This window comes from Microtetraspora sp. NBRC 13810 (assembly GCF_030268685.1).
GTDB lineage: Bacteria > Actinomycetota > Actinomycetes > Streptosporangiales > Streptosporangiaceae > BSRQ01.
Genome location: NZ_BSRQ01000004.1, coordinates 219127 through 274500, shown reverse-complemented (window position 1 = coordinate 274500; position 55374 = coordinate 219127). Strand labels below are relative to the sequence as shown.

The 55374-nt window shown below is 73.0% G+C and carries 55 protein-coding genes, 2 pseudogenes and 1 riboswitch (2 of these 58 cut by a window edge); of the genes and pseudogenes, 37 read left to right on the top strand and 20 right to left on the bottom strand.

From position 1 onward, the window contains the following. The 3 genes from QSK26_RS10985 to QSK26_RS10975 form a co-directional block, all read left to right on the top strand. Window positions 1-556 carry the 3' portion of a hypothetical protein gene (locus tag QSK26_RS10985; protein ID WP_285774939.1) on the top strand. Its footprint begins 164 nt before the window's first position, so the window shows 556 of its 720 coding nt (coding positions 165-720); its start codon lies off the left edge, out of view; its stop codon occupies window positions 554-556. Window positions 557-745: 189 nt separating this feature from the next. Then, a complete protein-coding gene (locus QSK26_RS10980) occupies window positions 746-2800 on the top strand; it encodes a serine/threonine-protein kinase (RefSeq protein WP_285774938.1) in 2055 nt (684 codons plus the stop codon). After that, window positions 2797-3213, top strand: coding sequence for a hypothetical protein (locus QSK26_RS10975; protein WP_285774937.1), 417 nt, complete (start codon window positions 2797-2799; stop codon window positions 3211-3213). The genes QSK26_RS10980 and QSK26_RS10975 overlap by 4 nt, the downstream gene beginning before the upstream one ends. 126 nt (window positions 3214-3339) lie before the next feature. Here QSK26_RS10975 and QSK26_RS10970 read toward each other — a convergent pair whose 3' ends face one another. Then, window positions 3340-3888, bottom strand: a complete 549-nt coding sequence (locus QSK26_RS10970; RefSeq protein WP_285774936.1) for a PadR family transcriptional regulator — start codon at window positions 3886-3888, stop codon at window positions 3340-3342. A 91-nt stretch (window positions 3889-3979) separates the two neighbouring features. Here QSK26_RS10970 and QSK26_RS10965 point away from each other — a divergent pair, with 91 nt between their 5' ends. From QSK26_RS10965 to QSK26_RS10915, 11 genes are all read left to right on the top strand, one after another. Continuing rightward, window positions 3980-5341 carry a carotenoid oxygenase family protein gene (locus tag QSK26_RS10965; protein WP_285774935.1) on the top strand — a complete coding sequence of 454 codons (1362 nt, stop codon included), beginning with the start codon at window positions 3980-3982 and terminating at the stop codon, window positions 5339-5341. Between the two features lie 184 nt (window positions 5342-5525). Beyond that, complete coding sequence (locus QSK26_RS10960) at window positions 5526-6305, top strand: GntR family transcriptional regulator (RefSeq protein WP_285774934.1); 780 nt, start codon at window positions 5526-5528, stop codon at window positions 6303-6305. 270 nt (window positions 6306-6575) lie between these two features. Then, window positions 6576-7256, top strand: coding sequence for a transaldolase family protein (locus tag QSK26_RS10955; RefSeq protein WP_285774933.1), 681 nt, complete (start codon window positions 6576-6578; stop codon window positions 7254-7256). Beyond that, the gene (locus QSK26_RS10950) at window positions 7253-7834 is read left to right on the top strand and encodes a glucose-6-phosphate isomerase family protein (RefSeq protein WP_285774932.1); all 582 of its coding nucleotides are present in this window, start codon (window positions 7253-7255) and stop codon (window positions 7832-7834) included. The genes QSK26_RS10955 and QSK26_RS10950 overlap by 4 nt, the downstream gene beginning before the upstream one ends. After that, window positions 7831-8865: an ABC transporter substrate-binding protein gene (locus QSK26_RS10945; RefSeq protein WP_285774931.1), complete on the top strand. Its 1035-nt coding sequence runs from the start codon at window positions 7831-7833 to the stop codon at window positions 8863-8865. The genes QSK26_RS10950 and QSK26_RS10945 overlap by 4 nt, the downstream gene beginning before the upstream one ends. 4 nt (window positions 8866-8869) lie before the next feature. Then, a complete protein-coding gene (locus QSK26_RS10940; RefSeq protein ID WP_285774930.1) occupies window positions 8870-10396 on the top strand; it encodes a sugar ABC transporter ATP-binding protein in 1527 nt (508 codons plus the stop codon). Continuing rightward, complete coding sequence (locus QSK26_RS10935; protein ID WP_285774929.1) at window positions 10396-11433, top strand: ABC transporter permease; 1038 nt, start codon at window positions 10396-10398, stop codon at window positions 11431-11433. Before QSK26_RS10940 ends, QSK26_RS10935 begins: the two co-directional genes overlap by 1 nt. Window positions 11434-11461: 28 nt before the next feature. After that, window positions 11462-12964 carry a xylulokinase gene (gene xylB / locus QSK26_RS10930; RefSeq protein ID WP_285774928.1) on the top strand — a complete coding sequence of 501 codons (1503 nt, stop codon included), beginning with the start codon at window positions 11462-11464 and terminating at the stop codon, window positions 12962-12964. Beyond that, the gene (locus QSK26_RS10925) at window positions 12961-13929 is read left to right on the top strand and encodes an NAD(P)-dependent oxidoreductase (protein ID WP_285774927.1); all 969 of its coding nucleotides are present in this window, start codon (window positions 12961-12963) and stop codon (window positions 13927-13929) included. The genes xylB and QSK26_RS10925 overlap by 4 nt, the downstream gene beginning before the upstream one ends. Beyond that, window positions 13926-14843 (top strand): shikimate dehydrogenase family protein, encoded by a 918-nt coding sequence (locus QSK26_RS10920; protein WP_285774926.1) that lies wholly within the window; start codon window positions 13926-13928, stop codon window positions 14841-14843. Before QSK26_RS10925 ends, QSK26_RS10920 begins: the two co-directional genes overlap by 4 nt. Then, entirely contained in the window at window positions 14840-15796 is a 957-nt protein-coding gene (locus tag QSK26_RS10915; protein WP_285774925.1) for a phosphotriesterase family protein, read from the top strand. Before QSK26_RS10920 ends, QSK26_RS10915 begins: the two co-directional genes overlap by 4 nt. Window positions 15797-15844: 48 nt before the next feature. Here the strand turns inward: QSK26_RS10915 and QSK26_RS10910 are convergent, their stop codons facing one another. The 4 genes from QSK26_RS10910 to QSK26_RS10895 form a co-directional block, all read right to left on the bottom strand. Continuing rightward, window positions 15845-17677, bottom strand: coding sequence for a discoidin domain-containing protein (locus QSK26_RS10910; protein WP_285774924.1), 1833 nt, complete (start codon window positions 17675-17677; stop codon window positions 15845-15847). 293 nt (window positions 17678-17970) lie between these two features. Next, window positions 17971-19158, bottom strand: a complete 1188-nt coding sequence (locus QSK26_RS10905; RefSeq protein ID WP_285774923.1) for a hypothetical protein — start codon at window positions 19156-19158, stop codon at window positions 17971-17973. Beyond that, window positions 19158-19691 carry an RNA polymerase sigma factor gene (locus tag QSK26_RS10900; protein ID WP_285774922.1) on the bottom strand — a complete coding sequence of 178 codons (534 nt, stop codon included), beginning with the start codon at window positions 19689-19691 and terminating at the stop codon, window positions 19158-19160. Before QSK26_RS10900 ends, QSK26_RS10905 begins: the two co-directional genes overlap by 1 nt. A gap of 160 nt (window positions 19692-19851) precedes the next feature. Continuing rightward, window positions 19852-20208, bottom strand: a complete 357-nt coding sequence (locus QSK26_RS10895; protein WP_285774921.1) for a cytochrome P450 — start codon at window positions 20206-20208, stop codon at window positions 19852-19854. 59 nt (window positions 20209-20267) lie between these two features. Here QSK26_RS10895 and QSK26_RS41740 point away from each other — a divergent pair, with 59 nt between their 5' ends. Continuing rightward, window positions 20268-20828 carry a hypothetical protein gene (locus QSK26_RS41740; RefSeq protein ID WP_352244307.1) on the top strand — a complete coding sequence of 187 codons (561 nt, stop codon included), beginning with the start codon at window positions 20268-20270 and terminating at the stop codon, window positions 20826-20828. A 12-nt stretch (window positions 20829-20840) separates the two neighbouring features. Here QSK26_RS41740 and QSK26_RS10885 read toward each other — a convergent pair whose 3' ends face one another. After that, window positions 20841-22010 carry a winged helix DNA-binding domain-containing protein gene (locus QSK26_RS10885; protein ID WP_285774920.1) on the bottom strand — a complete coding sequence of 390 codons (1170 nt, stop codon included), beginning with the start codon at window positions 22008-22010 and terminating at the stop codon, window positions 20841-20843. Between the two features lie 237 nt (window positions 22011-22247). Next, window positions 22248-23477, bottom strand: a complete 1230-nt coding sequence (locus tag QSK26_RS10880; protein ID WP_285774919.1) for an extracellular catalytic domain type 1 short-chain-length polyhydroxyalkanoate depolymerase — start codon at window positions 23475-23477, stop codon at window positions 22248-22250. 237 nt (window positions 23478-23714) lie between these two features. On the opposite strand from QSK26_RS10880, the gene QSK26_RS10875 reads away from it, so the two are divergent. From QSK26_RS10875 to QSK26_RS10855, 5 genes are read left to right on the top strand one after another with little or no spacing between them, the layout of a single operon-like run. Beyond that, window positions 23715-24686 carry an ABC transporter substrate-binding protein gene (locus QSK26_RS10875; RefSeq protein ID WP_285774918.1) on the top strand — a complete coding sequence of 324 codons (972 nt, stop codon included), beginning with the start codon at window positions 23715-23717 and terminating at the stop codon, window positions 24684-24686. Continuing rightward, complete coding sequence (locus tag QSK26_RS10870) at window positions 24683-25453, top strand: ABC transporter permease (protein WP_285774917.1); 771 nt, start codon at window positions 24683-24685, stop codon at window positions 25451-25453. The genes QSK26_RS10875 and QSK26_RS10870 overlap by 4 nt, the downstream gene beginning before the upstream one ends. Then, window positions 25450-26256, top strand: coding sequence for an ABC transporter permease (locus tag QSK26_RS10865; protein ID WP_285774916.1), 807 nt, complete (start codon window positions 25450-25452; stop codon window positions 26254-26256). Before QSK26_RS10870 ends, QSK26_RS10865 begins: the two co-directional genes overlap by 4 nt. Window positions 26257-26286: 30 nt before the next feature. Continuing rightward, window positions 26287-26817 (top strand): MFS transporter, encoded by a 531-nt coding sequence (locus QSK26_RS10860; protein WP_285774915.1) that lies wholly within the window; start codon window positions 26287-26289, stop codon window positions 26815-26817. Window positions 26818-26864: 47 nt separating this feature from the next. Then, window positions 26865-27830 carry an alpha/beta hydrolase gene (locus QSK26_RS10855; protein WP_285774914.1) on the top strand — a complete coding sequence of 322 codons (966 nt, stop codon included), beginning with the start codon at window positions 26865-26867 and terminating at the stop codon, window positions 27828-27830. Between the two features lie 28 nt (window positions 27831-27858). Here QSK26_RS10855 and QSK26_RS10850 read toward each other — a convergent pair whose 3' ends face one another. Both QSK26_RS10850 and QSK26_RS10845 read right to left on the bottom strand, forming a co-directional pair. Next, on the bottom strand, window positions 27859-28584 hold the full coding sequence (locus QSK26_RS10850) for a glycoside hydrolase family 25 protein (protein ID WP_285774913.1): 726 nt from the start codon (window positions 28582-28584) through the stop codon (window positions 27859-27861). A gap of 370 nt (window positions 28585-28954) precedes the next feature. Continuing rightward, window positions 28955-29100, bottom strand: a riboswitch (cyclic di-AMP (ydaO/yuaA leader). Window positions 29101-29343: 243 nt separating this feature from the next. Further along, a complete protein-coding gene (locus tag QSK26_RS10845; protein WP_285774912.1) occupies window positions 29344-30309 on the bottom strand; it encodes an NADP-dependent oxidoreductase in 966 nt (321 codons plus the stop codon). A 114-nt stretch (window positions 30310-30423) separates the two neighbouring features. Between QSK26_RS10845 and QSK26_RS10840 the strand changes: the two genes are divergently transcribed. Further along, the gene (locus QSK26_RS10840) at window positions 30424-31392 is read left to right on the top strand and encodes a GlxA family transcriptional regulator (RefSeq protein ID WP_285774911.1); all 969 of its coding nucleotides are present in this window, start codon (window positions 30424-30426) and stop codon (window positions 31390-31392) included. Window positions 31393-31455: 63 nt separating this feature from the next. On the opposite strand, the gene QSK26_RS10835 is transcribed toward QSK26_RS10840, so the two are convergent. After that, a complete protein-coding gene (locus QSK26_RS10835) occupies window positions 31456-32904 on the bottom strand; it encodes an FAD-dependent oxidoreductase (RefSeq protein WP_285774910.1) in 1449 nt (482 codons plus the stop codon). Between the two features lie 514 nt (window positions 32905-33418). Between QSK26_RS10835 and QSK26_RS10830 the strand changes: the two genes are divergently transcribed. After that, the gene (locus tag QSK26_RS10830; RefSeq protein ID WP_285774909.1) at window positions 33419-35479 is read left to right on the top strand and encodes a glycosyl hydrolase family 28-related protein; all 2061 of its coding nucleotides are present in this window, start codon (window positions 33419-33421) and stop codon (window positions 35477-35479) included. Window positions 35480-35643: 164 nt separating this feature from the next. On the opposite strand, the gene QSK26_RS10825 is transcribed toward QSK26_RS10830, so the two are convergent. Then, on the bottom strand, window positions 35644-35784 hold the full coding sequence (locus QSK26_RS10825) for a hypothetical protein (RefSeq protein ID WP_285774908.1): 141 nt from the start codon (window positions 35782-35784) through the stop codon (window positions 35644-35646). Window positions 35785-35851: 67 nt separating this feature from the next. Between QSK26_RS10825 and QSK26_RS10820 the strand changes: the two genes are divergently transcribed. Together QSK26_RS10820 and QSK26_RS10815 are read left to right on the top strand one after the other, a co-directional pair. Continuing rightward, window positions 35852-36418, top strand: coding sequence for a TetR/AcrR family transcriptional regulator (locus QSK26_RS10820; RefSeq protein ID WP_285774907.1), 567 nt, complete (start codon window positions 35852-35854; stop codon window positions 36416-36418). A gap of 94 nt (window positions 36419-36512) precedes the next feature. Next, window positions 36513-36875 (top strand): antibiotic biosynthesis monooxygenase family protein, encoded by a 363-nt coding sequence (locus QSK26_RS10815; protein WP_285774906.1) that lies wholly within the window; start codon window positions 36513-36515, stop codon window positions 36873-36875. Window positions 36876-36953: 78 nt separating this feature from the next. Here QSK26_RS10815 and QSK26_RS10810 read toward each other — a convergent pair whose 3' ends face one another. Then, window positions 36954-37910 (bottom strand): LysR family transcriptional regulator, encoded by a 957-nt coding sequence (locus QSK26_RS10810; protein WP_285774905.1) that lies wholly within the window; start codon window positions 37908-37910, stop codon window positions 36954-36956. A 259-nt stretch (window positions 37911-38169) separates the two neighbouring features. On the opposite strand from QSK26_RS10810, the gene QSK26_RS10805 reads away from it, so the two are divergent. After that, window positions 38170-39225, top strand: a complete 1056-nt coding sequence (locus QSK26_RS10805; protein WP_285774904.1) for an aldo/keto reductase — start codon at window positions 38170-38172, stop codon at window positions 39223-39225. Window positions 39226-39229: 4 nt separating this feature from the next. On the opposite strand, the gene QSK26_RS10800 is transcribed toward QSK26_RS10805, so the two are convergent. Continuing rightward, window positions 39230-40129 carry a LysR family transcriptional regulator gene (locus tag QSK26_RS10800; protein ID WP_285774903.1) on the bottom strand — a complete coding sequence of 300 codons (900 nt, stop codon included), beginning with the start codon at window positions 40127-40129 and terminating at the stop codon, window positions 39230-39232. A 303-nt stretch (window positions 40130-40432) separates the two neighbouring features. Between QSK26_RS10800 and QSK26_RS10795 the strand changes: the two genes are divergently transcribed. Together QSK26_RS10795 and QSK26_RS10790 are read left to right on the top strand one after the other, a co-directional pair. Then, window positions 40433-41392, top strand: coding sequence for a GlxA family transcriptional regulator (locus QSK26_RS10795; protein WP_285774902.1), 960 nt, complete (start codon window positions 40433-40435; stop codon window positions 41390-41392). Between the two features lie 38 nt (window positions 41393-41430). Continuing rightward, complete coding sequence (locus tag QSK26_RS10790) at window positions 41431-42045, top strand: DJ-1/PfpI family protein (protein ID WP_285774901.1); 615 nt, start codon at window positions 41431-41433, stop codon at window positions 42043-42045. Between the two features lie 45 nt (window positions 42046-42090). Here QSK26_RS10790 and QSK26_RS10785 read toward each other — a convergent pair whose 3' ends face one another. Both QSK26_RS10785 and QSK26_RS10780 read right to left on the bottom strand, forming a co-directional pair. Continuing rightward, window positions 42091-43551, bottom strand: coding sequence for an aldehyde dehydrogenase family protein (locus QSK26_RS10785; RefSeq protein WP_285774900.1), 1461 nt, complete (start codon window positions 43549-43551; stop codon window positions 42091-42093). An 89-nt stretch (window positions 43552-43640) separates the two neighbouring features. Beyond that, entirely contained in the window at window positions 43641-44495 is an 855-nt protein-coding gene (locus QSK26_RS10780) for an IclR family transcriptional regulator (RefSeq protein ID WP_285774899.1), read from the bottom strand. Between the two features lie 206 nt (window positions 44496-44701). Between QSK26_RS10780 and QSK26_RS10775 the strand changes: the two genes are divergently transcribed. Then, window positions 44702-46177, top strand: a complete 1476-nt coding sequence (locus QSK26_RS10775) for an aldehyde dehydrogenase family protein (protein WP_285774898.1) — start codon at window positions 44702-44704, stop codon at window positions 46175-46177. A gap of 117 nt (window positions 46178-46294) precedes the next feature. After that, complete coding sequence (locus tag QSK26_RS10770) at window positions 46295-47338, top strand: questin oxidase family protein (RefSeq protein WP_285774897.1); 1044 nt, start codon at window positions 46295-46297, stop codon at window positions 47336-47338. A gap of 88 nt (window positions 47339-47426) precedes the next feature. On the opposite strand, the gene QSK26_RS10765 is transcribed toward QSK26_RS10770, so the two are convergent. Continuing rightward, complete coding sequence (locus tag QSK26_RS10765; RefSeq protein ID WP_285774896.1) at window positions 47427-48134, bottom strand: TetR/AcrR family transcriptional regulator; 708 nt, start codon at window positions 48132-48134, stop codon at window positions 47427-47429. 378 nt (window positions 48135-48512) lie between these two features. On the opposite strand from QSK26_RS10765, the pseudogene QSK26_RS10760 reads away from it, so the two are divergent. Next, window positions 48513-48677: pseudogene (locus QSK26_RS10760) on the top strand (FAD-dependent monooxygenase); the annotation flags it as partial. A 10-nt stretch (window positions 48678-48687) separates the two neighbouring features. Here QSK26_RS10760 and QSK26_RS10755 read toward each other — a convergent pair. After that, window positions 48688-49131, bottom strand: coding sequence for a TIGR03618 family F420-dependent PPOX class oxidoreductase (locus QSK26_RS10755; RefSeq protein ID WP_285774894.1), 444 nt, complete (start codon window positions 49129-49131; stop codon window positions 48688-48690). Between the two features lie 239 nt (window positions 49132-49370). Further along, entirely contained in the window at window positions 49371-50126 is a 756-nt protein-coding gene (locus tag QSK26_RS10750) for an SDR family NAD(P)-dependent oxidoreductase (RefSeq protein WP_285774893.1), read from the bottom strand. Between the two features lie 129 nt (window positions 50127-50255). Here QSK26_RS10750 and QSK26_RS10745 point away from each other — a divergent pair, with 129 nt between their 5' ends. Further along, the gene (locus QSK26_RS10745) at window positions 50256-50516 is read left to right on the top strand and encodes a winged helix-turn-helix transcriptional regulator (protein WP_285774892.1); all 261 of its coding nucleotides are present in this window, start codon (window positions 50256-50258) and stop codon (window positions 50514-50516) included. 88 nt (window positions 50517-50604) lie between these two features. On the opposite strand, the gene QSK26_RS10740 is transcribed toward QSK26_RS10745, so the two are convergent. Continuing rightward, the gene (locus QSK26_RS10740; protein WP_285774891.1) at window positions 50605-51042 is read right to left on the bottom strand and encodes a MarR family winged helix-turn-helix transcriptional regulator; all 438 of its coding nucleotides are present in this window, start codon (window positions 51040-51042) and stop codon (window positions 50605-50607) included. Between the two features lie 52 nt (window positions 51043-51094). On the opposite strand from QSK26_RS10740, the gene QSK26_RS10735 reads away from it, so the two are divergent. Beyond that, window positions 51095-51865, top strand: coding sequence for an alpha/beta fold hydrolase (locus QSK26_RS10735; RefSeq protein ID WP_285774890.1), 771 nt, complete (start codon window positions 51095-51097; stop codon window positions 51863-51865). On the opposite strand, the pseudogene QSK26_RS10730 reads toward QSK26_RS10735, so the two are convergent. After that, a pseudogene (locus tag QSK26_RS10730) lies at window positions 51766-52278 on the bottom strand (TIGR03086 family metal-binding protein); the annotation flags it as partial. The gene QSK26_RS10735 and the pseudogene QSK26_RS10730 overlap by 100 nt on opposite strands. Before the next feature lie 75 nt (window positions 52279-52353). Here QSK26_RS10730 and QSK26_RS10725 point away from each other — a divergent pair. The 5 genes from QSK26_RS10725 to QSK26_RS41735 all read left to right on the top strand — a co-directional run. Next, complete coding sequence (locus QSK26_RS10725; RefSeq protein WP_285774889.1) at window positions 52354-52791, top strand: MarR family winged helix-turn-helix transcriptional regulator; 438 nt, start codon at window positions 52354-52356, stop codon at window positions 52789-52791. Between the two features lie 313 nt (window positions 52792-53104). Beyond that, window positions 53105-53236 (top strand): hypothetical protein, encoded by a 132-nt coding sequence (locus QSK26_RS10720; RefSeq protein WP_285774888.1) that lies wholly within the window; start codon window positions 53105-53107, stop codon window positions 53234-53236. Then, window positions 53226-54200: a tetratricopeptide repeat protein gene (locus QSK26_RS10715; RefSeq protein WP_285774887.1), complete on the top strand. Its 975-nt coding sequence runs from the start codon at window positions 53226-53228 to the stop codon at window positions 54198-54200. Before QSK26_RS10720 ends, QSK26_RS10715 begins: the two co-directional genes overlap by 11 nt. Continuing rightward, a complete protein-coding gene (locus tag QSK26_RS10710; RefSeq protein ID WP_352244316.1) occupies window positions 54133-54726 on the top strand; it encodes an ABC transporter permease in 594 nt (197 codons plus the stop codon). Before QSK26_RS10715 ends, QSK26_RS10710 begins: the two co-directional genes overlap by 68 nt. A gap of 84 nt (window positions 54727-54810) precedes the next feature. Next, a protein-coding gene (locus QSK26_RS41735; RefSeq protein ID WP_352244306.1) for an Lrp/AsnC family transcriptional regulator crosses the window boundary here: on the top strand, window positions 54811-55374 show its 5' portion. Its footprint extends 282 nt past the window's final position; only the first 564 of its 846 coding nucleotides appear in the window; its start codon is at window positions 54811-54813; its stop codon lies beyond the right edge, outside the window.

Sequence of the window (55374 nt, the reverse complement as noted above, 5' to 3'; positions counted from 1 at the left end):
GGGGGATGACGCCACCAGCGGCTACTGGGTGTTCTGCAACCTCCGCTGGTACACCGACCGGGCCGAGGACCAGATGCCCGGCTACGTCACCGTGTCCTACCGCGACGGGAGCGGCGGCGAGAGCAGAAGCATGGCCGTGCTGAGCGAGGAGCTGTCTCCCGAGCGCGCACGCGACGTCACCGCCGTCGCCGCCGACATCGTCGCCGCCATCCGCGCCCACGGCCCCCACCGCCACGACCCGCCGCCCCCCGCCGACCAGGCCCCCCGCCCGCCCCTGAGCGCGCAGACCCACTTCCAGAGCCACGACATCCACTACCACGCGGAGGAACTCGTCGGCCTCACCGTCACGATGGCCGGCAAGAGCGCCATCCGCTGGGAGAACACCGTCATCACCGCACTCAACGGGACCGACCTCGTCCTGCACGGCGGTCACCAGGTCACCCACCTCTTCGAAGCCGAGCCCACCCGCACGCCCATCACCGAACCCACCCGCGTCCGCAGCTGGGAGATCGCCCACGGCACCATCCACCGGCCCGCCGAAGAGAGCGCGCCCTGAGCGACGCCCCCGCCGGACTCCGAACGGTCCGGCTCGTGGGAGTCGAACCTGCTGACCGGGTCCACAGTGCCGTGACCGGGCATCGAAGCGGGGCCGTCCGACTCCCGGATCAGGCGGAGTCCCGTGTCCGCGGGGCGGTCAAGCCGTAGAGTGCTGTGCGACGGGCCCTGCTTTCTGGCGGAGGCGTGAGTGACCGATGTCGGCCCGCTGCGAGCGGAAGACCCGAGCAGGGTGGGATCCTTCCGGCTGACCGGCCGGATCGGCGAGGGCGGCCAGGGGATCCTCTACCTGGGGGTGGGCGAGAGCGGCGAGCGGGCGGCGGTCAGGTTGCTCCGCGCCGCGCCGCGCGTCACCGCGAGCACGCGTGAGCTGGCGAGCGTCCAGCGCGTGGGAGCGTCCGGCACGGCACGGGTCCTGGAGACCGGTGTGGTCGATGACGTCCCTTACGTGGCGGCCGAGTACATCCACGGCCGCCCGCTGCACCAGGTGGTGCAGGCGAGCGGGCCGTTGCGCGGCGCCGCGCTGCACCGGCTCGCCGTCGGCACGGCCACCGCCCTCGCGGCGATTCACCGCGCCGGGGTCGTGCACCGTGACTTCAAGCCGGGCAACGTGCTCATCGCCGCGGACGGGCCGAAAGTGGTCGACTTCGGCATCGCCCGCCTCAGCGACGCGGACCCGAGGTTCACCGGCAGGGTCGTCGGCACCCTCGCCTTCATGGCGCCCGAGCTGATCGAAGGCGGGGCGGCGGGCCCGCCCAGCGACATCTTCGCCTGGGGGGCCACGATGGGCTTCGCGGCGACCGGCGTCAACGTCTTCGGCGGAAGTTCGGTGCACGAGATCATGTTCAGGGTCCTCACCTACGACCCCGACCTGGCGGAACTGCCCGAACCGCTACGCGGCCTGGTGCGGTCCGCCTTGGCCAAGGCGCCGGAGGACCGCCCCACGGCCGAGCGGATCCTGACGCGGCTGCTCGGCCATGACGAGGACATCGCCGCCCTGCCGTACGTGGTCCAGGCCACGGAGGCGGACCGGATCAACACCGGTGCGTCCCCGCCGGCTTCGCAGGCCGGTACCCCGCCTGACAACGACTACGGCATGCCGGTCGAGGCACGTGGAGCGTACGAGATGCCGGCATTCTCACCGGCCGAGGAAGTGTGGAGTGTCCGCCCGGTGCTGTCGCCGGGTGCCTGGCGTCTGGGCGGCGGACTCCTGGCGGCGCTGGTCGGCTTCCTGGTGCTCGCCGGGCTCGGCGTGCCGGCGCCGGCGTTGTGGACGACCGGAGCGGCGGCCGTGGTGGCGTCGGCCAGCATTCTCCTGATGCGGCGGGCCGGTGCAGGGGGGCGGCGCGCGAGGCGCGGGCTCGCGTTGCTCGATCGGGGCAGGGCCGAGGCGGCGGTCACCGCGCTGCGTGGGGCGGCGGGCGGATCGTCCGGTCCTGAGCGGTTCCAGGTCCGGGTGAACCTCGCGGTCGCGCTGCGGGACGCCGGGCGGGTGGCCGAGGCGGAGCGGGAGTTGTCCGGCCTGCTGCCGGAGATGCGGCAGGTTCTCGGTGAGGAGCATCCCGACACCCTGGCCGCCCGTGCCAACCTCGCCGCGCTGCTCGTCGACCGCGGCCGGCCGGGCGAAGCCGTCAGCCATTACGACGCGATCGTGCACGCCGGCCGCCGTGCCCTCGGCCCCGAGCACCCGCTGACCCTCACCTCCCGGGCCAACCTCGCGGTCGCGCTGCGGGACGCCGGGCGGGTGGCCGAGGCGGAGCGGGAGTTGTCCGGCCTGCTGCCGGAGATGCGGCAGGTTCTCGGCGAGGAGCATCCCGACACCCTGGTCGCCCGTGCCAACCTCGCCGCGCTGCTGGCCGCGCGCGGCGGAACGGAAGAAGCCGCCGGCCATCTCCGCGAGATCGTGCGGGCCACCGGCCGCGTCCTGGGCCCCCGTCACCCCCAGACGCTCACGGCACGGGTGAACCTCGCCGCGGTGCTGACCGAACTCGGTGAGAACCGGACCGCCGAGGCCGAGACCGAACTGGTGAAAGTGGTGCGCGCCCGGCGGCGGCTCCTGGGGGCGGCCCACCCCGACACGTTGCGCGCGTCGGCGAACCTGGGCTACCTGTACCTGCGCATCGGGCAGACGGCGCGGGCGCGGGCGCTGCTCGGCGAGGTGGCGGAGACCGCCGCCCGTACCCTGGGCGCCGGTCATCCTGTGACGGTCCGCGCCCGGGCCGGTGCGACGGAGCCGGGCCCATGAGGAGCCGCCTCGTGCTCGCGCTGGCCGTAGCGGCCGTCACCTCGGCGCTCGGCATCGTGATCAACATCGCGACCGACCTGAAGGACGACCCTCGGGCCTGGGGCGCGCTGGTTCTCCTCACCCTGTTGTCGGGCGGGGTGACCGCCGCCGTCAACGGTACCGGGGCCTACGGGAGGACCACCTCGGTCAGCGTGACCGGGCGACCGGGCCGGGCCGGGCGGGCGGGCTCCCGGCGGACGTCCAAGGTGCGCGGGATCGTCCTGCAGATCGAGGTGGAGATCCGTCCGGACGGAACACGGGTGGAACGGACCTCGGTCTTCTCGGAGAGCGTGGCCATGAACATGACCGGCCGGCCCGAGCCGGGATCCGCACCCGCCCCGGCCGTCGCGGAACCGGACGGCGAACCCGGCTGAGCCGGCGTCGGAGGGCCACACCGGCGACGGGCCTGATCGATCGGCCGCAAGCCGCAGAAAGCAGGAAATCCACGAAGTGATCGGTCAGCGGTTCACCGGTGAGCGGCTCCAGGAAAAGGAACTGGCCTAATGGCGCCCGGTCCGGCGGCGCTCCGCCTTGTCGAACTCGCCGAGGGCCCAGACGGCCCAATCGCGGGAGGCCTCGTACTGGCGCAGGCCGTAGCCGGCGGCGAGCCAGCCGAAGTCCAGACGGCCCCCGGGGGAGATCGGCGTCTCGCCGGACACGGTGTCCTTGAGCCGGGCGAGCTCCTGCTCGGTGTGCGCGACGATCTCGTTGAGCATCTTCCGGGCGTCGCCGGGGTCGAGCGCGGACAGCAGGAAGAGCCTCAGCACCCCCTCGTTGCGCACCGCGCCGCCCAACTGCGGCTGGAGCAGCCACGCGCGCAGCTCGGCGAGCCCGGCGGCGGTGATGGTGTAGACGCGGCGGCCCCGGGTGCCTTCCTCGGCGCCCTCGACCAGGCCCTCCGCCGCGAGACGGGCCAGCTCCGGATAGATCCGGTTGTGGCCGGCCTGCCAGGCATAACGCCCGAGGTCGCCCTCGAACTCCTTCGCCAGGTCGTATCCGCTCGCGGGCCGCTCCGCCAGCAGACCGAGCAGTGCGTATCGCAGCGCCATGCCGCCGAGCCTATCATCTCCACCTGGATAGGTCCGTATTGACATATCCAACTGGATACGTAGAGTCTGGTCCGCACCGAAAGGAGTGGACATGTCCCAGACACCCGCCTACCTGAGCGGCTACATGGCCCCGGTAGCAGACGAGATCGACGCCGCCGACCTGCCTGTGATCGGCACGCTGCCGCCCGAGCTGACCGGCCGCTTCGTCCGCAACGGCCCCAACCCGCTGCCGGGCGAGCAGCCCGGCCACCTGTTCGACGGACACGGCATGCTGCACGGCGTACGGCTGCGCGACGGCCGGGCCGAGTGGTATCGCAACCGGTGGGTCCGCACCGGATATTTCGCCGGCCGGCCGGAGTTCGGGCCGGACGGCACCAGGGACCTGACCGTCGTCGCCGCGAACACGCACGTGGTCGGGCATGCGGGACGCGTGCTCGCGCTCGACGAGAGCGGCCTGCCGTACGAGGTCACGCCGGAGCTCGGCACGGTCGGCGCGCATGACTTCGGCGGGCGGCTCACCACCGCCATGACCGCGCACCCGAAGCAGGACCCCGAGACCGGTGAGCTGCACTTCTTCGGGTACGGCGCACGCCCGCCGTACCTGACCTACCACCGGCTCGACGCGTCGGGCGAGCTGGCGCACAGCCGTGAGATCACCGTCCCCGGGGGGACCATGATGCACGACTTCGCCATCACCGAGCACCATGTGGTCTGGCTCGATCTGCCGCTCACCTTCCGGCCGGAACTGGTCGGCAGGACCATGCCCTACCAGTGGGACGACGGGTACGGCGCGCGCCTCGGCGTCATGCGGCACGACCGGCCCGGCGCGCCGGTGCGCTGGTTCGACGTGGATCCCTGCTACGTCTTCCACGTCGGCAACGCCCACGAGGACGCCTCGGGACGCGTCGTGCTCGACGCCGTCCGCTACGGGCGGGCCGACTTCACCGCCATGTGGAGCACGGCCGGCGGCACGGACGACCCGGCGGGACCCGCCGCCGCGGCCGCCGCCGCCCCCTCAGGCTCGGCCCGGCTGCACCGCTGGACGCTCGACCCGGCGACCGGCGTGGCCAGGGAGGAGGCGCTGGACGACCGCGGGGTGGAGTACCCGACGCTCGACGACGAACGGGTCGGCCGCGGCGCACGCTACCTGTACGCCGTCTCCGGCCCCGAGATCGTCAAGTACGACCTGTCCGGCGGGGAGGTCACCGGGCACACGCTGCCGCCGTGGACGCTCGCCGGCGAGGCGGTGTTCGTGCCCGCGACCGCCGGGCCGCGGCGCGAGGACGACGGCTGGCTGATCTCCATCACCACCACCGCCGACGGGAGCGCGTCCCGGCTCCTCGTGCTCGACGCCTCCGACCTCGCCGCCGAGCCGGTGGCGGCCGTCGAACTGCCGCGCGGCGTGCCGGCGGGCTTCCACGGCAACTGGTTCCCGGACGCGCCACCGTCCTGATGTCCTGATGACCTCGACGGCCTTCCAGGACTGGAACCGGGGAGCCGGACTCGGTCATGATGGGCCGTCGGACGGCTCCGGGCGGGCGTGAGGTGGGGGTCGTGCGCCGGGCACGACGCGGCTGCGGAGACCGTGGCCAGGCGGCCGGAGAGAGAAGCCGGGGAGGTTGTTATCCTTTCATGACATGTCGTCAGCCGCCATCGATCGGTCCTCGCCGCTGCCGTTCTACCACCAGCTCAAGCAGATCCTGCTGGACGAGATCAGCGGGAGGGCGTTGCGGCCGGGAGATCGGCTGCCCGGTGATCATGACCTGTGCCAGGCGTACGGCGTGTCGCGTACGGTTGTGCGGCAGGCGCTTTCCGAGCTGGAGTACGAGGGCGTGATCGACCGGGTCAAGGGGCGCGGCACGTTCGTGGCGCAGCCCAAGACCTCGGAGGGGCTGGTGCAGTCGCTGACCGGGCTGGACGAGGACGTCCGGGCCAGGGGCGGGCGGCTGCGCAGCGAGGTGCGCAAACTGGAGATCGTGCCGGCCGACGCGCAGGTGGCCAGCGAGCTGCGGCTGGAGATCGGGGCGCCGGTCGTGCTGCTGGAGCGGCTGCGGTTCGTGGACGGGGAGCCGTGGGTGCTCACGGTCACGCATCTCCCGGCGGACCTCGCCCCCGGGCTGCTCGACGAGGATTTCACCGACCAGTCGTTGTACGCGCTGCTGGAGAACAAGTACGGGGTGCGGCTGGTCCGCGGGCGGCGTTCGGTGGAGGCGGCGGTGGCGGGGACGGGGCTGGCGCGGTCACTGGGCATCAAGCCGGGCGGCCCGGTGCTCGTCCTGCGGAGCGTGAGCTTCACCGACGGCATGGCGCCGATCGAGAGTTTCGTGGCCTTCCACCGCGGCGACCGCAGCCGCTTCGAGGTGGAACTCGACCGCCACGCGGGCGCGGCCCGTCCCCTGATGATCGTCACCAGGTGACGACCGACGGGCGGGTGGCGTGAAGCGTCGCCGTCCGGGTGAGGCCGTTGCGCGGCGGACAGCGCATCTTCGTGCCCTTCTTTCCAGACCGTGACCCTCCCCGGAGCCCGGTGAACGACGCCGATCCGGGAACCTCGGCGACGGCTCCCGGTGACGCCGGCCGTACGGCCTGACCGTCACGACACCCCTGAACACACCCCACCGTAACCTCACAATCCACCCTGCACCATGCCTTGAAAGCTTGTAATGACAGGATTACACTTCACCGGCATGTTGCAGCTGTATCTCGACACTGTGAACCGCACGGTCGCTGAACCGCTGCTGCGCACGGGTCTGTTCGCCGGGGTGACCACCAACCCGTCCCTCCTCCGGCGTGCGGGCCTGTCATGGGCCGAGCTCCCCGCCTTCCACTCCTGGGCGGTCGGGCACGGGGCCCGTGACGTGTTCTTCCAGGCCGTCGGCGGGTCCGCGGAGGATCTGGCCCGCAGCGGCCGGGAACTGGCGGCGATCGGGCCGCGGGTCGTCGTCAAGGTCCCGGCCACCCGGGCCGGGGTCGAGGCGGCGGCGTCCCTGGTGCGAGACGGGGTGCCCGTCCTGCTGACCGCGGTCTACCACCCGGCGCAGGCGCTGGTCGCCGCCGCGGTGGGAGCCCGATACCTGGCTCCGTACGTGGGGCGGATGAGCGACAACGGCCGTCCCGGTGTGGAGGGCGTGGCCGCCATGGTCCGGGTCCTGCGCGGCACCGGCGCGCGGGCGGAGATCCTCGCCGCCAGCCTGCGCGGTGTCGAGGACGTGGTGGCGCTCGCCGAGGCCGGCGTCACCGCCTTCGCGCTCCCGCCGCAGGTGGCGGAGGCGCTCCTGGCCGACCCGCTCACCGAGCAGGCGGCCGCCGACTTCGAGGAAGCAGCACGAGAGCTGCGATCAACGACCAGTAAAGGTGCCGATTCTTGAGCGCGTTCGCCTCCCTCCCCCTGGATCCGCTGCGGATCGTCCTGGACGCCGGGGCCGGGACCCTCACCCCCGAGGGTCCGCTGCTCACCCGCCGGATGTCCGACATGACGGGCGCCTTCGCCGACACCGCCGCCTGGCGGCAGGCGCAGGCGGCCGGCGATCCCGTCGTCTACACGGTCGCCTCCTCGCCGGTCCCCGAGGAGAACCGCGAACTGCCCCAGTCGATCACCACCATCTACCCGGGCGACTGCGGCGGCGAACTGTACATGACCAAGGGCCACCAGCACCCCGACGCGCAGGGCGAGATCTACCTCGGGCTGTCGGGCGTCGGCGGGCTGCTGATGTTCGACGGCGAGCGTTCGCACTGGATCGACATGGCCCCCGGCGTCATCGGCTACATCCCACCCGGCTGGGCGCACCGCAGCGTGAACGTCGGCGCGGAGCCGTACCGGTTCCTCGCGGTCTATCCGGGGTGCGCCGGGCACGACTACGACTGGGTACTCAGGAACGGCATGGGCAGGCGCGCGATGCGTGCCGCAGACGGCTACGAACTCGTCCCCTTCGGGAGTTCTTCATGAAACGCATCCGCTACCTTTCGCCCGGACTCGCCGGGTTCCTCGCACTGGTCACACTGGCGGCCGGGTTCGTCGCCGGCAAGGCCGTCTTCGACTCCCCTGCCTCCTCCGAGGCCGCCGCCGGGCCGGCCGCGGTGGCCGGGACCGAGGTCGACGTGATCGTCAAGGCCACCGACTCGGAGTTCTGGCAGTCCATGCTGGCCGGCGCGAAGAAGGCCGGCACGGACCTCGGGGTCAAGACGAGCCTGTTCGGGCCCACCTCCGAGGCGGACATCGAGCCGCAGGTGCGCCTGGTCGAGAGCTCGATCGCACGCGGCGCCAAGGCGATCGTGCTGGCCGCCAACTCCTCCACCGCCCTCAACGGCGTCATCGACCGGGCGCGCCAGGCCGGCGTCAAGGTGATCACCGTGGACAACAAGGTGACCACCGCCTCCGACGGGTTCATCGGCACCGACAACGTCAAGGCCGGTCAGCAGGCGGGGGAGAGGATGTGCAAGCTGATCACCGATGCCGGCAAGGCGGACGGGAAGGTCCTGCACGAGTCCGCCGTGTCCGGCGTCCAGGTGCTCATCGACCGGTTCGAGGGCTTCAAGAGCGGGCTGGCCAAGGACTGCCCGCAGGCGCGGATCACGCAGACCCTGGTGAACGACAACGACCTGAACAAGGCGGTCGGCCAGGTGAACGACGCGATCACCTCGACGCCCGACCTGGCCGGCATCTTCGCCGACAACAACACCTCGGGCACCGGCGCGGCCAAGGCGGTCACCGAGAAGAACGCCGGCGACCGGCTGGCCGTCGTCGCCTTCGACTCCGACCCGGCCGAGGTGCAGGCCGTCCGGGACGGCGCCATCGACGCGATCGTGGTGCAGAACCCGTTCTTCTTCGGCTACCAGGGCGTCGCCGAGGCGGCCATGGCGGTGGTCGGCAGTAATCCGCCGGTCAACCTCGACCCGGGCGCGGTGCTGGTGGACGGGGGGAACGTCGGCGCGAAAGAACTGCAACCGCTGCTGAACCCGCCGAAGACCAAGGGCTGAGGCCATGACCAGCGAAGTGGTACGGCTGCGCGGCGTCGGCAAGACCTTCGGCCCGGTCACCGCGCTCAGCGACGTGGACCTCGTCCTCCCGCCCGGCGAGGTGCACTGCCTGGCCGGGGAGAACGGCGCGGGCAAGTCCACCCTGATCAAGATCCTCACCGGAGCGGTGGTCCGCGACGGCGGCGAGTACCAGGTGCTCGGCCGGGACATGGGGCCCGCCCCCACCCCGGCCCAGGTGCGCGACGCCGGAGTCGGCGCCGTCTACCAGGAGCTGAGCCTGCTCCCCGAGCTGTCCGTGCTGGACAACCTGCTGATGGGCCGGTTCCCGCGGCGCGGCTGGGTGGTCGACCGCGCGCGCTCCAGGCGGGCCGCGCGGGACTACCTGGACCGGGTGGGCCTCGCGGACCTGCCCCTGGACACCCCGGTCGCGGCCCTCCCCACCGCCACCCGGCAGCTCATCGAGATCGCCCGGGTGCTGGGCGCGGACAGCAAGCTGGTGATCTTCGACGAGCCCACCACCGCCCTGTCCGAGCACGAGGCCGAGGAACTGCTCGGCAAGATCACCGTGCTGCGCGGCGAGGGCATGGCCGTGCTCTACGTCACCCACCGGCTGGAGGAGATGTTCGCCATCGGCGACCGGGTCACGGTGCTGCGCGACGGCCGCCTGGTGAGCACCGCGCCGCTGGCCGAGCTGGACCACGACTCCCTGATCAAGGCCATGGTCGGCCGGTCGGTGGAGGAGCTCTACCCGGGGACCAGGACCCCGGCGCAGGGGGCCAGGCTCACCGTGCGCGGCCTGCGGGTGCGCGGGTTCCCCGAGCCGGTGGACCTCACGGTGGCCAGGGGCGAGGTCGTCGGGCTCGCCGGGCTGCTCGGCGCCGGGCGGTCCGAACTGGTCAGGGCCGTGTTCGGCGCCGACCCGGTGGACGGCGGCCAGGTGCTGGTGGACGACGAGCGGGTGCCGCCCGGCTCGCCGCGCGACGCGGCCAGGCGCGGCATCGGCATGCTGACCGAGGACCGCAAGGAGTCCGGACTGCTGCCCGAGCTGTCCATCAGGGAGAACGTCGCCATGGCGGCGATGCCCTCGATGACCAGGGGCGGCCTGATCCGGCGCCGGGAGGTGGACTCCCGGGTGGAGGACGCGCTGGCCGGGCTGCGGCTGAAGTACCACAGCCTGGACGACCCCGTCACCTCGCTGTCCGGCGGCGGACAGCAGAAGGTCCTCATCGCCCGATGGCGCGCGCTCGGCGCCCGGGTGCTGCTGCTCGACGAGCCGACCAAGGGCGTCGACATCGGCGCCAAGTCGGAGATCTACCAGGTCATCGCGGACATGGCGGCGTCGGGCATGGCCATCGTGGTCGTCTCGTCGTACCTGCCGGAACTCCTCGGCCTGTGCGATCGCATCGTCGTGCTGTCCGAACGCCGCGTCGCCGGTGAGCTGCCCGCCGCCGGCGCCACAGAAGAAGAGATCCTGCGCCTCGCCAGCACGGCAGGGCCGCGGGCCCAAGCCCCCTCCCCGCAGGAGCCCTGATGACCGACACCAAGACCACGGCACCGGACGGCGCGGCCCCCAGGGCGGCGAAACGGGAACCGGAGCCAAACGAGATCCTCACCCTGCGCGAGGTGCTCGGCCGGGACCTGTCCGGCGTCCCCGTCCTGCTGCTGTTCGTGCTGATCCTCAGCCTGGCCTCGGACACCTTCCTCACCGGCGTCAACCTGGACAACCTCGGCCGCCAGGTGTCCATCTACGCGATCATCGCGCTCGGCCAGCTCCTGGTGATCCTCACCGCCGGGATCGACCTGTCCGTCGGGTCGGTCGTCGGCCTGTCCGGGGTGATCGTGGCGCAGGCGGTGTTCGACGCCACCAGCACGGCCGGGGTGATCCCGGGGCTCGTGCTGGCCCTGCTCGCCGGCGCGGCGGCCGGGGCGATCAACGGAGTGCTGGTCGCGGTGTTCAGGATGCCGCCGTTCATCGTCACCCTCGGCATGCTCGGCATCGCCCGCGGCCTGACCCTCCTCTACACCGGCGGCCGGACCATCCAGCCGCTGCCCGCGCCGTTCGCCGAGATCGCCGGTGGCGAGTTCCTCGGCGTGGCCAACCTCATCTGGCTGACCGTCCTGGTGCTCGGCGTCACCGCCTTCGCGCTGCGCCGCACGCTGTGGGGCCGGTACGTCTACGCCGTCGGGTCCAACGCCGAGTCCGCCCGGCTGGCGGGCGTGCCGGTACGCGGCGTGCTGATCAGCGTCTACACGCTGTCCGGGCTGCTCGCCGCGCTCGGCGGCATCCTGCTGGCCTCCCGGCTCGGCAACGGCGTGCCGACCGCGGGCACCGGTTACGAACTCCAGGCCATCGCGGCCTGCGTGATCGGCGGGGCGAGCCTGTTCGGCGCCCGCGGCACCGCGCTCGGCGCGCTGGTCGGCGCGCTCATCGTGGGCCTGCTCAACAACGGCGGCACCCTGCTCGGCATCGACCCGTTCTGGCTGCAGACCGCGATCGGCCTGCTGATCCTGCTGGCCGTGGCGCTGGACCTGCTCCAGGGGCGGCGTTTCCGCACCCGGGCGACCTAGGCGCGGCCAACCGCGAAGGAGAGAAAGCATGCTGCTGGCCCACGACCTGGGCACCACAGGGGACAAGGCGTCGCTGCACGAGGACGACGGCCGGCTGGTCGCCGCGGTGACGGTGACCTATCCCACCCGGTTCGGCCCGGGGGGAGTGGCCGAACAGGACCCGGCCGACTGGTGGCGGGCGGTCGGCGAGGCGACCCGCCGGCTGCTGGCCGACACCGGCGTCGGCGCGGCGTCGGTGCGCGCCGTCGGGTTCTCCGGCCAGATGATGGGCGCGGTCCTGCTCGACGCCGCCTACCGGCCGGTGCGCCCGGCGATCATCTGGGCCGACCATCGCAGCACCGCCCAGTGCCGGGCGCTGCTCGACGAGATCGGCATGGAGCGGGCGTACCGGATCACCGGGCACCGGCTGAACCCGACCTACTCGCTGAGCAAGGTCATGTGGGTGCGCGACCACGAGCCCGAGGTGTTCGCCCGCGTCACACACGTGTGCCTGGCCAAGGACTTCGTGGTGCGCGAACTCACCGGCGTCCTGGTGACCGACCCGTCCGACGCCTCCGGCACCAACGCCTACGACCAGCGGACCGGGGCCTGGTCGGCGGAGTTGCTCGCGGCCGGGGGCCTCGATCCCGCGCTGTTCGCCGAGATCGTCCCCTCGACGACGGTGGTCGGCGGGGTGACCGCCGAGGCGGCGGAGCACACCGGGCTGCGTCCGGGGACGCCGGTGGTGATCGGCGGCGGAGACGGGCCGCTGGCCGCCGTCGGCGCCGGCGTGGTCGCGCCCGAGTCCGGGGCGTACGCCTACCTCGGCTCGTCGTCGTGGGTGTCGCTGGCCGCGACGGCGCCGCTGTACGACCCGGCGATGCGCACGATGACCTTCGACCACGTGATCCCCGGCCACTACGTGCCGACCGCGACCATGCAGTCGGGCGGCGGCTCCCTCCAGTGGATCGCCGAACTGCTCGCCCCCGGCGACGAGGCCGGCCGGTTCCGCAGGATGGTGGCCGAGGCCGACACCGCCGAGGCGTCGGGGGAGGGGCTGTACTTCCTGCCCCACCTGCTCGGCGAGCGCTCGCCGTACTGGAACCCGGAGGCGCGCGGGGCGTTCCTCGGGCTGGCCAGGCACCACGGGCAGGCGCACCTGACCCGCGCGGTGCTCGAAGGGGTCGCCTTCAACCTCGCCACCTGCGTGGCCGCGTTCCGCGAGGCGGGCGCGCCGGTGGACCGGGTGGACGCGATCGGCGGCGGCGCGGCCAGCGACATCTGGCTGCGCATCCTGGCCGACGTGTGGGGCTGCACGGTCAGGCGGCGCACCGTGGCCGAGGAGGGCAACAGCCTGGGCGCGGCGGTGACCGCCGGAGTCGGCGTCGGGGTGCTCGACGGCTTCGGCGTGGCCGGCTCCCTGTCGGAGGTGACCGCGGAGTTCACCCCCGACCCCGAACGGCACGCCGCCTACCGCCGGCGGCACGAGATCTTCCTCGACGCCTACGACCGGCTGGAACCGTGGTTCACCTCGGCACAGGGAGAACGATGACCGGAACCGTCCTGGTGACCTCCCGCTCCTTCTCCAGCGGAGACGTCGACGTCGCCGCCGAGCTGACCGGGGCCGGGCTGACCGTCGTCCGCGGCCCGGCGTCGCACGACCTGGCGGAACTGCGCGGCCCGCTGGCCGAGGCGGTCGCCTGGATCGCCGGCACCGGCCGGGTCGGCGCGGAGCACTTCGCCGCGGCGCCCCGGCTGCGGGTGCTGGCCCGCTACGGCGTCGGCGTGGACGCGGTCGACCTGGCGGCTGCCGCGGCCGGCGGCGTCGTGGTGACCAACACGCCGGGAGCCAACACCGAAGCCGTCGCCGACCTCGCGGTGGCGCTGCTGCTCGACGTGCTGCGCGGCGTGCCCGCGGGTGACCGCCGGGTGCGCGAAGGGGACTGGTCGGTGCTGCGCGGCAGGGAGCTCGGCCCGCTCACCGTCGGCGTGATCGGCTTCGGCAGGATCGGCCGCGCCTTCGCGCGCAGGCTGACCGGCTTCGGCAGCCGGGTCCTGGTGAGCGATCCGCTGGTGCCCGCCGACGTGGTGCGCGCGGCGGGCGCCGAGCCGGAGTCACCGGCCGGGCTCGCGGCCCGCTGCGACGCGGTCTCCCTGCACACCCCCGGCGGCACGACGCTCATCGACGCGGAGTGGCTGGCCGCCGCCGCACCCGGCCTGGTGATCGTCAACACCGCCCGCGCCGACCTGGTGGACGAGCCGGCGGTGGCCGCCGCGCTCCGTGCCGGGCGGCTCGGCGGCTACGGCGCGGACACCCTGGCCCACGAGTACGCCGGGGACGGCCGGAGCCCGCTGCTCGACCCGGCGCTCGCCGACAGGGTGGTGATCACGCCGCACGTCGGCGCGCAGACCGTGGAGGCGGTGGACCGGATGGGTTCGCTCGCCGTGGCCGACGTGCTCGCCGTACTCGCCGGGCGCGAGCCCGCGCATCCCGTTCTCCAGGAGGCACGCACGTGACCGCAGATGTCCGGATGGGGTTCGTCGGCGTGGACACCGCGCACTCCTCCATCCGCACGACCTTCCCGCGCTGGGCGCGCGAGCTGGGCCTGCCCACCGAGCAACTGGTCGGGCACGACCTGCCGCTGGACGCGCCCGACAGCGCCTACCGCGAACTCGTCACGGCGATGCGGGACGACCCCGGATACCGCGGCGCGCTGATCACCACGCACAAGATCCGGGTGTACGAGGCCGCCGCCGGACTGTTCGACGAGCTGGACGACTTCGCCCGGCTGTGCGGGGAGATCTCGTCGGTGTCCAAGCGGGACGGGCGGCTGGTCGGGCACGCCAAGGACCCGATCTCGGCGGGGCTGGCGCTCACCGAGTTCCTCCCCGAGCGGCACTTCGCGGGCCGGGCGGAGGTCGTCTGCCTGGGCGCGGGCGGCGCGGGCACCGCCATCACCTGGTGGCTGGCCGGGCGCGCGGACCGGCCGCGCCGGATCGTCTGCGCGGACACCGACCCGCGCCGCGTCGAGCACCTCCGCGAGGTGCACGCCCGCGGCGGCCTGCCGCCGGAGCTGTTCGGCTACCACGTCGTCGCCTCCGCCGAGGAGTCCGGCAAGCTCGTACGGCAGGCGCCGCCGGGCAGCCTCGTCGTCAACGCCACCGGCCTGGGCAAGGACCGCCCGGGCTCGCCGCTTCCCGGCGACGCCGAGTTCCCCGAACGGGCCCTGGTGTGGGAGCTGAACTACCGGGGCTCGCTGGAGTTCCTGGCCCAGGCCCGCGCCCAGGCCGCCGAACGGTCGCTGACCGTGGTGGACGGCTGGTCGTACTTCATCCACGGCTGGACCCAGGTGATCGCGGAGGTCTTCGGGCTGTCGCTCACCCCGGACGTGGTGCGGCGGCTGGCCGGGATCGCGGAAGCGGTCCGATGACCGAACTCGTCCGCACGGTCCTCGGCGACATCCCCCCGGACGAGCTGGGCGCCACCGACTACCACGAGCACCTCTTCCAGATCAGCCCCCTGCTCCCCGGTGACGAGCTGGACGACGAGGAGCTGAGCGGCAGGGAGGCCGCCTCCCTACGGGGGGCGGGCATCGACGCGATGGTCGACGCCACCCCCACCGGCCTGTGGCGGCACCCCGAGGCGACGGCCCGGATCAGCGCCGCCTCCGGCCTGCGGGTGGTGATGGCCACCGGGGCGCACCGGGAGGCGCACTACCCGGAGGAACACTGGATCCGGTCCCTCACCGCCGCCGAGCTCGAACGGCGTTTCACCGCCGACCTGCTGGACGCGGTCCCGGCGCACGACGGCGCGGACCGGGGCAGGGAGGCGCTGGGCCCGTCCGGCGAACCGGTCCGCGCCGGGCTGCTGAAGTCCGGCGTCGGCTACTGGTCGATCAGCCCCTTCGAGCGGACGGTGCTGACCGCCGTGGCCGGCGCGCACGTGCGGACCGGGGCGCCGGTGATGGTGCACCTGGAGTACGGCAGCGCGGCGTTCGAGGTGCTCGAACTGCTGGCCGGGATGGGCGTCCCGCCCGGCCGGGTGGTGCTCGCGCACGCCGACCGCAACCCCGACCCCGGCCTGCACGCCGAGCTGGCCGCGGCCGGGGCGTACCTGGGCTACGACGGGATGGCGCGCAGCCGGAACCGGACGGACTCGGAGCTGATCCGCTGCCTGGTGGAGGCGGCGGCGCGCGGGGCGGCCGGGCGCATCCTGCTGGGCGGCGACGTGGCGCGGCGCACCCGGTACACCGCCTACGGCGGCATGCCGGGACTCGCCTACCTGCCGCGCCGGTTCGTCCCCCGGCTGCGTGCCGAGGCCGGGGACGAGCTCGTGGACCGCGTCCTGCGCGCCAACCCCGCCCGCCTGCTCACCTGGGGCTGACCCGGTACGGCGTTCCCCCCGCCCGGGAGGGAACGCCGTGGCCGCCGGTCAGCCGGCGTACACCTCCAGTTCGAAGATCCTGGCGGCGTTGTCGGTGTCGTTCGTCGGTCTCAGCACGTTGACCCGCACGTATCTGGCCTGGACGGCGTCGACCGTGTGGGTGGTGACGTCGGCGGTGTTGCCGCGGACCGACGCGACCGTGTTCCAGGTCGTGCCGTTGGTGGACACCTGGAGGTCGAAGTCGCGGGTGTTCCAGCTCGCCTTCTCCCCGCCGGCGCCGGAGTGCCGCACGACGAAGCGCCGCACAGTCGCCTCGGACTGCAGGTCCACCCGCAGCCACTTGGTGGCGCCCAGCGAGCACCACTTGTCCGACGGGCCGCTCCAGCTCCCGTTGACCGCCTTGGCCGGCGCCTCGGCCGTGGCGCACTGGCTGTCGGCGGTGGCCGGCTTGTTGAGCGCGAGGTTCGGGGAGCTCGCCTGTTCGGGCACGTAGAGGCGAATGTCGGTGAGGCTGGCGCTGCCCTCGTACACGTTGGTGTAGAGGTCGCCGATCACGAAGTAGTCGGGGTAGGCGGAGCCCGCCGGCCACTGGTTCGGCCAGGTCGTGCTGCCGTTGGCGTCGTTCTGCACCAGGTCGCTGTTGAACCGGCCGTCATACTCGCCCGGTTTCACGTTGTAGTGCCAGATCGGCACGTTGTTCACCACGAACGGGCGGTGGAAGCGCAGCGTCCGCTGGCCGGAGCGGGCGAAGTTGCCGCTGGCCTCCAGCGTGTAGCCGGTGGCGTCACGCTCGATCGCGAAGGTGTAGTACTGGTTCGGCATCAGTTCCGGCTGGAGCTCGGCGGCCGAGGAGAGCTGCTGCTCGGCGGCGCCGCCGGAGCAGCTCGTCATGAACCACTGCGAGTTGCCGGCCAGGCCGCCGGGACCGGGCCGCCAGTTCGGCAGGCCGCTGATCCACATGTTGACCGTGTTGAAGCTGCTGTCCCGGTAGTTGTAGTACGTGTTCGTGGCCGCGTTGCAGACCCGGCCGCCGGTGCCGGAGCCCACCCGGTCCGGATGCTGGGAGAAGGAGTCCATCAGCACCTTGCGCCGGTAGTGCCAGAAGTGGTTGTTCCGCGGCGCGGGGTTGGCGAAGTCCACGATCGTCATGAAGTGGAAGCCGTTGTAGCCGTAGTTCCCGGCCCGCACGTCCTGCCACTCGCAGTAGGGCACCGCCGCGTTCCCGCTCCAGCCGGGGGAGCGCGACCCTTCGCCCCAGGGGTGCTGCGTCTTGCAGCCCTGGGTGCTGTAGCCGTTCATCCGCCCGTCGTAGGAGATGGAGCCGTTGCGCTTGCCGCCGAAGTCGAGCGTCTTGAGCTTGTACTCGATGCGGTACTTGTCGGGCAGCGGGTTGGTGGGCCGGAAGATGGCGCCGCCGGTGTGGTCGGGCACGTCGAGCACGGCGACGTGCTCGCCGCCGAGGGCTTCGGTGGTGATCGACGGCGGGGACTCGATGACGCCGTCCTTGTTCCAGTCGCGGGCCGACAGCGACGCGGTCAGCCAGCCGCCCTGGCCGACCGGGAACTCCTTGCGGTAGGTGGCGAAGGAGTTGAACGCGGTGGTCCACGCCGGGCCGTAGTCGTTGCGGTACCACTGCCCGTTGTCGTCCATGATCGTGTCGAACGGCTGGGCGTAGGTCTCCCGGACCCACGGGGCGTTGGCGCCGGTCAGCGGCGCGGCGAAGTTCTCCGAGTGCAGCAGGGTCCAGCCGGGCCTGACCGGGTCGTCGGCCCGCGCGCCGGTCGCCGAGGCGCCCGGCGCGAACGAGCCCGCGATGACGAGGGCCGAGGTGGCAGCGGCGACGGCCGCCCCGCGCGCGGCTCGTCTCACAATCCGTCTCATGAGTGCGGTCCTCCGGTTGACGGGTGGAGCGTCGGTCCGCGGGGCCGTCGCATGGCGTCCCGCGGCGGTCGTGGGTGGCGTCGCCGCCCGCCAACCCGGAAGCGGCCGTGTCCCGGCCGGTGCCGCCGGGACACGTCCATAACACGGTCAATTCGGTGTGATGATCACATCCGACGTGACTGCTGTCAAGACTCGAAATTTCGGTATTTATGGCCTGATATCAGGCAGGATTTCTGATTTCACCGTGTCATGTGCCGGACGTGCTTCCCGAAACATGGGATGTCCGCACCGGTTCAGCGTCGGGTGAGCAGCCAGTTCCACCTGCCGATCTCGTCGTTCTCCCGTACGCCCGACAGCGGGATCCGCTCCTTGCCGTCGGCGCTGACCAAGACGAGCCCGTTGCGATGCTCGGACGAGCAGCGGTCCGCGCAGCCGAGCGCGATCATGCGGTCGTTGTCGGCCCAGGCCAGGAACTGGAGGATGTCCGGGGTGCCGACGACCTTCCCGGTCGCCCGATCCCGCACGCCCAACGGCGGGCCCGTCACCTCCAGCCTGCCGTCGGGCGACACCGTGCTCTCCTTGGCGTAGTGCACGTACGGCTCCGCCGGGGTCGCGTGCGGCCGGCCGTCGAGGTCGTAGAAGACCTTGTCGGGGAGCGTGTCGGTGGGCCCCCAGATCAGCGTGCCGTCCTGGCTCCACTGCAGGTCCTGCCGCGCGTTCTGGTTCCCCGGCCGGCCGGCGGTGCGCCTCGACAGCGCGGGCAGCGCGATGAACCGGGTGGTCCGCTCCGCCACGTCGATGACGGTGAACCCGGTCCGCGAGCTCGGGGAATCCTTCGTCATCAGCGGGTCGCCGCCGGTGAACTCCCGGACGTCGGGATGCCGGGCGTAGGCGGTGGCGAGGATCTTTTTGCCGTCGGGCGACCAGGACAGCCCGGCGGCGGGATGGTCCAGGTCGATCCAGTCGAGCACCTCCCGGGTGGCCAGGTCCAGGATGCCGACCCGCCTGGACGGCAGGTCGCCCTCCAGCACCGCGGCCAGCCGCAGGCCGGGCGCCACGTCCAGCCACCGCCACGGGGTCTCCCGGTAGGTGGCGGTGCGCGGGTCGAGGAGGTACCAGGTCCGCCGCAGCTCCCGCACGTCCCCGGAGGCCGGCACCCAGCGCCCGATCCAGTACGCCGACACCGCGTACCCGCCCGCGGCGATCACCCGTTCCGGCGGGCTGGCCGTGTCGGTCCTGACGTCGCCGGTCACGACGGGCGGACGGGCCGGCGAGACGGCCGTGACGTCGCCGCCCAGCCGGGGGACCAACGTCACCGCGGCGATCAGCGCGACCGTGGCCGCCGCCGCGAGGATCGCGCCCCGCAGCCGCGGCCGGCCGCCGGCGCCGGGCCGCAGGCCGGCCCTGGCCGCGGCGATCGTCGCGGGGGACGGCGGAGGCACATCCGGCATGACGTCGTCGATGAGCTTGAACTCGTTCATCAAACCTCCACTCCCAGCGAGTCGCGCAACTTCGCCCTGGCCCGGCTGAGCCGGGAGGCCACTGTGCCCCCGGCCACGCCGAGCGCCTGGGCGATCTCCTCGTAGCTGAGGCCGCCGTAAGCGATGAGCAGCACCACGTCGCGCTCACCCTGGGACAGCCGGGCCAGCGCCCCCGAGAGCCGGCCCACCGTCACCCCCGCCGCGACCCGGTCCACCACCTGCTGGTCGTGGCCGTCGTCGGGTGGTGGGCCGATCTTGGCCAGTGCCTGGTAGCGCCGCCGTTCCGCCCGGCGGTGCCGGCCGATGAGCTTGGTCGCGATGCCGTACAGCCAGGGCCGCAGGTCGCCGCGGCCGGGCTCGAAGCGGTCACGCCGCCGGAAGGCGATGAGAAAGGTCTCGGCGGCGAGGTCCTCGGCGGTGTCGAGGTCGAGCCGCCGGCCGATGTAGCGGCGGATCTCCTCGTAGTGGGCGTCGAAGGCCGCGCCGAACCCTTCCGGGTCGCGTACCGATAAGTCGTGGTGGACAGTGATCACGCAGTACTCCGCTGCTGCTGATGAGGATGACACCCCTACTTGCCCGCAGCAGCGCCCTTCTTCCCGAGTGTTTCAGGCTCGGGCCGACGCGCTCGTCGCAGATGGACACCCCGGCCGGGCCCGCGACGAGCCGGCGGGCCGCCGGGGCGTGCCATCCCGGTCACAGGGTCACCGGCAGGGATGTCACCCGCCAGGCGCCCGGGTCGAGCGCGCGCCGGTTCTCCTCCGGGGCGCCGGCCGCCGCCAGGCCGGGGAAGCGGCGCAGCAGGGCCGTGATCGCCACCTGCACCTGCACCCGGGCCAGCGACGCGCCGAGGCAGAAGTGCGGCCCGTGCGCGAAACCCAGGTGGCCGTGCGCTCCCGGGTCCCGGCCGAGGTCGAGCCGGTCGGGGTCGGGGAAGGCGCGCGGGTCGCGGTTGGCGGCGGCGATCGCGGCCATGACGGCCTCGCCCCTGCGCACCGGCGTGCCGTACAGGTCGGCGTCCTCGCGTGCGTAACGCGGGATGGACAGCAGCATGGGACGACGGTCATGACACCCTCTCAATTTCAGATGATGCGATCACCTGATGCGATCATTTGAATGGCGACGGTCTCGCCGAGGACGCCGAGCGTTTCGCGGCCGGGTCCGCGCAGCCGGGGCCGGACGCCGCCGCCCGCTACCCGCTCGGCGCGTTCGCCCGCACCTGGGTCGCCCGGTTGCCGCTCGCCACCGACGAGCGGTACGGCTCCGCCCGGCTCGGCATGGACCTGATGGCCGAGATCCTCGCCGAGGAGCGGACCCGCCAGGCGTTCGCGCAGCTGATGAAGCTCGACGCGATCCTGCTCGGGCTCGCCCTGGAACGGCTGCGCCCGGCCGCCGGACGGCTGGTGCGCGCCGCCGAGGCCGTGCTCACGACGCTGCACGGCGCGAGCCAGATGGCCGCCGCCGCGCCCGGCTTCGTCGAGCCCTTCGACATCGTCAGCGTGTGCGAGCAACTGGCCGACCTGAAGTGGGCACGGCCGAGGCGGGGCGGTCGCGACCGCCCCGCTGAGCCGGCGCCGTCCCGCGCCGGTCAGACGCGGCCCCGGTGCGGCCCCGGTGCGGCCCCGGTGCGGCCCCGGTGCGGCCCCGGTGCGGACCCGGACGGGGCAGGCTGAGCCCTGGACGGGTCAGGCGTGGCTGCCGACGGTGACGGTGCCGATGGTCAGGCGTGGTTTCGCCTCCATGATCTCGCCCACGCGTTCCGCCTGCTCGTCCAGCTCGGCGCGTTGCGCGGCGGTGAGCGGGACGAGCGGCTCGACGGTGATGTCCGTCCGGCGGCCGGAACGGCGCTGGTGCCACAGCCCGGCGACCACCCCGTCCACGAGCAGGGCCTGGAAGTTGCCCTTCAGCACCCGCTCCGCCGCCCGGCCCGGGTAGAGCAGCTCGGGCGGCTGGTTGCCCACCCGGTAGGCGTAGCCGTCGAAGTACGGGAGCAGCCGCACGCCCCGCGGCGGGCCGGACGGCACCTCGACGTCACCGGCCACCACCCACGCCTGCGCCCCTTCGACCTCGACCCGCTGAAGCTCGCCCTCCATCGAGGCGAAAAGGGCGTCCGCCCACCGGACGGGAGCGTTCAGCCAGTGCCCGAAACGCTTCGGCGTGGCCGGGCCGTACGCGTGCAGGAAGCTCCTGACCAGCGCGGCCAGCGCCTGCTCCGGGGCGTCGGGCGTCAGGCCGGGCAGCCAGCGGCCCGGTCCCGTGTAGGTGGCCTTCCTGCCGTGGTTCGGCCCGAAGCACAGGGCGCCCCGGAACGCGGCCAGCGGCACGGCCTGCCGCCAGCGCGGCCACAGCCCCTGGAACGCCGGGATGACAAGATCGCCCGCCCAGGAGCCGGTGGCGCCGACCACCGCCTCGCCCAGCTCGTCGACGGTCAGCTCGGCGTCCGCCAGCGCCTTGGCGATCGCCTCGACGACCTCCTCGGTCTGGTCGTCCGTCATCAGGATGTGCTCGGAGAAGGGGGTGGCCGGAGTGGGGACCGCGGGCAGGGCGCCGGTCCACATCGGCAGGTCCGCGGCGGGTAGCAGGTGCACGGTGCCGCGCGGGCCGAACGTCTTGACCAGGGTGTGCCCGGTCCACAGCGCCTCGCGCACGGTGACCCGGGTCGCCCCGGCGATCCGCAGCCCGAGGCCCAGCTCGGCCGCCGACAGCACCTGCGCGTGCACGCCGGCCATGGCGGTGGCCACGTCCGCGGCCCCGGCGTCGCGCGCCGGGGCGTCCAGCGCGTGCCGGGCCAGCCGCCGGGCGCACACCTCCGCCCAGCTGAACCGCGGCACGTCGGTCATGCGGTCGGACGTCATACTCGGCTCCCTGCGACGGTGGAGGTCTCCGGCACCCGGCCGCCGTTCGGCGGGACCTCGGCGAAGCGGGCCCGCACGTCCGCGGCGAACGCAATGTGGATCTTCATGGTTCTCCCAAGGTGGCGCTCGAACACGATCGACACTAGGAGCCATTCAGGTCACCATCGGTCCGCAATCCCCGTGCGGCGTGGCCCGCGTCCCGGGTGGGACGCGGGCCACGGAGGAGAGGGGACGCGGTCAGCACTCGCCGTCGGCGAGTACCCAGTAGCCGGGGCCGGTCTGCTTGAGGGAGTGCACGACGAAGGTGTTCCACAGGCCCATCGCCTGGTTGGAGCCGTTGGCGAAGACGGAGCCGCCGGACTGGTAGGCGCGGCCCGCGGTGGTGTGGGCGTAGTTGTTCGCCCGGACGCAGGTCGCGGGCGGCGTCGGCGTGGGGGTCGGGGTGGGGGTGGTCGTCGGGGGCGTGGTGGGACCGCCGCCGCCGTCCAGGCCGAAGAAGCGGGCGTCGTGGTAGGCGGAGCAGATGGTGTCGAGGAAGTACGCCGCCGCGGCGCCGCACTGGTCGGCGCCGTTGCCCGGGTCCACCGGCAGGCCGTGTCCCATCCCGGCGATCTCGTACAGGCGCACGTCGTCGGCGCCGTACACCTTCAGCGAGGTGCCGCCGGTGAGCGACTGGGTGGAGGTCGGGGTCTGCGAGACGCGGCGCACGTTGGTCCACTGGTCACGAAGCTGGGTGCCGTTGGCCGGGGTCACCGTGTAGTCGGACTGGCCCTGCCAGATGGCGACCCGCGGATAGGGGCCCGAGTAGCCCGTGTACGCGTTGCGCACCAGGTCCCCCCACTGCTGGGGCGTCTTACTGGTGGGGCCGTACTGGCAGCCCGACGCCTGGAGCAGGCTGGCGGCGCAGCGGTAGGCCAGCCCGGCCCCGATCGACCCGGCGGCGAAGACGTCGGGATAGGTGGCCAGCATCACCGCGGTCATCGCACCGCCGGCGGACAGGCCGGAGACGTAGACGCGCGAGGCGTCGGACCCGTAGGTGGCCACCGCGTAGGAGACCATGGAGCGGATCGACGCCGCCTCGCCCTGGCCGCGGGTCGTGTCACCCGGCTCGAACCAGTTGAAACAGCTCGACATGTTGTTCGCGCTGCTGGTCTGCGGCACCACCAGGGCGAACCCCCACTGGTCGGCGAACTTCCGCCAGCCCGAGTTGGCGAAGTAGCCGCCGGCGTTCTGCGTGCAGCCGTGCAACAGCACCACGAGCGGGCGGCCGTTCGGCAGACCGTCGGGGCGGTAGCCGTACATGGCGAGGTTGCCGGGGTTGCTGCCGAACGACGTGACCTGGACCAGCGACGCGGCCCGCGCCGGGGTCGCGGTCAGGGCCGTGCCGGCCAGCCCGGTCAGGGTGAGAAGTACGGCCAGCAGGGTGAGGACGGCCCGGGAGGGCCGCGCTGGGAGGGATGTGACCATGAGTGCTCCTTGTGACCTGGCTCACCGGTCCTTTCCAGCGCACGTTAGATCCCCCGTAATACATCCGACATGTACGCGCAACACACTCTTCGCCCCCCTGTCATGGCCCCGGCCGGATGTCCCCGCCGGTACGGGCCGATTCGGGTTCGGGGCGCTTCTGCGCTGGAAATGTCGGTGCCGGCGGTGAAAATGACAACGGAGGCTTACAACCGCCCTCGTCGTCTGCAAAGGAGACCCATGAGGATCGGACGTTCCATGGCCGGGCTGGTCCTGATCGCCGCGCTCGCCGGGTGCGGCGGCTCCGGGGGCGGGGAGCCGGCGGGCACGGCGGGCGGTCTGGAGAAGACCGAGATCAACGTGGGGGTCGTGCCGGTGCCCTCGGCCGCTCCGCTGTTCATCGCCGTCGAGCGCGGCTTCTTCAAGGAGGAGGGGCTGAGCGTCAGGACCCAGACGATCCAGGCCCCGCAGCAGGTCATGCCGCAGATCCTCAACGGCGGCATCGACACCTTCCTGACCAGTTACGTGTCACTGATCACCATCTCCGACTCGCGGGTGGCCGGTCTGAAGATCCTCACCAACTCGCAGCAGGGCGCGGAGGGCATCAGCGGGGTGGTCGTCGCCGCCGACTCGCCCGTCCGCACGCCCGCGCAGCTCAAGGGCAGGACGATCGCGGTCAACACCGTGCGGGCGCTGGGCGAGGTCACCGTCAGCGCCCACCTCCGGGCCGCCGGCCTCACCCCTGCGGACGTGAAGTTCGTGCCGGTCAACTTCGCCGAGCAGATCGCGGCGCTGAAGGCGGGCCGGGTCGACGCCGCCTGGATGACCGAGCCCTACGTCACCGCCGCCAAGGAGGACCTCGGCGGCCGGGTCGTCATCGACACCCTGAGCGGCCCCACCGCCGGCCTGCCCCTCGACGGCTGGGCCGCCACCGCCGACTGGGTGGGCAGGCACCCGAAGACCGCCGCCGCCTTCCAGCGCGCGATGGCCAAGGCGCAGCGGATCGCCGCGACCGACCGTGACGCGATCAACCGGATCATCCCCACCTACACCCAGATCCCGGCCGGCGTGGCCGCCGCCATGGGCCTGGGCGAGTTCACCGCCTCCGTCGACGTCCGGGGCGTGCAGAAGGTCGTCGACCTGCTGGCGGAGTTCCAGATCACCAAGACCCGGATCGACGCGGCCCAGCTCGTCGCGGCACCCCCGGCATGACCAGGGGGCCCGTCCTGCGCGCCCTGGCGGGCGTGGCCGGTTTCCTCCTCGTGGCGGAGATCCTCAGCCTGACCGTCGTCGACCCGCTCGTCCTGCCGCGCGCCTCGGCCGTCATCGCCGAGGCGGCCAGGCTGCTGACCGGCGGCGACTTCCTCTCCGACGTCGCCGACACGCTCGGCGCCTGCGCCCTGGGGCTGCTGCTGGCCGCCGCGGCGGCCGTGCCGCTCGGCGTGCTGCTCGGCACGCTGCGACCGGTGGAGCGGAGCGCGCTGCCGCTGGTGGAGTTCCTCCGGCCCATCCCGGCCGTCGCGCTGATCCCGGTGGCGCAGTTCCTCTTCTTCGACCCGGGGGACGCGAAGGTCGCCCTGGTGGTCTTCGCCTCGTCGTGGCCGATCCTCTTCAACACCGTGTACGGCATGCGCGACGTCGATCCGGTGGCCAAGGACACGCTGCGCGGCTTCGGGTTCGGCCCGGTGGCGGTGGTCGTCCGGGTCTCGCTGCCGAGCGCCGCGCCGTTCATCGCCACCGGGGTGCGGATCGCCGCGTCGGTCACGCTGATCGTCGCCGTGAGCGTGGAGCTGTTCGCGGGCGGGACCGGCATCGGCGTCTACCTGACCGAGGCGTCGGCGGGCAACCAGCGGGTGGCGATGATCGCGGCCATCGTGTGGACCGGCGTCATCGGCGTCCTGGTGAACGCGGTCCTGGCCGGCACCGAGCGCAGGCTCTTCCGCTGGCACCACCTCCGCACCGCCGGGGAGCGCCGATGAGACGCCGGCTCCCGGTCCGCCTGGCCGCCGGCGCCGCCCGGCTGTGGCCGGTGCCGGTCGCGGTGGTCCTGTGGGAGGTCGCCGCCCGGCGGGCGCAGGCCGTCTACTTCCCGCCGCCCTCGCAGATCGCGGCCCGGCTGCACGAGATGTGGTTCTCCGGGCCCGCCGGGCGGCTGTTCCTCACCGACGACGCCCTCGTCCACGTGCTGCCCAGCCTGGGCCGCCTGCTGCTCGGCTGGGCCCTGGCGTGCGCCGCCGGGATCGCGGCAGGGGTGGCGCTCGGCCGCTCGGCCACGCTTTCGCAGTACCTCGGCCCGCTGATCCACTTCGGCCGGACCCTGCCGCCGCCGGTGCTGCTGCCCTACTTCCTGCTGCTGTTCGGCGTGGGCACCCCCACCCAGCTCGCCGCCATCGTCTTCGGCGTCGTGTGGCCGGTGCTGGTCAACTCCATCGAAGGGGCACGGCACATCGACCGCCAGTACCTGGAGACCGCGCAGGCCTTCGGGATCTCCAGGCGGCAGCGGCTGACCAGGATCATCCTGCCCGGCGCGATGCCGAAGATCTTCGCGGGCCTGCGGCTCAGCGTCGCCCTCGCGCTCATCATGATGGTCGTCTCCGAGCTGCTCGGCGGCACCGAGGGGGTCGGCTACCGGCTGCTCATCGCGCAGGGGGAGGTCGACATCCCCACCATGTGGTCGGCGACGCTGCTCCTCGGCCTGCTGGGCATCGCCTTCAACGCCGCCTTCCTGGCCGTCGAGCGCCGCGTCCTGCGATGGCATCGCGCGGCCAGGGCGGAGGCGTGACCCCGGCGCCGCACAGGTGATGGAGCGGGCGTGGCGATCCTGCCCTGGCCGATCGCCACCACCGGCGCCGCCGGGCTCGGCGCCGCGGTGCTGCTGCCGCGGCTCGGCCGGGCCACCGTGCAGATCGGGCTCGTCGTGCTGGCCGCCGGCTTCGTCCTCCTCGCGGTCGCCGTGGGATCCGCCACCCCCGATGCCGGCTGGGCGCACTTCCTGCCCGGCGTCGTCGTCGGCGGCGCGGGCATGGGCCTGACCGTGGCCCCGCTCGCCCAGCTGACCCTGGAAAGCGTCCCCGCCCGGCACGCGGGCTCCGGTTCCGGCCTGTTCAACACCGTCGCCCAGGTCGCCGCCTCGGTGGGCGTCGCCGTCATCGGCCCCGTCTTCTTCGGCGCCCTCGGCACGCCGGGCGGCGAACCGGCCGGGCAGTACGGCGCGGCCTTCACCGCCACCGTCTGGGTCAGCCTCGTCCTGCTCGCGGCGACGTACGCCTTCACCTTCGCCCTTCCACGCCGGCCCGCCGCGCCGGTCGTCACGGGTCCGCAGGGTGGTGCGGGGACCACTTGAGAACAGCGGCGGCCGTGCCCAAGAATCGCGGGGTGAAAGAACCTGTCATGCCTCTCGCGCCGGAGATCGCCGGCCTGCTCGACCGGATGGCCGACGACCCGCGGTTCGAACGCCCGGCGGGCGGCTCGTCCGTGGAGGCGGCCCGCCGCGGGCACGAGTTCGACGCGGCGACCCTGTGCCCGCCGGCCGAACGGGCGGAGGTCGGGGCGGTGCGGGACCTGGTCATCCCCGGCCCCGTGGTGCCGCTCCCGGCGCGCGTCTACCGTCCCCCGGCCCGCGGCGGCGCCGTGCCGACGCTGCTGTGGCTGCACGGCGGCGGCTGGAGCACCGGCAGCCTGGACACGGCGGACATCATCGCCCGGCAGCTCTGCGCCGAGGCGGGCGTGGTCGTGGTGACCGTCGCCTACCGGCTGGCCCCGGAGGCGCCGTGGCCGGCCGGCCCGCAGGACTGTACGGCGGCGCTCCACTGGGCGGCCGGGAACATCGCCTCGCTCGGCGGGGACCCGGACCGGCTCTGCGTGGGCGGGGACAGCGCGGGCGGCAACCTCTCCGCCGTCCTCGCCCTGGCGAGCCGGGAGGACGGCCCGCGGCTCGCCGCCCAGCTCCTCGTCTACCCGGCGACCGATCTCGACCCGAGCCCGGAGCTCTACCCGTCCCGCAAGGAGTGCGGCGCCGGCTACCACCTGGAGATGCCCGACGTCCTGTGGTGCTTCGGCAACTACCTGTCCGGCGGCGGCGACCCGCACGACGCCCGCGTCTCCCCGTTGCGCGCCCCCGACCTGGCCGGCGCCCCGCCCGCGATCGTCGTCACCGCCGACTACGACCCGCTGCGGGACGAGGGGGAGGCGTACGCCGACGCCCTGGACGCGGCCGGCGTGCCGGTGGTCCGGCACCGGCTTCCCGGGCTGATCCACGGCTCCCTGGACATGCTCGGCGTCTCGCCCACGGCGCGGCAGGCGCTGACCGGCATCGCCGCCTCGCTCGCCTCGATGCTGAGGAGCGGGACCGGCTGACCGCGCGGGCCCTGCGTCGCGGCGGGGGTCAGGCCGCTGTGGACGGGCGGCCGAGGGCGCGGAGCTGGGCGGGGGAGAGGGCGGAGACGTTCTGGTCCACCGGGCTGTCGGAGTACTGGTGGATGGTCCAGGTCTTCCAGTCGGCGGGCGGGTCGATGCTGCCCTTCTCCGTGCTGTAGTTGGCCACCCAGAGCGGGTAGCCGGACAGGCCCCGGCCGTAGACGTTCGCGAAGTTCCAGCTGCTGTAGAAGAGCGGGGTGGTGCCGGTCTTCGCCTTGACGTGCGCGAGCCACGTCCTGGCCCAGCTGTTGACCTCCTCGACCGACCTGCCGTCGGTCTCCTCCAGGTCCAGGACGAGCAGGTCGCCGGCCCTGGCGCGCTGGCCGTTCAGCACGGAGAGGAAGTGGTCGGCCTCCGCGACGGGGTCGTTGGCGGGGTGGCCGTAGTGGTAGGCGCCGCGCACGATGCCCTTGTCGGCGAGTTCCCGCCAGTGCCGGGCGAAGGAGCCGTCCACGAAGGACAGTCCCTCGGTCGCCTTGACGATGCCGAACTCGGCCGGGCTGGCGGCCCAGTCGTAGGCGGGCTCGTAGCCGGAGACGTCCTGCCCGTAGGTGAGCGGGGCGGAGCGCTGCTGCTCGGCGGACAGGGTGGGCCGGATGTCGGCGTACGCGGAGCCGGGCAGGGTCAGGCCGGTCGCGGTGAGCAGGGCGGCGGCGGTGGCCAGCTCGCACAGTTTGCGGGGTATGGGGGTCATGCTGTTCCTCCACTGAGGATGCGGAGTACGGATGCCCGCCGGGTACGGAGCCGGGGAAGGCGGGCTGTTTCACCGAGGAGGATTCGCGGCGCTGTGCCCTGCGCCGATTTGGCCGCGGCATGCCGGGCGGCCGTTCAGGGCGGGCCTGCCGCGGGAGAGGCGCCGTGCGCGGGGAACCGGGCCCGGCCTTCGACGCGGCCCGGGTCCGGGGCGGGAGAGCCCGTCGCGGTACCGGGGTCCGGGGCGGGAGGGAGTCCGCCGTCTTCAGCGGCTGACGGCCGCCGGGAGGTGGAACGCGGCCCGGTGGGGCCGGCCGCGGGGAGCGGGGGAAAGGCTCGATGCGCGGGAGACGGTGGCCATGCGGGTCAACTCCTTGCTTCCATGCCGCCTACCGGGTTAGCTGACGGGTTCGGGCGTGGAAGTGCCCTACGGCGCCACCGGATCCGGTCGCGCCGATTCACCCCGAGGTAATGGGTCCCCGGCTCCGCGAAGTCGCGGATTAGGCGTCGTGCCCGCCCGGGGCCGGAATGCAGGGGGTGCCGGCGGGACACGTTCTCGGATGTGCGGACGCCACGCGACCGCATGTTTCGAATACCGGGACGTTAGCGATCCGGGGGAATGCCCGCAAGAGATTCACAGCCGGGCAGGGGAAGATCTTCCTGCCCTATAAGTCGCCTGGAAGTCGTATTTACCTGCTCTTTGTCATATGTGCATGCGAAACGGGCGAAAGGCATGGCTTCCGCCCGTTTTCAGCCGCCGTCAGGAGACGGTCAGCACGATCTTCCCGGTGGTGCGGCCGGTCTCGCCGTGCTCGTGCGCCCTGGCCGCCTGCTCCAGGGGCAGGACCAGGTCGATCGCGGCGCGCAACTTCCCCGTCCGGACGAGCTCCGCGACGGCCTTCATACCGGCCTGGTCCGGCTCGACCAGCATCAACCCGCGCCGGACGCCGAGCGCGCCGGCCTCCTCGGCGGTCGGCGCGTCCTTCGCCGAGACGAGTGACACGAGGATCCCGCCCCGGCGGAGCACCCGCAGGGAGCGCGCCCCGTAGTCGCCCCCGACGAGATCCACGACGACGTCCACGTCGCGGACCACCTCGGAGAAGTCCACCCGGGTGTAGTCGATCGTCTCGTCGGCGCCGAGATCCCTGAGGAAGGCGTGCTTGGCGGCGCCGGCGGTACCGATCACGTGGGCGCCGAGGGCCTTGGCGACCTGCACGGCCAGGTGGCCGACGCCGCCGGCGGCGGCGTGGACCAGCACCCGCTGCCCGGCCCGCACCCGCGCCGTCTCGGTCAGGCTCTGCCAGGCGGTCAGCGCGGCCAGCGGCAGCGCGGCGGCGTGCACGTGGTCGATGTTCTCCGGTTTGCGGGCGAAGTGCCGCGCGGGAGCGGTGATGTACTCGGCGTACGCGCCGGCCTGGTGCGGGAAGCGCGGCATGCCGAACACCTCGTCGCCCGGCCGGTGCAACGTCACGCCGAATCCGGTGGCCTCGACCACGCCGGACACGTCGTAGCCCAGGATCACCGGGTCGCCCCACAGGCCCAGCCCGCCCGACGCGCGGGCCTTCCAGTCCGTCGGGTTCACGCCGGCGGCGCGCACCCGGACCAGGATCTCGCCCGGCCCCGGGACGGGTCGGTCCGTCTCGATCATGGTGAGGACGTCCGGGCCGCCCCACGTCCGCGGGCTGATCGCGCGCATCCGCGGGCGGGTCGTCGTGCTGTCGTGCATCGGGTGTCCGTTCTGGTCGGGCCGGAGGCGGCCGGATGCGTACGGGGACCAGCCTTCACCGCGGGCCGGGTACCGGGAAGCGGCCGGATAGCCATCATGTGTCAGGATCTGGCCATGCATCGTGTGGTGGTCCTCGCCCTGGAAGGCGTCATCCCGTTCGAGTTGGGCATCCCGGCCCGTCTGTTCGCCGGCGTCCGTTCACCGCACGGCGAGCCGCTGTACGACGTGATCACCTGCACCCTGGACGGGCGGCCGGTGCGCAGCAACGCGGGCTTCGCGATCGCCGTCGAGCACGACACCGCGGCGCTGGCCGGGGCGGACACGCTCGTCATCCCGCCCTCGGCCGATCTCGGCCCGATCCGCGACCGGGGTGTCCTGCCCGAACCGCTGCGCCGCGCCTTCGACCGGATCCGGCCGGGCACCCGGATCGTGTCGATCTGCACGGCGTCCTACGTGCTGGCCGCCGCCGGGCTGCTCGACGGGCGGCGGGCCACCACCCACTGGGCGGAGGCCGAGCACTTCCGGCGCACCTTCCCACGGGTGCGGGTGGACCCGGACGTGCTGTTCGTGGACGGCGGCGACATCCTCACCTCGGCGGGCGCCGCCGCCGGGGTGGACGTGTGCCTGCACCTGATCCGCCGCGACCACGGCAGCGCCCAGGCCAACCGGGTGGCCCGCGGCTGCGTCGTCCCGCCGTGGCGGGACGGCGGCCAGGCGCAGTACATCGAACGGCCCGTCCCCGAGCCGGCGTCGGCGGACACCGCCGGCACCCGCGCCTGGGCCCTGGAACGGCTGCACACCCCGCTGTCCCTGTCCGACCTCGCCGGTCACGCCCGGATGAGCGTGCGCACCTTCACCCGGCGGTTCCGCGCCGAGGTCGGCACGACGCCGGGCCGGTGGCTGACCGCGCAGCGGGTCGAACTCGCCCGCGGGCTCCTCGAGAGCAGCGACCTGCCGATCGACGACGTCGCCTTCCGGGCGGGTTTCGGCAGCGCAGGCTCCCTCCGCCAGCACCTGCGCGCCGTCATCGGCGTCTCACCCGCCGCCTACCGCCGCACGTTCCACACCGGGCGCACCTCCTGAACACGCCTGATCGTCCGGGTGGTCACGGGGATGGTCAACTGGTTCTCCGCGTGAGGACGGCGGTCACCCGAAGAGTTTCCTCAGCTCGCGGGCGAGCCGGGTGAAGTCGGTCTCCGGGCCGGCCGCGGCGACGTAGCCGTCGGGGCGCAGCAGGACGAAGCCGCTGCCTTTGGTGACCCGGTGGCGGTGGACGACCAGGCCGGGCGCCTGCGCGGCGAGCGCCCTGCCGCGCCGGATCATCATGTCGTCCGCCGGGCCCATGCTGATGAGCTGGAAGCGGTCCTCCTGGTCGGGGTCGAGCGGCCAGGCGGGGCTGCGGGTGCCCGGGGCGGGCAGGCCCCGCAGGGTCTGCGGGCCCGCGAGGCCGAGGACGTCGGGGTAGCGGATCCGCCAGCCGGCCAGCGTCGGGAGCAGCAGGCGGGCGAGCAGGCCGGTGCGGTGGGCCAGGCTCAGGGCCGAGTTGCGGACGAGCAGCGCGGCGGGCCCCATCATCACGGCCCGGGTCAGCCTGCCGGTGGCGGCCACCGTCTGCTCCGCCGCCGCGCGCCGCTCGATGTCGTAGCTTTGCAGGATCGACGGGGCGAACCGGCCCTCGATCACGCCGGTCAGCTTCCACACCAGGTTGCGCACGTCCTCGAGGCCCAGGTTGAGCCCCTGGCCGCCGGTCGGGGCGTGCACGTGCGCGGCGTCGCCGACGAGGAAACACCGGCCGGCGCGGAAGGTGTTGGCGACGCGCTCGCCGCTGGTGAAGGACGCGGCGAACGTCGTCTCGGTGAGATCGAGCCCGCCGGGACCGCGCTCGTCCAGCAGCCGCCGGACCGTCTCCGGCGTGACGGCGGTGTCCTCCGGCACGGCGCCGGCGATCCGCGCCCTGCCGCCGGGCAGCGGCGCGACCAGTAGCACGCCCGACCGGCTCAGGTGGTAGCCGACCGCCCGCGTGTCGTAGTCGCCCGCCAGCCGCCCCTCGGCGATGAGGAACGTCACCGGGAGCGGCGTGCCGGAGAACACGATGCCGAGTTCCGCGCGGACCGTGCTGCGGTGGCCGTCGGCGCCGATCAGCCAGCCTGCCTCCAGGGTGACCTCGGTGCCGTCGGCCCGGCGGGCGGTGGCCCTGACGGACTCCGCGGACGTGGCCAGCCGGGTCACCCGCAGCCCGCGCTCGACCGTGCCGCCGAGCCTGCGCAGTTCCGCCTCCAGCAGGTCGCAGGTGTCCTCCTGGGGCAGCACGAGCGGCGCGTGGTGCGGGTCGGCCGGTAACCGGAGCACGGTGCCCGGCGCGAGATGGCAGCCGAGCGCCTCGACCGGCACGCCGCGCTTGTCCGCCTCGGCGCGCAGCCCGAGCCGGTCGAACGACTCCAGGGCGTGCGGCCACAGCAGGATGGCCCGCGACCCCCCGGCCGGTTCCTCCCCGGCGTCCACCACCGTCACCGGCACGCCCCGGCGGCTCAGCTCGACCGCCGCCAGCAGACCGCAGGGACCGGCGCCGACGATCAGCACCTTGTTCGTGTTCATCTCTCTGGCACCTCTGACATCGTTTCGGGATTTCGGGAACAGGGGGTCCCCGGCGCCGGCGGCCCGGTGTTCTCCCGCGCCGCCCGCACGACCTCGCCCCCCGAGTCATGGCATGTCAAGACGGGCCTTTTCTCCGCATGGAACGTGGCGATGGAGCAAATCATAGGGAGTTATGGCGAAAGCCCGGATAACTCATGTCGCACCATATATAGCGCTTAATGGTGTTATTTCGGGTTTGTGTGATGTTTCGACCGGTCTGGGGTGGTGTGCGGTGGTCTTGCGGAGCCGTACGGCGGAGCCCGGGGGGACGTGGCCGAGGTGGCCCGCGGGCGAAAACCTTTGCAACGACTTGCTGTACTTGCGCAAGAACTCGGGAGCCACCCCGCAGTAGAAGAACAAGATTACGAAACTATTTCGCAGGCATCTTGTGGAACGGGGCGTGCGAGTCCTACTGTCACCTCACCCTCATGGCGCTCGCCCCCGAGAGGTCACCCCCCGAGAGAAACGAGACGCGATGTCACGGAGCATCACAGGAGCCCTGACGAGATGGTGCGGGCCGCCGCGCACGGCCGCGGTGGCGGTCCTGACCGCGGCCGCCCTCTGCATCGGCGTCATGCCGGTCGGCGCGGCGCACGCCGACCGGGAGACGCGCCGCGCCGCGGCCCCCGTCGTGACGCGCGCCGCCCTCGACCCGGCGCTGGTCGCGGGCCGGGGCGCCAGGGTCGCCTTCGCCGAGCAGGAGGCGGAGAACGCGGTGACGAACGGCACCGCCATCGGCCCCGACCGCACCGCGTACACGCTGCCGTCGGAGGCGTCCGGCCGGCGGGCGGTCAGGCTGACGCCGGGGCAGCACGTCGAGTTCACCCTGCCGAAGGCGGCCAACGCGATCACCGTGCGTTACAGCATCCCGGACGCGCCGGGCGGCGGCGGCATCACCGCGCCGCTCGCCGTCACGGTGAACGGCGGGGCGGGGAAGACCATGACCCTCACGTCGCAGTACGCGTGGCTGTACAACCAGTATCCGTTCTCCAACGACCCGAACGCCGACCTGCTGCACCCCGACTGGTGGCTCACCGAGTGCGCCTGCGTGCCCGCCGCCACCTCGCCCCCGCCGGTGATCACCAAGCCGTTCCGGCCCAGCCACTTCTACGACGAGCAGCGGCTCCTGCTCGGCAAGACGTATCGCGCGGGTGACAGGGTGCGGCTCACGGTGCCCGCCGGAAGCAACGCCGCGTGGACGGTCATCGACCTGCTCGACTCCGAGCTCGTCGCCGCGCCGCACGTCAGGCTGGTCGCGGCGAACGTGCTGGCGTTCGGCGCCGACCCGCTCGGCCGGCGCGAGTCGGCCGACGCGTTCGACAGGGCGATCGCCTTCGCCAAGCGCAACCGCCTCAAGGTGTACATCCCGCCGGGCACCTACCAGGTGAACCGCCACATCATCGTGGACGACGTGACGATCGAGGGCGCCGGGAGCTGGTACACGATCATCAAGGGCCGCGAGGTGCCGCTGAGCACGCCGGACCCGGACGGCTCGGTGCACACCGGGGTCGGCTTCTACGGCAGATACGCGGCGGACGGCGGCAGCCGGAACGTGCACCTGTCCGGTTTCGCGATCGAGGGGGACGTCCGCGAGCGCATCGACACCGACCAGGTGAACGGGATCGGCGGCGCCATGAGCGACTCGACCATCGACGGCCTGTACATCCGGCACACCAAGGTGGGCATGTGGTTCGACGGCCCGATGACGAACCTGCGGGTCACGGACAACGTCATCGTCGACCAGATCGCCGACGCCCTCAACTTCCACGGCGGCGTCACGAACTCGGTCGTGTCGAACAACTTCGTCCGCAACACCGGTGACGACGGCCTCGCCATGTGGTCGGAGAAGACGCCGAACGTGAACAACACGTTCGCGGACAACACCGTCCAGTCGCCGGTGCTCGCCAACGGCATCGCGATCTACGGTGGCAAGGACAACACGATCTCCGGCAACCTCGTGGCCGACCCGGTCCGCGAGGGCAGCGCCATCCAGGTCGGCGCCCGGTTCGGGGCCGAGCCGTTCAGCGGGCGGCTGCGGATCACCGGCAACACCACGGCCCGCGCGGGCACCTACGAGCTGAACTGGAACATCGGCCTGGGCGCCATCTGGTTCTACGCGCTGGACCGGAGCATCGACGCCGACATCGAGGTCTCCGGCGACCACTACCTCGACAACACCTACAACGCGATCATGCTGGTCAGCGAGTACGCGGTGAAGGACCTGTACTCCATCGAGGGGGTCCGCTTCAAGGACATCCGGGTGGACGGCACCGGCACCTCGGTGGTCAGCGCCCGGGTGAAGGGCTCCGCGTCGTTCGAGAACGTCGACGCCCGCAACGTCGGCGCGGTCGGGGTGAACAACTGCGGGTCGTTCAACTTCCCGCCCACCGGTTCGGAGTTCTCGCTGACCGACCTCGGCGGCAACGACGGCGGCGGCACCACCGGGCCGTGGCTCGCCCCGTGGGAGCTGCCGAACACCATCACCTGCGACGACCGCCCGCCGGTGGTCGCCCCGCCGGCGCCGTCTCCGTGGTGACCAGCCGCTGAGACGCCGCCTCCGGCCGCCCGGGACCTCCCGGGCGGCCGGTCCCTTCCCCGGAGCCGTCCCGATGACGCGGATCCCGCACGACCGGCGTGCTCGCCGCACCTTTCGCGCACCCAAGGGCATTTTGCGTAGGTGGGGGAGAAAGCCCGACAGGATCAGCCGAAGTGGTAGCCGACCCGGGTGAGCTCCTCCGAGGTCTCCCAGAGCGTGCGGCCGGTCGCCGGGTCGGCGGCGCCGCCCGGCACGGGGAGCGGGCCGGGTGTCCCGCGCCGGCGCCGGAGGGGGCCGATAGTCATTCAGCTCACTGAAGCAGCCGGACGCCCGCGTTGTCAACTGAATACTCATTCAGCTAAGGTGGGCCGCATGGCGACCCGTGATCCCGAAGCGAAGCGACAGCGGCTCCTCCAGGCCGCGCTCACCGAGTTCGCCGCCTACGGCATCGCCGGCGCCCGGATGGAGCGCATCGCCAAGCTGGCCGACTGCAGCGCCGGGCTGGTCTACACCTACTTCGGTGGCAAGGACGAGCTCTTCGAGGCCGTCTTCGAGGTCATCGTCGACCGTACCCTCACCGAATACCCGATCACCCCCGACGACCTGCCGGGATACGCGGCCCGGCTGTTCGACGGCCACGAGCTCCACCCCGAGGTCGCCCGGCTCGCCACCTGGTACCGGCTGGAGCGCGCGGACTCCGGCAGGCTCATCCCGGCCATCGAGCGGGCCGGCCGGGCCAAGGTGGACGCCATCCGGGCCGCCCAGGAGGCGGGCACGGTGTCCCGCCGCTTCGACGCCGCCCAGACGCTGGCCCTGGTCCTCAACATCGCCTTGATGTGGTCGGCGCAGTCGCCCGAGGCCGCCAAGGTGACCCCCGAGGACCGGGCATACCGCCGCGACACCGTGATCGAGGCCGTCCGGCGCCTGGTGGAGCCCTGACCGCCGGCCGTCGTGATCTCCGGCTCTTGAGCTCAACCGCGGTTGAGGTCGCAGGATGGGGGAGCAGTCCGACCTGAGAGCACGAGGAGCACGGGTGAGCGTTGACGACGGGTTCTACTCGATCATCGACTACACGGTGGACGGTTTCGACACACAGCGTGAGCTGGTGGACCTCTTCGCCGAGATCCAGGAGAGGTGGGTGCGCTTCTATCCCGGGTACCGCTCGGCGAGGTTCCACGTGAGCACCGACGGGACCCGGGTGTACAACATCGTGCACTGGGAGAGCGAGGCCGACTACCGCCATTTCGTGGCGAACTCCGACACCGACGGCCGGATGGCCGCCATCCGGGCCGCCGTGGAGGGCGTGTCCGGCACGGCTGTGGCGCGGATGACCGGGCCGCCGACCTACACCGTCGTCCGCGAGGTCGGCCCGGGGCCGCGGCTCGCGGACGCCTGAGACGGATCGCGTCCGCAAGGGGAGCCGGCCGGTGCGGGAAGGCGCCGAGCCGGTCGCCGCCCGCGCCGGCCCCCCGGGTCAGGTGGTCACGCGGCGGCGGGCCGCCGGGGAGCCGACCGGCACCGGGTGCGGCCGATGACCCCGGTGCCAGCCCTCCCTGCGGGCGAGGTCGAGGGTGACGGCGACCAGGGTGAGGGTGGCGGCGGAGGCGTGCCGCTCCCAGGCCATCTCCAGGTCGATGGTGGGCAGCCGGTCGTTGATCGGCAGGAACGTCACCCCGGCGGGAAGCTGCTCGCCCAGCGACGCCGGCAGGATCATGAACCCTTCCGAGCGCAGGTGCAGGTTGAGGTTGCGCAGCCCGGGGAGCGGGTTCTCCCAGATGGCGAACGTCTCACCGGAGCTGCGCAGCGCGGCGAGCACCTCGTCGTGGTAGCGGGGCGCGAACCGGCGGGGGAAGAACCGCAGGGTCTCGCCCCGCAGCTCGCTCAGCGACACCGCGTCCCGCCCGGCGAGCGGATGGTCGGCGCCGACCACGACGGCGAACGGCTCGCGGCGCAGCACCGTCCGCTCGAACGTCGCCGGAGTGGGCACGTGCCGCCCCAGCAGGACGTCCAGCTCGCCCGCGCGCACGGCTTCGACGAGCTCCTCGTCCCACGCCTCGCGCGCCTCCACCCGGATGCCCGGGTGCCGGTCACGCATCGCGGCGAACACCTTCGGCATCTCGTCGAAGGACGCGGTCACGGTGTACCCCACGCGCACCGGTCCCGCGTCCGCGTACGCGGCCAGCCGGGTGCGCTCGACGGCCAGGTCGGCCTCCGCGAGCACCCGCCTGGCCGACTCGACGAACACCCGCCCCGGCTCCGTCGGCCTGGCCGGGCGGCGGTGGAAGAGCTGGACGCCGAGCTGGCGTTCGAGCTCGCGGATCTGGCGGCTCAGCGGCGGCTGCGTCATGTGCAACCGCTCGGCGGCCGCCTCGAAGCTGCCGGCCTCGGCCACCGCGATCACGTAACGCATGAGGCGAAGATCTACCGTCATGGCCGCAAGTTACCCGATAGGTCCGAAAGCCATCCGAAAATGCCCCCGATGCCCCCGAATCGGTGCACGCATCGATGAGCGTCGGTGAACGATCACCGTGCGTGACGGCGGCCCGGCGTCCGCCACCTGGTGGGACACGGTGCACCGATCTCGGCCGGGCACACACGGTGACGGAGGAAGCGCTCCCCGGTTTTCAATGATCTTTATCTCCGCGTTGGTTCGCTGGCCTCCGTAACGAACTGTCGAACCAAGGAGAACCATGCTGTCTTCGAACGATCCGTCGCGGCGTGCGGTGGTGCGGGCCGGCGTGACGGGCGCGGGGGCGTTGTTCGCGGCGGCGGCGGTGGGCGGTCCCGCGGCCGGCGCGGCGGCGAGCCCCGCCCCGCGCGGGCTCATCACCCGCCGCATCCCCGGTACGGATGTCTCCATCCCCGCCGTGGGCCTGGGCACCTTCATGACCTGGGACAAGCGCCCCGAGATCGACCGCAGGCCGTTGCGCCAGGTGCTGAAGACCTTCTACGACAACGGCGGGCGCGTCGTGGACACCTCGGCGTTGTACGGCACGTCGGAGACGAACCTCGGCGAGGCCGCCGCCGCGCTCGGCATCGCCGACGAGCTGTTCGTCACCGGCAAGAGCTGGACCACCGGCGACTACCTGAACGAGCCGAGCCACGCCGAGGCGCAGTTCGCGCAGACGGTCAGGCGGCTGGGCCGCAACCCCGACGTCCTCCAGGTGCACAGCCTCACCAACGCCGAGATGAACGTGCCCATCCTGCGCAGATGGAAGCAGGAGGGCAGGATCCGCTTCCTGGGCGTCACCCACCACGTGATCCCCTACTACCCGGCGCTGGAGAACTGGGTGCGGACGGGCGACGTCGACTTCGTGCAGCTCCGCTACTCCATCTTCATGCGCGAGGCCGAGCGGCGCATCCTGCCCGCGGCGGCCGACACCGACACCGCGGTGATGGTCAACATGGCGCTGGAGAAGGACCGGCTGCACCGGATCGTGCGGAACCGCCGCGTCCCCGAGTTCGCCAGGGAGGAACTCGGCGTGCAGAACTGGGCGCAGTTCTTCATCAAGTTCGTCCTCGGCCACCCGGCGGTCACCTGCGTCCTGGTCGCCACCGGGAACCCGGAGCACATGGCACAGAACATCGGCGCGCTGCGCGGCCCGGTGCCCACCGGGAGCCAGCGCAGGCAGATGGTGAAGTACATGGAGGGCGTCCCCGGCTTCTCCGAGATCGGGAACACGCCGTGGTATCCGGGGCGCACCTGGAACCAGGGGGTCGTCAGGCTCACCGGCAACGAGCGCTGAGCGGTCAGCCGCCGGCGTCGTCCGGGCCGGGCTGCGGAGGCGCGGCGGTACGCCGCCGCGCCTCCGCCACCACGTCGGCGAAGGCGCGTACCCGGTCGTTCTCCTCGCCCGCCGCCCAGACCAGGCGGCTGACCAGCGGGGGGACGCCGCGCAGCGGGACCGTCACGACGTCGGGGTGCCGGTAGTGGTCGGTGAAGGACGCGACGGTCGGGTGGGCGATCCGGCCCGCCGCGATCAGCCACAGGGCCTCGGCCGCGTCACCGCGCAGGCCGAGCGCCCCGGCCGGTCCGCCCGGCTCCTCCGCCAGGTCGCGCGCGGTGGCGTGCCCGCGCCGGGCCAGCGGATGGTCCCTGCGCACCGCGAGCACGCGCGCCTGCCTGCTGACGACCGGTCCGAGGGCGAGCCCGTCCTCGGCGGCGGGCTGCCAGGCGATCGCCAGGTCCACCTCACCCGCCCGCAGCGCGCGCGTCACCCCGCCGGGCTCCCGCGCCTCCCGCCCCGCCCCCGGCGTCACGACCAGGCAGTGCGGGTGGAGGGCCCCGAAGGCGCCCAGCAGCTCGGGCAGTGAGGGGTCGTCGCAGGCGAGGTCGGCGACGGCGAGGCTGAGCCGCCCCGACACCTCGCGCAGCGAACGCACCAGCCGGTGGATCTCCTCGTACGGCGGGCGCAGTCCGTCGCGCAGCCGTTCGCCGAGCGGCGTCAGCGTCACCCGCCGGCTGGTCCGCTCGAACAGCCGGCCGCCCGCCCGCCGCTCCAGCCTGCTGACCAGCTGGCTCACCCGGGACGAGGAGAGCCGCAAGCGGCTGGCCGTACGCCCGAAATGCAACTCCTCAGCCAGCACCAGGACGACCTCGATCTCCCGCAGGTCGGGAACCCGGGTCCAGGTGGTGTCACCGGCCGTCACCGCACCTCCCTCGCGAACTCGGCGCCGCCACCGGGCGGCGGCACGCGACGGCCCGATCGTCGCCCCCGGGACCACTTCACTGCCAGGTCCCGTTCGGACCGGGGGGATACCCGGCGGGCATGCCCCCGGCGGTCCGCCGGATCGAACGCCCCCCCGGCCGGTACGGCGGCGCCGTCGGCCGGACGGCGGGCCCGCGCGAGGCCGGACGGCGGAACCGGTGGTGGAGTGGTGTGGAGGTGGATGGCAGAAATCGTCATAGGCGTGGCATTGCCGCCATGTCCTCCGGCTGGTGAGGATGGAGGCGTGACCACCCGACACGTCGTCTTCGCCGTCTTCCCGGACTTCCAGATCCTCGACCTGACCGGCCCGTACGAGGTGTTCTCGCAGGTCGGGATGCATGCCGGGGGAGTGGTCATCCAGACGGTGGCCGCCGATCCCGGTCCGGTGCGGGCCCGGTGCGGGCTGTCGGTGTCGCCGGTCATGACGATGGAGGAGGCGACCGGGCCGATCGACACGCTCATCGTCGTGGGCGGCGTGGGCGTCCGGCGGGCGTGTGAGGACGCCCGGCTCGTCGGCTGGATCCGGCAGGCCGCCGGGCGGGCCAGGCGCACGGCCTCGGTGTGCAGCGGAGCCTTCCTGCTGGCCGCGGCCGGGCTGCTCGACGGGCGGCGGGCGGTCACCCACTGGGGCCGGTGCGAGTCGCTCGCCCGGGAGTATCCGCTGGTCGACGTGGACCCCGACCCGATCTATGTCCGGGACGGGGACATCTGGACGTCGGCCGGGGTCACCGCCGGCATCGATCTGGCGCTGGCGATGGCCGAGGAGGACCACGGGGCCGAGATGTCCCGGGCCATCGCCAGGCAGCTGGTCATGTTCGTGCAGCGTCCCGGCGGGCAGGCGCAGTTCAGCGCGCAGCTCGCCGCGCAGCGCCCGTCCCGCGCGCCGCTGCGCGGCGTGCAGGACTGGATCGCCGACCACCTCGACACCGACCTGACCGTGTCCGCGCTCGCCGCGCGGGCCGGGATGAGCGAACGCCACTTCGCCCGGGTCTTCCGCGCCGAGACCGGGCGGACCCCGGCCGCCTACGTGGAGACCGCCCGGGTCGAGGCGGCCCGCCGGCTGCTGGAGACCACCGGCACCACCGTCGAGGCGGTGGCCCGGGCCTGCGGCTTCGGCACCGTCGAGACCCTGCACCGCAGCTTCAAGCGAACCGTCCGCGTCACCCCGGGCGAATACCGGGAACGCTTCTCCGCCGCCACCTGATCCGCAGCCAGCAGACATCCAGCAGAAAGGTGCCCACCATGCGCGTGGTCATCCCGATCTTCGACGGCCTCACCCCCCTCGACGCCGTCGGACCCTACGAAATCCTCCGCATGCTGCCGGGGGCGGACGTGGTGTTCGCGGCGGCCGCGCCCGGCCCGGTCCGCGACGGCGCCGGCTTCCTCACCCTCACCGCGCAGGCGGCGTTCGGCGAGATCGGCTCCGCCGACATCCTGGTCGTGCCCGGCGGCCCGGGGGCCAGGCGCCGGGTGTCCGACGAGCCGCTGCTCGGCTGGATCCGCCGGGTGCACGCCACCACCACCTGGACCACGTCGGTGTGCACCGGCTCGCTGCTGCTCGGCGCCGCCGGGCTGCTCACCGGTCTGCGGGCCACCTCGCACTGGAGCGCCGCCGACATCCTGCGCTCCTACGGCGCCGAGTACACCGACGAGCGCGTCGTCCGCCAGGGCAGGATCGTGACCGCCGCCGGAGTGTCCTCCGGCATCGACATGGCCCTCACCCTGGCCGAACTCGTCGCCGGCCGCGCCGCCGCCGAGGCGTTCCAGCTCGCCATCGAGTACGACCCCCAGCCGCCCTTCGACTCCGGCTCCTACGCCAAGGCGTCCCAGGCGGCCAAGGACTACCTGGGCGTCTGAGGCGACCGGTCAGAACGGGTAGGCGGGGGGCCCGCCCGCGCACGGTCAGAACGGGTAGGCCGGGGCCTGCCCGCGCACGGTGACCCAGCGGGTCTCGGTGAAGGCGTCGACGTTGGCCGCCGCGCCGCCGAACCGGGAACCGGTACCGGACGCCCCGACCCCGCCGAAGGGGGCGTTGGCCTCGTCGTTGACGGTCTGGTCGTTGACGTGCACGATGCCGGTCGGCAACCGGTCGGCCAGGTCCAGCCCGCGCATCACGTCCCGAGTGACGATGCCCAGCGACAGCCCGAACTCGGTCGCGGTGGCCAGCCGTACGGCTTCCGCGGCGGTGGAGAACCGGGCGACCGGGGCGACCGGGCCGAAGATCTCCCGGGCGAACGCCGGGGTGTCCGGCGAGACGTCCGCGAGGACGGTGGGGGAGTAGAAGAGCCCTTCGAAGCCGCCGCCGGCGGCCAACCGCGCCCCGTGGTCGACGCTGGCCGTGACGACACCGTGGATCTTGTCCCGCTGGCGGATGTCGATCACCGGGCCGAGCGCGACCTGGTCCCTGGCCGGGTCGCCGACCGGCAGCGCGGCGGCCTTGGCGGCGAGCCGTGCCACGAAGTCGTCATAGAGCCGCTCGTGCACCAGGTGCCGGCCGGTGGTCATGCAGATCTGGCCCTGGTGGAAGTAGCTGCCCCAGGTGGCGAGGTTGACCGCCTCGTCCACGTCGGCGTCCTCCAGGACGATCAGGGCGGAGTTGCCGCCGAGTTCCAGGTGCGCGCGCTTGAGGTGCCTGCCCGCCAGCTCGCCCACCCGGCGGCCCGCCTCGGTGGAACCGGTGAAGGAGATGACCCTGACCAGCGGGTGGGTCACCATGGCCTCGCCGACGTCGGCTCCGCCGGGCAGCACCTGGAGCAGCCCGGCGGGCAGCCCGGCCTCCTCGAAGACCCGGGCGACGGTCACTCCGCCGGTGACCGCCGTCCGCGGGTCGGGCTTGAGCACGACCGCGTTGCCGAGCGCCAGCGCGGGCGCGACCGACCGGATGCCCAGGATGATCGGCACGTTGAACGGCGAGATCACCCCGACCACCCCGGCGGGGACCCGGCGCGCCATCGACAGCCGGGGCTCCTCGCTGGGCAGCAGCTCGCCGTAGGGGCGGCTGGGCAGCGCGGCGGCCTCGTAGCACTCCTGTTCGGCGACGTGCACGGCGAACCCGGCCATTCCGGGCACCGCGCCGACCTCGCGGATGTTCCACCAGGAGATCTCCTCGGCGTGCTCGGCCCACAGCGCGGCGGCTCGGCGGAGCACCGCCGCCCGTTGAGGGTGCGGCGTGGCGGCCCACTCGCGCTGGGCCGCCGCGGCGCTCTCCGCGGCGCGGGCGAGATCATCGGCACCGGCCACGCCGATCCGCCCCAGGGACGCCCCGGTGGCCGGCTCGATCACGTCGGCGGTGCCTCCGGAGCCGGGCACCCATGAGCCGCCGATGAAGACCTTGTCCTGCCACTGCGCCGCGTCCAGAAACACCGGGGAGGTCCTTTCACTCGTCGAACGCGCCGAATGTAGGCCAAGCTTTCCGTTTAATCAACGGTGAGTTTCAATTATTCGAACGCCGCTCAGATCTCGGGGCGGTAGCCGAGCCGGGCGGAGATCTCGGCCGCGGCCCGCCGGAGCGGTCCTTCGAGGCGGGCGGTCACCGACTCGGCCGACGCCGTCCAGGTGGTCAGGTGCACCGCGACGTTGATCGCCGCGACGACGTTGCCGGACCGGTCGCGGACGGGCGCGGCGATCGACCTCAGCCCGGGGGCGAGCTCCTCGTCGTTGACCGCGATCCCCGACTGCCGCACCTTGGCGAGCACGCTCACGAGCTGCTCGCGGGCGGTGATGGTCTTCGGGCCGCGCCTGGCGAGGTCGGTGCGGTCCAGCAGCGCGCGCAGCGCCGCGGGCTCGCGGAAGGCCAGCAGCACCTTGCCCATCGAGGTGCAGTAGGCGGGTAACCGGGAGCCGACGTGCAGGTTCAGGTCGACGGCGAGCCCTCCCGCGCGGCGGCTCCTGCGGCGTTCCACATAGACGATGTCCGGGCCGTCGAGCACGGCCATGCCGGCGGCGTAACCGGTCTCGTCGGACAGCGCCTGGAGATGGTGGGAGGCGACGCGGGTCATCTCCATCGAGCTGAGCGCGGCGAAGCCGAGGTCGATGACCCGCGGGCCGAGCGAGTACTTCCTGGTGTCCGGGTCCTGCTGCACGTAGCCGAGCTTGGCCAGCGTCGCCACGTAGCGGTGCGTGGTGCTGCGGTTGAGGTTCACCGCCCGCGCCAGGTCGGCGATGCCCAGCACCGGGCCCGCCTCGCCGAACAGCGACAGGATCATCAGTCCGCGTTCCAGCGACTGGGAGAAGGATCCCCCCGAGGTGACGGAGTCGTCGTCCTCGGGCCGGTCGGACGGTTCCGAGGAAGGGCGACGGGTGCTCATCGTCGAACGGTACCAAGACGGCGTTCCAGCTATTAGAACAATGGATTGACCTCCGGTACACGCGCTGCCAATTGCCTCGGCACCGATTCCGCCCCCCGAGACGACGCGGGCTGTGCAGCCTGCTCACCGACCGGTTCGACGTACGGCTGCCGCCCGTCGGCTACCATCTGCAACGGCCCCACCGGCGGACGAGGAGAACTGACGTCTTGAGTCGTAGCGGGGAGCCCGGCGGCACCGTACTGCACCACATCGGCGGGCAGTGGGTCCGCTCGGTGAGCGGGCGGGAACACCCCGACCACGACCCCTGGACCGGGCGGCCGATGGCCGTCGTCGCGTCCGGCGACGCGGACGACGCCCGCCGGGCGGTCGAGGCCGCGCACGCCGCGTTCCCCGGATGGGCGGACCTGCTGCCCACCGACCGGCAGATGATCTTCCTGCGCGCGGCCGAGGCGCTCGCGAGACGGGAGGCGGAGGTCATCGGGCTGCTCGCCGCCGAGACCGGCTGCGGCGCGCACTTCGCCCAGGTGCAGTTCACCTTCAGCCTCTCGCTGCTGCGCCAGGCCGCCGGGCTCGCGCACGCCCCCACCGGCCAGATCCTGCCCTCCGACGTGCCGGGCACCCGGGCCCTCGCGGTGCGCCGCCCGGTCGGCGTGGTCGCCGCGATCGCCCCCTGGAACGCCGCGCTCGTCCTCGCCGGCCGCGCCGTCGTAGGCCCCCTCGCCCTGGGGAACACCGTCGTGCTGAAACCGTCTGAGGAGTCCCCGATCACCGGCGGCACCCTGTGGGCCGAGCTGTTCGCCGAGGCGGGCCTGCCGCCCGGGGCGCTCAACGTGGTCACCCACGCCCCCGGCGACGCCGGCGTGATCGCCGAGGAGCTCGTCACCCACCCGCACGTGCGGCGGATCAACTTCACCGGCTCCACGGTCACCGGGCGGCGCCTCGCCGAGCTGGCCGCCCGCCACCTCAAACGGCCGGTGCTCCAGCTCAGCGGGCACAACTGCCTGCTCGTCCTGGCCGACGCCGACGTGCGGCACGCGGTGGACGCCGCGGCCTACGGCGCGTTCGTGCACCAGGGCGAGGTGTGCATGTGCGCCAGGAGGATCCTCGTGGAGCGCCCGATCGCCGAGGAGTTCACCGAGCGCTTCGTCGCCAAGGTGTCCGCCCTGCCGGTCGGCGACCCGCGCGACCCCGGCACCGTCATCGGCCCGCTCATCAACCGGTGGGCGCTCTCCCTCGTCGGCCGCCGGGTGGAGGAGGCGGTGGCGATGGGCGCCCGGATCCTCACCGGCGGCGACCCGCGTCCGCCCTGCTACCCGGCGACCGTGCTCACCGACGTCCCGGAGGAGGCGGAGATCGCCTTCGAGGAGACGTTCGGCCCGGTCGCGCTGCTGGAGGTCGTCGAAGACCGCGACGAAGCCGTCCGCCGGGCCAACGCCTCCCGCTTCGGCCTGACCGCCGGGATCCTCACCGGCGACGCCTACCGCGGACTCGACCTCGCCCGCCGGCTGGAGGTCGGCATCGTGCACGTCAACGACCAGCCGGTCAACGACGAGCCGCACATGCCCTTCGGCGGGCTGAAGGACAGCGGATGGGGCAGGTTCGGCCGCGGCTTCGCCGCCGAGGACTTCACCGAGCTCCAGTGGGCCACCCTGCGTGACACGCCCCGGACCTTCCCCTTCTGACCGCCGGAAGGTCAGGAGCTTGACTCCCGGAGGGCCGGGGGACTAGGTCCGATGGAGCAGGAGGTCTCGGCCGTCGGGCCCATGCGGCGGGACGGGCGCCCGGTTAGCGTCTGACGCATGAATGGCGACGGAGTGCTGGAAGAGGCGTACGAGCGGTTGCACCGCACCGGGCCGGAGTTCGAGGGCTGGCTGAGCAACCACGGTCCGATGGCGGCGGAGTCGATGGTCCGGCATGGGCACGCGGGGGAGGTGCACCGCTGGCTCGACGGCTACGTCCGCCGCCTGGAGGAGGCGCCGGGCGGGAGCAGTCCCATCGACCCCGGCGATTGGCGGCCCGCGCTGGGGGATGCGCGCAGGTTGGGCGACTGGCTGGCGTACTTCGGGCGCGTGGTGCGGGAAGAGCCCTGGCGTGCCGTACTGGAGACGTGGTGGCCGCGGCTGCTGCCCGGCATCGCGGCCGGCGCCACCCACGGGGTGATCCGCACCGGGCACGCGGTGCACGCCCTGCTGAGTCGCGAGGACGAGCCGCGGCTGGCGGAGTTCGGCCAGGCCCTGGGGTACTGGGCGGCGCGCTGGCAGCCGGTCGCGGGCACGGCCGCGCCCTCCGGAGCCACCGGCCCCGGGCGGGCCCTCGCCGCCGTGCCGCGGGTGCCCGACCAGCGGGAGGGCATCAACCACCGGCTGGACCAGCTGGCGCGCCTCGACGGCTGGACGGCCTCGCTCGCCGCGCTGCGACCGGCGGCCGACGCCGGCCAGGCGCATGCCCTGCTCTCCGAGCTGGCGGACGCGGCGACCCTGCGCTACCTGACGCACGGGCACGGCTCGCCCGTCATGCTGGTCCACTCGGCGACCGCGCCGACCGCCGTGCTGCGCACCCTGCCCGCGCTGCCCGCCGAGCTCTGGGACGCCAGCCTGGCGGCGGCGTGGGCGGCCGGCGCGGCGGTCTCCGCGGCCTACCTCCCCGAGGGCCCCGCCCCGCGGGAGACCCTGCCCGCCGCCCCCGGCTCCCCCGAGGAGGCGTTCGACCTCGCCGTACGGCACGGCGACGAGCACGTCATCAAACTCGCCGACACCTGCCTCGACGTCCACTGGCGCACCGGCGACCCCGACGCCCTCGCCGCCGTGGCCCGCGCGGCCGGACTGATCGCCCCGCTGTCCTGACCCGGCGCCTCCGTCCACGGGCGCGGGGCGTGCTCCGCCGGCCGCCGGCCCGGCTCCAGGGCGCCCGAGCCCCGTCCCGGAGGCGTGGTCAGCGGCCGGACGTGCCCCCGGGGAGGGACCGGTGGCCGTCGAGGACGCGTTCCAGGCCGTCGGCGAAGGCGCGGTCGTGCCGGTCGGGCCGGTGCGGCCCCTCCGCCTCCACCATGATGCGGATCAGCGTCGGGTAGGCGCCGCCCGCGATGACGGCGTCGCCGTACGCGCCCTGGGCGGCCATCCGGGACGCGAAGTCGAAACCGGCCTCCCGCTCGGCCAGCTCCCGTGTCACCGCGCCGTGCACGAAGATCTGCACCGTGCCGACCAGCGCGAGCATCTCGTCGGCGTCCAGGCCGAACCCGTCGACCGCGCCGTACCAGGACTCCATCCAGCGCAGCGAGCCGGGGCCGAGGTTCGGCCTGGCCGCGACCAGCATGGGAAGCCAGGGATGGCGCAGCATCACGGCCCGTGACCCGGCCGCCAGCGCCCGCAGGTCGGCGCGCCACTCCCCGGTGCGCTCCGGCGGCTCCTCCGCGCGCATCACCGCGTCGACCATGAGGTCGAACAGCTCGTCCTTGCCGGTCAGATAGCGGTAGAGCGACGCCGTTCCGGCGCCCGGCTCGGCGGCCACCCGGCGCATGGACACCGCCTCGACGCCCTCGGTGTCGGCGACGCGCACGCCCGCCGCGGCGACCGCGTCCCTGCTGTGGGCGGGCCGCGGTCCGCGGGCGGCCCGCTCGGGCCGGTTCCAGATCGGTTCCATTGCGAACGGTCCCAAAACAGCGAACACTGTTGCCGGGTTTTGGGGGCTGGGTCATGGATTTCGACGTCGTCGTGGCGGGGGCGGGGCCCGTGGGGCTCATGCTCGCCTGTGAGCTGCGCCTCGGCGGAGCCTCGGTGCTGGTGGCACTCGGACGTCTCGGCGGCGGCGCCGTCGCCCAGCTCGACCTGGAGGCGATCCTCGCCCGGCGCGCGGTGTCGCTCGGCGCGGAGGTGTGGCGGGGCGCCCCGCTGACCGGGTTCGAGCCCGTTGACGACGGGGTGGTCGTCGAGGCCGGGGCGCGGCGGATCACGGCGGGCTGGCTGGCCGGCTGCGACGGCGGGCGCCGACATAGAGATCACCGGGATGCGAGTGGGCATCCGGTACACCGACGCCACCCGGCAGGCGCCGATCTACTCCAGGGGCCGGGTGCTGCTCGCCGGCGACGCCGCGCACATCCACTCGCCGGCCGGCGGCCAGGGACTGAACCTCGGCATCGGCGACGCGGTCAACCTGGGCTGGAAGCTGGCCACAGCGGGAGGAGGGCGTGGCGGGGTCAGCTGCCGTAGATCCGGGCCGGGGCAAGCAGGACGACCGTACGTCGTTGCTCGGCCATGACCCGGTCGTACTCGTCCCAGTCGTCGTGGCTGCCGCCTGCCGCGGTGAACACCTCACGCAGCAGCAGTCGCAGCCGCTCGCCGTCGACGCCGGAGGCCGGATCATCCGGCCCTATGAGCCCGGCCGTGCCCTCGACGGTGGCCCAGGCCCAGCCGGACCGGACCGTGACGGTCACCTGGGGGCGCGCCCGCAGGTTGGCCAGTTTCACCCTTCCGTAGGTGACGAACCCGACCACCGGGACGCCGGTGAGCGGGTGGGCCAGCAGGCCCGCGTTGACCAGCGACGCCTGGATGGTGCCGTCCGCTCGCAGGGTCGAGACGACCACCAGGCCGCGTTCCGTCGCTGCCAGTGCGGCGAACTCTTCCAGCGTTGTCTTAGCCATCCGTCCCTCACCAACGGCCGTTCGGGTTGCGGCGGATGACGACGACCCGGTGGCCGCGCCGGGCTGGCCCGGCGGAAGCCCGGCAGGCGCCTACGGTGATCAGGGTCGAAGACATGATCCTTTTCGCTCCTCTGTCGATGGAGATGCCGGCGACGGGGTGGTCAGGCTCAGGCTAGGGCCGCGGGCTCGGCGTCGCCGCCAGGCAGGCGAGAGCGAACGCCGTGTCGGCCCGGCGGCGCTCAGGAACCGAGGACGAAGGGGACGTTCTCGGGTGCGGCCTTGCGGGCCGCGAGGAGCGCGGCGGCCACGTCGCCGACCGGCAGCCGCAGCGGCGGCGCGTCGAGCTCGGCGGCGTCGGCGACCGCGCGGGCGACCTGCTCCGAGGTGAGAGAGCCGCTGCGGTCCAGGCTGTCGGTGGCCAGCGCGGTGTAGGGGTCGTCGGGCAGCCGGTAGATCAGCGGGTCGTCGAGCGCACCCGAGCTCACCGTGCCCGGCTGCAGCAGGGTGGTGTGGATCCCGAACGGGCCGGTCTCGATGGCCAGCGCCTCGGCCAGCGCCTCCAGGGCCCACTTGCTGGCCGCGTAGGCGGCGTTCCCCGAGAAGACGACGCGGCCCACCACGCTGGACACGAACAGCAACCGCCCGCTCTTGCGCGCGCGCATCTGCGGCAGCACCGCCTGGGCGACCCGGATCGCGCCGGAGGTGTTCTGCGCGAACAGCCGCTCGATCTCGGCCACCGGACTCGCCTCGACCGCGGCCAGGAAGATCACGCCCGCATTGGACACCAGCACGTCCACCTCACCGGCGGCCGCGACCGCCTCGTCGACGGTGGCCTGGTCGGTGACGTCGAGGCGCAGCCGCTGCGCCACGTCGAGACCCTCCAGCGCGCGCGGGTCGCGGGCGGTGGCGATGACGCGGTAGCCGCGGGCGGCGAACTCGGCGGCGGTGGCCCGGCCGATGCCCTTGGAGGCCCCGGTGATCAGGACGGATGGCATGGGCGTCTCCAGTCGGTACGAAATTCAGACTCGCGAACGTCGGCTACGCTAACCATCGTGAGTCTGAAAAGCAAACCCTCTCGAACCGCTGATCCTCGTGTCTGCGGGATCGCCGACGCACTGGGTGTCGTGGGTGACCGCTGGGCTCTGCTCGTGCTCCGCGAACTGGGCCTCGGCGTCCACCGGTTCAACGAGATCCAGGCCAACACCGGCGCTCCCCGCGACTCGCTCGCGACCCGGCTGCGCGAACTCGAGGACGCCGGGCTGATCACCCGCCGTCGTTACTGCGAGCACCCGCCCCGCGACGAGTACGTCCTCACCGATGCCGGGACGGCGATCGGACCTGTACTGCGTGAGCTGCGCATCTGGGGCGAGACCTACGCACGCTGAGGCCCGCGGAACCGCGCGGCGGCGCCCACGGCACCCGCCGCGCGTTCGCACGGCGCCCCCGCACCGCGGGCCGGACCCCCGCGGCAGGTCAGGTGCCGGCGCCGGACAGGCGGGCGGCGAGGGTTTCCAGCAGTGCGACCACCTCGGCGAGTTCGGCGGGATCGTCGGTGCCCAGTGACGCCGCGAGCGGGCCGTCGATGGGTGTGGCGCGCACCTCGGCCACCCGCTGTGACATCTGCGGGGCGACCTGGATCAGGGTGCGGCGGCGGTCGGCCGGATCGGGGCCGGTCACGATCGAGCCCGCCGTCCTGAGCCGGGCCACGGCGGCGGAGACCGCGCTCTGAGGAAGGCCCGTACGACCGGCGATCTCGCCGACGGAGGTCCGCGGATGGGCGCGCAGGTCGGCGACGACGACGAGCACGGTGCGGGTGCTGGTGGTCTGCGGTCCGATGCCTTCGGTCGGCATCGTCTCCTCGGCGATCTTCATCAGCGTCCGGCCCAGCAGGAAGAGGTCGACTCCGTTCATGTGACCCAACTTACATCAAAACAGATGCATCAAATCTGATACATTCACCGGCATGGACGGATATCTCCCTGTCCCCGGCGCCCGGCTCTACTACGAAGTCCGCGGCGACGGCCCCGCCCTGCTCATCTCCCAGAGCGGCGAAGGCGACGCCGGCCGTACGGCAGACCTGGTGGTCCGGCTCGCCGACACCTACACCGTCATCACCTACGACCGGCGCGGCCTGTCCCGCAGCACCCTGGACGACCCGGCCGCCGGCGCGACCATGGCCGAGCACGCCGACGACGTCCAGCGGCTGCTCGCCCAGCTCACGGACGGGCCCGCGCACATGCTCGGCTGCAGCTTCGGCGCCGTGCTCGGCCTGCACCTGGCCGTCCGGCACCCCGGCCGGCTCGCCACGCTCATCGCCCACGAACCCGTCGCGCCCGCCCTGCTCCCCGACGCCGACCGCCGGCACCACGAAGAGGAACTGGTGGAACTCCAGCGCGTCTACCGTGAGCGGGGGCTCGAAGGCGCCTTCGGCAAGATCGCCGAGGTCCTCGGCATCAGGCCCGGCGAGCAGGAAGCCGAACCGGACCTCACCCCGCACCCGATGGACGACCGGCGCCGCGCGAACTTCGACTTCTTCATCCGCAATGGTCCGGGTCAGCCGAGCGGCTCCGGCGTGCGGCCGAGCAGGGCGAGGAGGCGGTCGAAGCGGGGGGCGTCACCGGGGACGGTCAGGGCGGGGCGGAAGGCGGCTCCCGGCCGCAGGCGGCGCTCGTCGTCGGGCACCGCGAGGGCGATCGGCCAGGCGGCCTCCACGAGGTCCGGCTCCGGGACATAGGGGACGCCGAGCGCGCGGGCGACGTCCCAGCCGTGCACCAGGTAGTCGATGAAGTGGAAGCCGATGGCCGTCCGGGCGGGGAACTCCGGGCCGAGCGGCGCGAACTCCGGCAGCGTGAACTCCCGGCCGGGCACGCCGTCCTCGCCGAACGCGCCGATCACCTCTTCGGCCGACCGCAGATAGGCGGGCACGGCGTCGTCCCCGGGCGAGGACACCCGCCACACCGCGAGGTCGGCGCCCTCACCCCTCGCGGCGGCGGCGAAGCCGTTGTGCTGGGCGGTCATGTGCGCCAGCAGGTCGCCCAGCGTCCAGTCGGCGCACGGCGTCGGCCGCCCGAGGTCCGCCGCCGTCGCCTTCATGACCACGGCGGCGCTCGCGAGCACCGCCCGCCGGTCCAGCTCTCTGATGTCCATGCCGTCTCCAAGTAGTAAGCTCGTGCACATCATCTACATGTGCTTATCATCTGTCAACGCGTATAGTGACGTCCCATGGCCGACCGTCCCGACCTGGCCGCGATGATCAGCCCGCTGGGCCGGGCGCTGATCGAGGCCGAGTTGCCCGTCCTGCGCGAGCACGGCCTGTCGATGTGGGCCTACTCGGTCCTGTTGGCCCTCGGCGCGCGCCCGCTGCGGACGCAGGCCGCGCTCGCGGAGTCCATCCGCGCCGACAAGACGCGCATCATCGGCGTCCTCGACGACCTCCAGCGCCGGGGGCTCATCGAGCGCACGCCCGACCCCGGCGACCGGCGGGCCCGGCTCCTGTCGCTGACCGAGGAGGGCCGCCGGGTGCGCGACTCGGCGCAGGCCGGCATCCAGCGCAACGAGGAACGCCTGCTGGGCCGCTTCCCCGCGGACGACCGGCGGGCCTTCCTCCGGGTCCTGCGCGCCCTCGCCGACCTGCCCCCCGAGGAGATCGCGGGCCCCTGACCCGTTACCCCAACCGTCGTGCAGGTTCACCCGTGACTGGGCATGACCACGACCTTCGTACGTCATGTCCGGTTCCTCGTTCCGCACCTGGCCGATCACGCCCCTGCGGTTGCCGGACCGAGCCCCGGCTGCCTCCCGGCCGGGACGTCATCCGCGACGAAGCGCCGCGGCCGGCGGTCGCGTGCGCGGGCTGCCGCCGGAGCGGGAGGAGTCCGGCCACAGCCGCCGGCTGGTCCGGCTCCAAGTCCGGCACAAGTGAGGCACAAGCCGGCGCGGTCACGATCGGGGACGTCCTGTCCTTGGAAGGAGTGCCGTGCGTAAGTTCAAGCGCCTGTCCGCACTGGTGGCCGTTTCGGCCGTGCCGTTCTTCTTCGTGCTGATGACCGGCACGGCGGAGGCCATCCGCATCGCCAACCACTGCGAGCCGGCCCCCGGTGATCGCTGACCGGTTCGCCCGGCGCCGCCGGGTCGCGCTGATCCGGCGGTGTCTCCTGCGCGGCGTGTACTGCCGCAGGCGCGGGTGGTACGCCGAGGGGGAGCGCTGGGCGCGGCGGGCCGACGAGGCGGCACGTGAGGTGGACCTCGCCGGTCGCGCGACGCTGCTGGTCGACCTGGCCTCGCTCTGGCACGCGCTCACCCGCTACCCGGAGTCGCACGCGTGCGCCCGGCGCGCGGCCGAACTGCTCACCCCCTCGCCACCCGGCCCGGGACGCGACGGCCCGCTGTCCGACGCGCTGGTCCGGATGGGAGACGTCGAACGCAGGCAGGCGAGGTACGTGCCCGCCGAGGTGCACCTGCGGCACGCGTTCGCGCTGGCGCCGGAGACCGACCACGAGCGGGGCGCCGCGGTACGGCTGGCCCTGGGCGTGCTGTGCAAGGAACTCGGCCGGTACGGCGAGGCCGAGACGTGTTACCGCGACGCCCTGACCCGCCTGGACCGGCTGGGCGGCGAGCACCCGATGCGAGCCGACGCCCTGCACAATCTCGCCGGGCTCGCGCACACCCGCGGCGACCCCGGCGGAGAACGGTACGCGCGGGCCGCGATCGAGGCCAGACGCCGGACGCTCGGCCCCCGTCCCGGCCCCCGCCACGACCACGTGGCCGCGGACCTGGCCGTGCTCGGCGCGCTGCTCGCCGGCCAGGGCAGGCACGCCGAAGCGGAGGAGACGCTGCACCGGGCGATGGACATCTTCCGCGAACGCCTCGGAGCCGACCACTACGAGGTCGCCGTCTGCCAGGTGAACCTCGCCCGCCTGGACCACCTCCAGGGCCGGGCCGAGCAGGCGGGACGGCGTTACCGGGACGCCCTGCGCATCAAACGGCTCACCCTCGGCCCCGGCCATCCCGAGGTCCGGCGCCTGTCGGCGCTGGTGGCCGAGGTGGGGGACGGCCTCGCGGGGAAGGGCTAGCCTGACGTACTTCGACCGCTACGTCCCTGTTCTGATCCTGTTCAATCTGGCCATCCTGGCCACGGCCTCCCTGCCGACCACGCTCGCTGGATACCGGGAAAACGGCGTGCTGCGGCGCATGCGGACCACGCCGGTAGGCCCGGCCCGCGTGCTCACCGCCCAGCTCGTGGCCAACTTCGCCATCGCGGTCGTCGCGATGGTCCTGTTCGTTGCGGTGGCCGGGCTCGGCTTCGGCGTCGACCTGCCGAAGCACCTTCTCGGTTTCACCCTCGCCTGGCTGCTCGCGGCGGCCGCGCTGCTCGCGATCGGCCTGCTGATCACCGCGCTCGCCCCCGGGCGTGGCCCGGCCACGGCGATCGGCACGGTGCTTTTCTTCCCGATGATGTTCTTCGCCGGACTCTGGGTGCCGATCTCGCAGATGTCGCCGCTGCTGCGGAACATCGCCCACTACACCCCGCTCGGCGCGGGCATGGGGGCGTTCCAGGACGCGTATCTGGGTCACTTCCGTCCGTCGTGCCGCTGTTGACCCTGGCGGCCTATGCGGTGGTGTGCGCGTTCGTCGCGGTCCGCTGGTTTCGCTGGGAATAGAATCCCGCGGGGAGAGGGAGTTTTGAGCAGAAAGATTTCGCAACAGTCGCCGTTCCTTCTGGTCAACCTGGTGCCGTACGCGCTGCTGGCGCTCCTCGTCGCGATCCTGATGATCGTGGAGGACTGGGCGGGCGGCTCCTTGCTCATCGACCTCGGCCTGTGCGGGCTGGCGGCCGCGTGGATGCTCGGCATGTTCACCCTGCGTCCCGGCTGGTGGGATCGGCCACGGATCATGGCGGTGTTGGACGTGGGTCAAGATGGCGTCGAAGGTGCCCTCACGGGTCCAGCGGCGGTAGCGCTCGTAGACGCCTGCCAGGCGGCATCACACCCGGTCCGGGCGCTGGACAATATGCTTCACGTTGGCTGTGGTATCTCTACAACCATGACGATCGATCGGCTGGACGCCCAGATCATCGAGGCGTTCATCAGGTCGCCCCGTCTGGGGGTGCTGGAGTGCTCCCGCCGGCTCGGGGTGGCCAGGGGCACCGTGCAGGCGCGGCTCGACCGGCTGATGAGCCGCGGCGTCATCGCCGGATTCGGCCCGGAGGTGAGCGCCGGGGCGCTGGGCTACGGGGTCACCGCGTTC

What these genes read in the sequence shown, in the direction of transcription:
- QSK26_RS10835 (WP_285774910.1), bottom strand. Translation starts at nt 32,904, where the DNA reads ATGAACACGAACAAGGTGCTGATCGTCGGCGCCGGTCCCTGCGGTCTG.
- QSK26_RS10970 (WP_285774936.1), bottom strand. Translation starts at nt 3,888, where the DNA reads ATGGCGCTGCGATACGCACTGCTCGGTCTGCTGGCGGAGCGGCCCGCG.
- QSK26_RS10765 (WP_285774896.1), bottom strand. Translation starts at nt 48,134, where the DNA reads ATGGAACCGATCTGGAACCGGCCCGAGCGGGCCGCCCGCGGACCGCGG.
- QSK26_RS10905 (WP_285774923.1), bottom strand. Translation starts at nt 19,158, where the DNA reads ATGAACGAGTTCAAGCTCATCGACGACGTCATGCCGGATGTGCCTCCG.
- QSK26_RS10755 (WP_285774894.1), bottom strand. Translation starts at nt 49,131, where the DNA reads ATGGCTAAGACAACGCTGGAAGAGTTCGCCGCACTGGCAGCGACGGAA.
- QSK26_RS10940 (WP_285774930.1), top strand. Translation starts at nt 8,870, where the DNA reads ATGACCAGCGAAGTGGTACGGCTGCGCGGCGTCGGCAAGACCTTCGGC.
- xylB (WP_285774928.1), top strand. Translation starts at nt 11,462, where the DNA reads ATGCTGCTGGCCCACGACCTGGGCACCACAGGGGACAAGGCGTCGCTG.
- QSK26_RS10830 (WP_285774909.1), top strand. Translation starts at nt 33,419, where the DNA reads ATGTCACGGAGCATCACAGGAGCCCTGACGAGATGGTGCGGGCCGCCG.
- QSK26_RS10870 (WP_285774917.1), top strand. Translation starts at nt 24,683, where the DNA reads ATGACCAGGGGGCCCGTCCTGCGCGCCCTGGCGGGCGTGGCCGGTTTC.
- QSK26_RS10845 (WP_285774912.1), bottom strand. Translation starts at nt 30,309, where the DNA reads ATGCACGACAGCACGACGACCCGCCCGCGGATGCGCGCGATCAGCCCG.
- QSK26_RS10855 (WP_285774914.1), top strand. Translation starts at nt 26,865, where the DNA reads ATGCCTCTCGCGCCGGAGATCGCCGGCCTGCTCGACCGGATGGCCGAC.
- QSK26_RS10965 (WP_285774935.1), top strand. Translation starts at nt 3,980, where the DNA reads ATGTCCCAGACACCCGCCTACCTGAGCGGCTACATGGCCCCGGTAGCA.
- QSK26_RS10915 (WP_285774925.1), top strand. Translation starts at nt 14,840, where the DNA reads ATGACCGAACTCGTCCGCACGGTCCTCGGCGACATCCCCCCGGACGAG.
- QSK26_RS10880 (WP_285774919.1), bottom strand. Translation starts at nt 23,477, where the DNA reads ATGGTCACATCCCTCCCAGCGCGGCCCTCCCGGGCCGTCCTCACCCTG.
- QSK26_RS10810 (WP_285774905.1), bottom strand. Translation starts at nt 37,910, where the DNA reads ATGACGGTAGATCTTCGCCTCATGCGTTACGTGATCGCGGTGGCCGAG.
- QSK26_RS10955 (WP_285774933.1), top strand. Translation starts at nt 6,576, where the DNA reads ATGTTGCAGCTGTATCTCGACACTGTGAACCGCACGGTCGCTGAACCG.
- QSK26_RS10735 (WP_285774890.1), top strand. Translation starts at nt 51,095, where the DNA reads ATGGACGGATATCTCCCTGTCCCCGGCGCCCGGCTCTACTACGAAGTC.
- QSK26_RS10790 (WP_285774901.1), top strand. Translation starts at nt 41,431, where the DNA reads ATGCGCGTGGTCATCCCGATCTTCGACGGCCTCACCCCCCTCGACGCC.
- QSK26_RS10910 (WP_285774924.1), bottom strand. Translation starts at nt 17,677, where the DNA reads ATGAGACGGATTGTGAGACGAGCCGCGCGCGGGGCGGCCGTCGCCGCT.
- QSK26_RS10945 (WP_285774931.1), top strand. Translation starts at nt 7,831, where the DNA reads ATGAAACGCATCCGCTACCTTTCGCCCGGACTCGCCGGGTTCCTCGCA.
- QSK26_RS10850 (WP_285774913.1), bottom strand. Translation starts at nt 28,584, where the DNA reads ATGACCCCCATACCCCGCAAACTGTGCGAGCTGGCCACCGCCGCCGCC.
- QSK26_RS10935 (WP_285774929.1), top strand. Translation starts at nt 10,396, where the DNA reads ATGACCGACACCAAGACCACGGCACCGGACGGCGCGGCCCCCAGGGCG.
- QSK26_RS10725 (WP_285774889.1), top strand. Translation starts at nt 52,354, where the DNA reads ATGGCCGACCGTCCCGACCTGGCCGCGATGATCAGCCCGCTGGGCCGG.
- QSK26_RS10780 (WP_285774899.1), bottom strand. Translation starts at nt 44,495, where the DNA reads ATGAGCACCCGTCGCCCTTCCTCGGAACCGTCCGACCGGCCCGAGGAC.
- QSK26_RS10895 (WP_285774921.1), bottom strand. Translation starts at nt 20,208, where the DNA reads ATGCTGCTGTCCATCCCGCGTTACGCACGCGAGGACGCCGACCTGTAC.
- QSK26_RS10740 (WP_285774891.1), bottom strand. Translation starts at nt 51,042, where the DNA reads ATGAACGGAGTCGACCTCTTCCTGCTGGGCCGGACGCTGATGAAGATC.
- QSK26_RS10975 (WP_285774937.1), top strand. Translation starts at nt 2,797, where the DNA reads ATGAGGAGCCGCCTCGTGCTCGCGCTGGCCGTAGCGGCCGTCACCTCG.
- QSK26_RS10820 (WP_285774907.1), top strand. Translation starts at nt 35,852, where the DNA reads ATGGCGACCCGTGATCCCGAAGCGAAGCGACAGCGGCTCCTCCAGGCC.
- QSK26_RS10925 (WP_285774927.1), top strand. Translation starts at nt 12,961, where the DNA reads ATGACCGGAACCGTCCTGGTGACCTCCCGCTCCTTCTCCAGCGGAGAC.
- QSK26_RS10805 (WP_285774904.1), top strand. Translation starts at nt 38,170, where the DNA reads ATGCTGTCTTCGAACGATCCGTCGCGGCGTGCGGTGGTGCGGGCCGGC.
- QSK26_RS10825 (WP_285774908.1), bottom strand. Translation starts at nt 35,784, where the DNA reads ATGACTATCGGCCCCCTCCGGCGCCGGCGCGGGACACCCGGCCCGCTC.
- QSK26_RS10865 (WP_285774916.1), top strand. Translation starts at nt 25,450, where the DNA reads ATGAGACGCCGGCTCCCGGTCCGCCTGGCCGCCGGCGCCGCCCGGCTG.
- QSK26_RS10840 (WP_285774911.1), top strand. Translation starts at nt 30,424, where the DNA reads ATGCATCGTGTGGTGGTCCTCGCCCTGGAAGGCGTCATCCCGTTCGAG.
- QSK26_RS10770 (WP_285774897.1), top strand. Translation starts at nt 46,295, where the DNA reads ATGAATGGCGACGGAGTGCTGGAAGAGGCGTACGAGCGGTTGCACCGC.
- QSK26_RS10875 (WP_285774918.1), top strand. Translation starts at nt 23,715, where the DNA reads ATGAGGATCGGACGTTCCATGGCCGGGCTGGTCCTGATCGCCGCGCTC.
- QSK26_RS10960 (WP_285774934.1), top strand. Translation starts at nt 5,526, where the DNA reads ATGTCGTCAGCCGCCATCGATCGGTCCTCGCCGCTGCCGTTCTACCAC.
- QSK26_RS10750 (WP_285774893.1), bottom strand. Translation starts at nt 50,126, where the DNA reads ATGCCATCCGTCCTGATCACCGGGGCCTCCAAGGGCATCGGCCGGGCC.
- QSK26_RS10885 (WP_285774920.1), bottom strand. Translation starts at nt 22,010, where the DNA reads ATGACGTCCGACCGCATGACCGACGTGCCGCGGTTCAGCTGGGCGGAG.